The sequence below is a fragment of the Arthrobacter sp. AB6 genome (assembly GCF_031844545.1).
GTDB lineage: Bacteria > Actinomycetota > Actinomycetes > Actinomycetales > Micrococcaceae > Arthrobacter.
In genome coordinates, this window is sequence record NZ_JAUZVL010000009.1 from 55910 (window position 1) to 113252 (window position 57343).

Genomic DNA, 57343 nt, shown 5'->3' on the forward strand with positions numbered 1-57343 from the left:
AGAAAAGCGCCTCGTTGATCCGGAGCTGCGCGGCAATGTTGATGCTGATGACCGAGTGCCAGCGGGGCTGGTCCATGTTGGCCAGCAGTTTGTCCCGGGTGATGCCGGCGTTGTGGACCATGATGTCCAGGCGTCCGTGACGCTGCGCGGCGTGCTCAACAATCCTTTGTCCGGCATTCTCCCTGCTGATGTCCAGCTGGAGCGCCGTCCCCCTGACCTCGTTCGCAACTGCCGCCAGCTGGTCGCCGGCCGCGGGGACATCCACGAGGACGAGCGTTGCGCCGTCGCGGTGCAGGGTGCGGGCGATGGCAGCCCCGATGCCGCGTGCCGCTCCGGTCACCACCGCGACCTTGCCGGCTAGCGGTTTTTCCGGGTCCCCGGCGAGCTTTCCCGACGTGCTGGACACCGTCACGAACTGCCCGTCCACGAATGCCGAACGTCCGGAGAGGAAGAACTGGAGGGCTGCCAGGGCGCTGGGGCTGGTTGCCTGGACCCCGTCGCGCAGGATGATGCCGTTGCCCGTGGCACCGGCCCGAAGTTCCTTGGCCAGCGACCGGAGGAACCCGTCAACCCCCTGCCTGGCAGCGGCAGCTGCAGGCGAACCGGCCTCCGACGCCGGCCGGGAGACGGTGACAACGCGTCCCCCGGGGGCAAGGTCCCGCAGCGAAGCCGCTGCCGGGAGAATCGGCTTTTCGAGGTCGTCGGGGTGTGCCACTTCATCCAACACCAGGATGATGGCACCCAGTTTTTCGCGCGGTACGGCGTGCCGCCTGACATCAAGGTCCCAGGAAAGCAGTTCCGCGGAGAGGGCATCTGCACCCTCCGTGCTTCCCTGGACCAGGATGGGGCCGCTGATCAAGGGCTGCCCGGGCTCGTAGCGGCGAAGGACAGCGGGCTGGGGCAGGCCCAGCTTCCTGGCCACATTCCTGCCCAGGCCCTGGTTTACCAGTTGTGCGTATTTGTCGGTCACCTGATCCCCCTACAGTGATTCGAGGACAGCGACGACGCCCATGCCGCCGGCCGCGCAGACAGAGACCAGTCCGCGCGCGGGCCTGCCGGCGGTGCTGCCCGTGGCGTGCAGCTGCTTCGCCAATGAAGCCACAATCCGGCCGCCGGTGGCGGCGAAGGGATGGCCGGCGGCCAGCGACGACCCGTTCACGTTCAGGCGCGACCGGTCAATGCTGCCGAAGGCGCCCTGCAAGCCAAGGCGTGTGCGGCCGAAGTCTTCGTCCTCCCAGGCGGCCAGGGTGCTGAGGACCGTGGCTGCGAACGCCTCATGGATCTCGAAGTAGTCAATGTCTTCCAGCGTGAGGCCCTGGCGGGCCAGCAGCCGGGGCACGGCGAACACGGGGGCCATCAGCAGGCCGTCCTTGCCATGGACAAAGTCCACGGCCGCGGCTTCCGCATCCACCACAGCCGCGAGCTTGGGCAGGTCGCGGGCGTCTGCCCAGGTCTCGGAAGCCAGCAGGACCGTGGAGGCCCCGTCGGTGAGGGGGGTGGAGTTGCCGGCAGTCATGGTGGCGGCAGCACCGAGGTTCCTGCCGAAGACCGGCTTCAGGGTAGAGAGCTTTTCGAGCGAGGTATCTGCGCGCAGGTTGCCGTCCCGCACCAGGCCACGGTAGGGGGTGACAAGGTCATCGAAGAACCCGGATTCATAGGCGGCGGCGAGGTTCCTGTGACTGTTGTAGGCCAGTTCATCCTGGGACTCGCGGGCGATCTTCCACTGCGCCGTGGTCAGGGCCTGGTGCTCGCCCATCGAAAGTCCGGTCCGGGGCTCGGCAGTGCCGGGGGCCAGCGGGGCGAGATCCTTCGGCCGCAGCCGCCCGAGTACCTGCAGGCGCTGCGTAAGGGTCTTGGCCCGGTTCAGGTCCAGGATCACCTCGCGGAGGCCCTCGCTCACCACGATCGGAGCATCGGACGCCGAATCCACCCCGCCGGCGATGGCGGAATCGATCTGGCCCAGCTTGATCTTGTTGGCCAGGCCCACCACCGCCTCCAAGCCGGTGGCGCACGCCTGCTGCAGGTCATAGGCAGGGGTCTCGGCGGAGAGAGCGGAACCCAGGACGGCTTCGCGGGTGAGGTTGAAGTCCCGGGAGTGCTTGAGGACGGCGCCCGCGGCCACTTCGCCGATGCGCTCGTCCTGCAGGCCGAAGCGGGCGATGAGGCCGTCCAAGGCTGCGGTCAGCATGTCCAGGTTGGAGGATTTTGCGTAGGATCCGCCCGCGCGGGCAAACGGGATCCGGTTCCCGCCGACGATCACGGCCCGGCGCGTGGCAGGGGTGCCTGCGTTGCGGTTGCCTGGTTCTTCGAGTCCGGTGCTGGACTGTCCGTCAATGGACATGGGTGTCTCCTCGGGTCACGTTCGGTTACCGATACCCAGCGTACCTGATACGCTGGGTATCGTGAACATCACCCAAGCGGACTCCCAGGGGGCCCCTGTGCCAGGCAGCCCCGACGGGCGCTCCTCGCGCTGGCAGAGCCACCGGGAGGAGCGCCGGAGGGAGCTGATCAAATCGGCACGGCGGGCGGTGCACCTGCTGGGAAGTGACGCCTCCATGGAGGAGATTGCCGCTGCTGCAGGAACCTCAAAGTCCGTGTTCTACCGCTACTTTGGCGATAAGGCCGGGCTTCAGCAGGCGGTGGGTGAAGTGGTCTTGAGCCAGATGCAGCGCAGGATCAAGGAAGCCGCGCAGAGCGCCCATACTCCCCGCGAAGGGCTCCTGGCCATGGTCTCGGCCTATCTGCAAATGGCGGAGACCAGCCCCAACGTCTATACGTTTGTCACCCGGCATGGCAGCGGCGACCCGGAGGGTTCATCGGGAGCTGTCTCCGGGGCGCTGGGGCACTTCTTCGATGCCATCGCGGAGATGATCGCCACGCCCATGAGGTCCCACCTGGGGGACGGCAAGCACGCCGTGATCGGCTACTGGCCGAAGGCCGCGATTGGACTGGTACGGAATGCCGGCGAGCAATGGCTCAGCACGCCGGACTCCCCCGCCAAACCTGACCAGGAAGCAATGGCACGCCAGATCACGGCCTGGCTCTGCGTCGGCATAGCTCCCGAGCTCACCCCGGCCGCCCGGGAATGACCAAACTCCAATGCAAACCACCAAACACTGTCAGCACCAACGAAGGACATTGACATGACTGAAGTAGTGGACCGTCCCGCCGGCAAAGGGAAGCGCCCGGAAGCACCGCAAAAACCGGTCCCGGGCACCGCCACCCGGCCCCAGCCCGCCGTCGACGTCGAAACGCTGGGCAGGCAGCTGCTCGGCAAGTGGGCGGCCGTCCGGCTCCAGGCCCGGGACCTTGCCGCACGCCCCGAGCTTCACAAGATTGAAGGCCTGACCCACACCGAGCACCGGACCAGGGTGTTCGGCCAGCTGAGGTACCTTGTGGACAATGGGGCGGTGCACCGCGCCTTCCCGGCAGCCTTGGGCGGCGCCGACGACCACGGCGGAAACATCGCCGGCTTCGAGGAACTTGTGGTGGCCGATCCCTCGCTGCAGATCAAGGCCGGCGTGCAGTGGGGCCTGTTCGGCTCCGCCGTCATGCACCTGGGCACCGCCGAACACCATGCGAAATGGCTTCCCGGCATCATGAACCTGGATATCCCGGGCTGCTTCGCCATGACCGAGACGGGACACGGCTCCGACGTGGCCAGCATCGCGACCACGGCCACGTACGATCCGCCCACTGAAGAATTCGTGGTGCACACGCCGTTCCGCGCCGCCTGGAAGGACTACATCGGGAACGCGGCCAACGACGGACTGGGCGCCGTGGTGTTCGCCCAGCTTGTCACCCGCGGAGTCAACCACGGCGTCCACGCCTTCTACGTGGACCTGCGGGACCCGGAAACCAAGGAGTTCCTGCCGGGCATCGGCGGCGAGGATGACGGCATCAAGGGCGGACTCAACGGCATCGACAACGGGCGGCTGCACTTCAGCAACGTCCGGATCCCCCGGATGAACCTCCTGAACCGCTACGGCGACGTAGCCCCGGACGGCACATACACCTCCCCCATCGCCAGCCCGGGCCGGCGGTTCTTCACCATGCTGGGAACCCTTGTCCAGGGCCGGGTGTCGCTGGACGGCGCCGCCGTGGCTGCGTCCAGGGTGGCCCTGACGGCGGCCATCCGGTACGCAACCGAGCGCCGCCAGTTCAACGCCTCCTCCCATACGGACGAGGAAGTCCTGCTTGACTACCAGCGCCACCAGCGCCGGCTGTTCACCCGGCTCGCCACTACCTACGCAGCGGGGTTCGCCCATGAGCAGCTCCTGGCGAAGTTCGACGACGTCTTTTCCGGCGCCCACGACACCGACGCGGACCGCCAGGACCTGGAAACGCTCGCCGCCGCGCTAAAGGCCCTAAGCACGTGGCATGCCCTGGACACGCTGCAGGAGTGCCGCGAAGCGTGCGGCGGTGCCGGTTTCCTGATCGAGAACCGCTTTGCGTCGCTGCGGGCCGACCTGGACGTGTACGCCACGTTCGAGGGCGACAACACCGTGCTGCTGCAGTTGGTGGCCAAGCGCCTCCTGGCTGACTACGCCAAGGAGTTCCGGAACGTGGACTTTGGAGTGCTGGCCCGCTACGTGGTGGGCCAGGCAACCGGTGCTGCCATCCACCGGACGGGGCTGCGGCAGGTTGCCCAGTTCATGGCGGACACCGGCTCGGTGCAGAAAGCCGCCATCGCACTCCGGGACGAGGAGGGCCAGCGTGCCCTCCTCACGGACAGGGTGCAGACCATGGTTGCGGAAGCGGCAGCAGCCCTTAAAGGGAGCAACCGGCTCTCCCAGGAAAAGGGCGCGGCACTGTTCAACCGCCACCAGAACGAACTCATCGATGCCGCCCAGGCGCACGCCGAACTGCTGCAATGGGAGGCCTTCACTGACGCGCTTCGGGAAGTGGAGGACCCGGGCACCAGGACAGTGCTGACGTGGCTGCGTGACCTCTTCGGCCTGTCGCTGATCGAAAAGAACCTGTCCTGGTACCTCATGAACGGCCGCCTTTCCATGCAGCGGGCCAGGACTGTGGGTGAATACATCAACAGGCTGCTGGTGAAGATCCGCCCGCACGCGCTGGACCTCGTGGACGCCTTTGGCTACAGCGGCGACCATGTGCGCGCCGCGATCGCCACCGGCGCCGAAAAGGAGCGGCAGGACGGGGCACGGGCCTACTTCCGCAGCCAGCGGGCCAGCGGCCGGTCCCCGGTTGACGAGAAAGTGCTGCTGGCCAGGACCGCCGCGGCGAAACGGAACTGACGGCTGGCGGCATAAAGAGCGACGGCGCCGCTCCCCTGTGAGGGGAGCGGCGCCGTCGTTCTTTATAGCGAGGAATCGTTAGCCGTGGGACGGCAGCACCGAGCGGTACACCTCAAGGGTGGTCTCGGTGATGGACTCCCAGGAGAAGTGCTTCTCGGCGCGCACCCGCCCGGCCTGGCCCATGGCGCGTGCCCGCTCCGGATCGGAGACAACCTCGGTGAGGGCTGCCGCGAACTCGGTGACGAACTTTTCCGGATCGAGGGGCGTCCCGGTGCCGTCGGTGACCTGCTCAAGGTCCACGAGGAGGCCCGTCCGTCCGTGCTCCACCACCTCCGGGATGCCGCCGGTGGCGCTGGCCACCACTGCCGCGCCGCACGCCATTGCTTCCAGGTTCACGATGCCGAGGGGCTCATAGATAGAGGGGCAGGCAAAGGCGGTGGCGTGGCTGAGGACCTGGATAAGTTCGTGCCGGGGCAGCATGCGCTCGATGAGCACCACGCCGGTTCGCTGGCTCTGCAGGTCCTCGATCAGGCGGGCCGTCTCGGCGGCGAGTTCCGGGGTGTCCGCCGCCCCCAGGCACAGGACCAGCTGGACGTCGGCAGGCAGCTTCGCCGCGGCCCGCAGCAGGTACGGAACGCCTTTCTGGCGGGTGTTCCTGCCCACAAAAACCACGCTGGGCTTGGCCGGATCAATGCCCAGGGCGCGGACGGCGTCGTCATTCTCGTCGCGTTGCCACAGCTCGACGTCGATGCCGTTGTGGACCACCTTGACCTTCGCGGGATCCACGTCCGGGTAGCTGCGCAGGATGTCCTGGCGCATGCCCTCGGAAACAGCGATGATGGCTGCCGCAGCCTCATAAGCCGTCTTTTCCACCCAGGAAGAGAGCGCGTACCCGCCGCCGAGCTGCTCCGCCTTCCAGGGGCGCAGCGGCTCCAGGCTGTGGGCGCTAAGGACGTGCGGGATGCCGTGCAGCAGGGATGCGAGGTGTCCTGCCATGTTGGCGTACCAGGTGTGCGAATGGACCAGGTCCGCGCCTTCCACGTCCGGGACGATCCGGAGGTCCACGCCAAGGGTCTGCACTGCGGCGTTGGCCCCGGCAAGGTCCTCAGGCACCTGGTAGGACGTCACGGTGGAGCCACGGTAGTCGGTATCGCGGGGAGCGCCAAAAGCACGAACCTGCAGGTCAACATGCTTACTAAGCACCCTGCTCAATTCGGCTACGTGGACTCCGGCGCCACCGTAGATCTCCGGCGGGAACTCTTTAGTCACAATGTCTATTCGCACAAGACCCAAGGTAGTCCTTCAGGCCTTAACTGTTCTAGTGTGAAGGAGTCCGGGCATGCCGGACTGTCTTGGGGAGTTACGAAGGCGTACAGGAGCGACCATTATGCCGTTGAACAAAAGAGTCCTGGCCATTGTCCTAGCAGGCGGCGAGGGAAACAGACTGATGCCGCTGACGGCGGACCGGGCGAAACCCGCGGTCCCCTTTGCCGGGAGTTACCGCCTGATCGACTTCGCGCTGTCCAACCTGGTGAATTCCCGCTACCTGCAGATCGTTGTGCTCACCCAGTACAAGTCGCACAGCCTGGACCGCCACATCTCCGAGACTTGGCGCATGTCCACCCAGTTGGGTAACTACGTAGCCTCGGTTCCGGCCCAGCAGCGCGTGGGAAAGAGCTGGTTCCTGGGCAGCGCCAACGCCATCTATCAGTCCCTGAACCTCATCCACGACGCCAACCCGGACATTGTTGTGGTGGTCGGCGCCGACCACGTTTACCGCATGGACTTCGCCCAGATGGTGGCGCAGCACGTCCACAGCGGGGCCAAGGCAACAGTGGCCGCTGTCCGGCAGCCACTGCATATGGCCAACCAGTTCGGCGTGATCGAAGTGGACCGGAATGATCCCCAAAAAATTGCCGCCTTCGTGGAAAAGCCTGCCACCACCCCTGGATTGGCCGCGGACCCGTCGCAGTTCCTGGCCTCCATGGGCAACTACGTCTTCGACGCCGACGCCCTGGTTGCAGCGCTGCACGTGGACGCCGAGCGGCTGGACACCAAGCACGACATGGGCGGGGACATCATCCCCTACTTCGTGAACCAGGGCGAGGCCGGCGTGTACGACTTCACCCTCAACGACATCCCGGGCTCCACCGAACGTGACCGGACATACTGGCGCGACGTCGGCACTATCGACTCCTTCTACGACGCCCACATGGACCTGATCTCCCCGCTCCCGGTCTTCAACCTCTACAACTCGGAATGGCCCATCTACACGCGGCAGAGCATCTCGCCGCCGGCCAAGTTCGTCCGCGGCCAGAACAATACGGTGGGCACGGCCCTGGACTCGATCGTCTCCAGCGGCGTTGTGATCTCCGGCGGCATCGTGGAGGGCTCTGTCCTGTCCAACGACGTCTACGTGGCCACCGGCAGCAGGGTCATCGACTCAGTCCTGATGGACAAGGTGCAGGTGGGCGAGGGTGCAGTGATCAACCGGGCCATCATCGACAAGAACGTCAAGGTTCCGGCAGGTGCGGCAATTGGCCTGGACGCGGACCTGGACCGAGCCCGCGGCTTCAAGGTCACCGACTCGGGCATTACGGTGCTCGCCAAGGGACAGGACGTTCCCGAGCCCGGCGAGGAGGAACGGAAGCTCGCTGCCAGGAACCTCCCGCTCGTCCCGAACGCAGTGAAGGCAGCTGCAGACCTCCACCCCGAAGTGCGGGAGTCCGTGGACAGGGTTGCCCAAACCCACGCAGCTGCTGCTGCCGACGCTGTGCAGGGGGCGCGGATTTCCTGACGTCGTTCAATGGGCCGGCCCATCCCGAAGGGGGTGCGGCCGGCTGGATCCCAGGCTGTAAAATCGATATGGTGAGCTCCCCCGATCTGACCCCTGAGGAAATCCAGGCCTGCCTCAAGGTCCTGAATACCATCCATGCCTATGACGAGGAGCACCCGGACTATGTTTCGGTGCGGCGCGCCACCGGGAAAATGTTCAAAGCCGTCAAACGGCACCGCAGGGTAGCCAAGCGCGACCTGATCTCCGAGGCGGACCGGGCAGTGATCGCCCGGACGGCAACCGCCGCGCCGGACCGGATCGACGACGAGACCCGCGGGAACAAGCTCGCCACCTCAGCCACCGGCAAGGTTGCCGGGCACCTGATTCGCTCCCGCCCGTGCTACATCTGCAAGCAGCATTACACCCAGGTTGACGCCTTCTACCATCAGCTATGCCCGGAGTGCGCTGCCTTCAGCCACACCAAGCGGGATGCCCGGACCGACCTGACCGGCCGCCGCGCGCTCCTGACCGGAGGGCGGGCCAAAATCGGGATGTATATCGCGCTTCGACTGCTCCGCGACGGCGCCCACGCCACCATCACCACCCGCTTCCCCAAGGATGCCGCCCGCAGGTTCGCCGCCATGGAGGACAGCGGCGAATGGCTGCACCGGCTCCGGATCGTGGGCATCGACCTCCGCGACCCCGCCCAGGTCATGGCCCTCACGGACTCGCTCAATGAGGCAGGCCCGCTGGACATCATCATCAACAACGCGGCGCAGACGGTCCGCCGTTCCGGCAATGCCTACAAACCGTTGGTGGACGCCGAGGACGAACCGCTTCCGGCGGCGCTGGAGCAGGCCAACGGCGGTCCGGAACTGGTGACGTTCGGCCACGCCCATGACAAGCACCCCCTGGCGCTGGCCAGCAGCGTGACGGAACACCCGGTCCTCGCCGGGGACGCCATCACGTCGCTGGCGCTGTCCACGGGATCGGCCTCGCTGGAGCGCATCGCATCAGGAACTGCCATCGACGCCGGCGGGCTGGTACCGGACCTGGCCACCATCAACAGCTGGACCCAGGTGGTGGACGAGGTGGATCCGCTGGAGATGCTCGAGGTGCAGCTCTGCAACGTAACCGCGCCCTTCCTGCTGGTGAGCCGGATGCGGGGAGCCATGAAGCGATCCACCGCCCGCCGCAAATACATCGTCAACGTGTCCGCCATGGAAGGCCAGTTCTCCCGCGCCTACAAGGGTCCGGGCCACCCGCATACCAACATGGCCAAGGCGGCATTGAACATGATGACGCGCACCAGCGCCCAGGAGATGCTGGACAGCGACGGCATCCTGATGACCGCCGTGGACACCGGCTGGATTACCGACGAGCGTCCCCACTTCACCAAGGTCAGGCTCATGGAAGAAGGCTTCCACGCGCCCCTGGACCTGGTGGATGGTGCCGCCCGCGTCTACGATCCGATCGTCATGGGGGAGAACGGGGAGGACCAGTACGGCGTGTTCCTCAAGGACTACAAACCCAGCCCCTGGTGAGGGTAAGCTCGCGGCATGAGTGCCGAACCCGTATCTGACGTCAAGGATCTTGAACACCATGAGTGCTGGGCCGCGCTCCGGACAGTGTCTGTCGGCCGGCTGGCGGTGCTGGTGGCGGGACGCCCGGACATCTTCCCCGTCAACTACACGGTTGACCGGGGCACCCTGGTGTTCCGCACCAGCGAAGGCACCAAGCTTTCCGGCGCGTCGGAGGACGCACCGGTGGCGCTGGAGGCGGACGGCGTGGATCCCAATACGGGGCTGGCGTGGAGCGTGGTGGTGAAGGGCACGGCCGCCGTCGTCACCGGCACGGAGCAGGTTTTGGAAACCACCCAGCTCTTCCTCTTCCCCTGGCAGGCAGGCAAAAAGGACATCTTCGTCCGGATCACGCCGGACTCCATCACCGGCCGCCGCTTCAAGGTGACGGAGCCCGTGACCTGGTGGACCCAGCTCAGCGGCGCTGTGAGGACCGCCCAGGAGTAAAGGCCCCGGCCGGTCAGGCGAGCTGGGTGATCTCCACGCTGACGCTCAGGGCCGAACCGCCCCCGCCGGAGAGAATGCCCTTCAGCGGCGGCACATCGCGGTAGTCCCTGCCCCGGGCTACCGTCACGTGGAAGTCGCCGGCCGGCTTGTGGTTGGTGGGGTCCCAGCTGCGCCAGTCGCCGTCCCACCACTCCAGCCACGCATGCGATTGCCCGGCCACGGTCTCGCCGATGCCGGCGCTTGAGCGGGGGTGCAGGTAACCGGAGACGTACCGCGCAGGGATGCCGCAGCTGCGCAGCGCACCGATGGCCAGGTGGGCCAGGTCCTGGCACACGCCCTGCCGCTGGCCCCAGGCCTCTTCCGCATTGGTGGTGACCGCGGTGGAACCGGACATATAGGTCATTTCGCCGCGCATCCACTCGAACACTGCCATGGCGGCCTCGTGCGGGTTCTTCCCGGCCACGACTCCCGGGATGATGCCCAGGACTTCGTCTCCGGGCCCGCTCAGCCTGGACTGGGGAAGCCAGTCGCTGAAGGTGTTGAGCGTCTCGGGTGAGGCCAGGACATCCCAGCCGGCAATGTCCGACTCCGAGGGTATCTTTTCGGCCCGGTGGACCTCCACCGTGATGTTGGAAACCACTTCAAGGTGCTCGTGCGGCATCTGCATGTCGAAGGCAGTAACCCTGGTGCCCCAGTAGTCCCGGTAGGTGCTCACGGCAGCCTGCGACGGCGAAACCTTGACCACGGACTCCAGCACCACCTGCTGGGAATCCGTCAGCGGCGTCATGCGGGCCTCGTTGTAGGACAGCGTGACCCGCTTGTTGTACTTGTAGGCCGTCTTGTGGACGATGCTCAGCCGGGTCATGAAACTTCTCCCACCCAGGCCAGTTCATCCGCCTGATTGAAGTACTTACGGGAAATGGCGTCCGAGGCCTGGGACACGGCTTTCTGCACGCGCTCCATGTGCTCGGGCAGCTCGGACATGAGGTCATCCGTCCGGTGGAACTCGAGGAACGTCCGCGCCTGCCCCACAATGCGCCGCGCGTCATTGATGAACCCCACCCGCTGGGCGGACGGATCGAGTTTTGCCAGGCATTCGTCGGCGTCCCGCAGGGCATACACGATGGACCGCGGGAAGAGGCGGTCCAGCAGCAGGAACTCGGCAGCGTGCTGGTCCCCGAAAGCGGCCCGGCGGGTCCGCAGGAAGGACTCGTACGCCCCGGCGCACCGGAGCATGTTGACCCATGACATGCCGGCGGACAGCACGTCCCGGGTGGAGAGCATGCGGGCCGTCATGTCCGCCCGTTCCAGGGAGCGGCCCAGCACAAGGAAGAGCCAGCTTTCGTCGTGGCTGACGGTGGTGTCCGCCAGGCCGCTGACCATGGCAGTCCGTTCCAGGGTCCAGTTGCAGAACCGGTAGGTTCCCACAACGTCCTTGCGGTGCTGGCTCAGCCCGTAATACGTGGTGTTCAGGCTCTCCCAGAGCCCTGAGGAGACAGTCTCCCGGGCGCGCCGGGCGTTCTCCCGCGCCGCCCCGAGGGAACCGGCGATGGAGGTGGCGCTGGTTTTGTCATAGGCAAGTGCGTGGAGCAGTTCGGGCAGCCCGAAGTCCTCGCTCTGCGGCCTGGCTCCCATAACAGCCAGGAGTTCCTGTGCCACACTCTTGCGTTCCTCCATGGGGAGGTGGTTGAGGCGCTCCAGGTGGACGTCAAGGATCCGGGCGGTGCCGTCCGCCCGCTCCACGTAGCGGCCGATCCAGAAAAGGGACTCGGCAATACGGCTAAGCATTCGCGGCTACCTCCTGCGTGCCCGAAACTGGAAAAGGAACTGCCCGGGCTACGGCCCGGCTCACTGCTGCTGCTCCGACTGGCGGTCCCGCCAGTTGCTCTCCACAGGCCACACGGATACGCGCTCCCGGACGGAGATGGACGGCCGCGGCACTGTTTCCACCGGCACCTGGGGGGAATCGGCCAGGACCCAGGTGTCCTTGGACCCGCCGCCCTGGCTGGAATTCACAATCAGGGAGCCCTCCTTGAGAGCCACGCGGGTCAGGCCGCCCGGGAGCACCCAGACGTTGTCGCCGTCGTTGACGGCAAACGGCCGAAGGTCCACGTGGCGGGGGCCGAACTTGTCACCGCTCAAGGTGGGAACCGTGGAAAGCTGCAGCACCGGCTGGGCGATCCAGCCGCGGGGATCAGCGATGATCCGCTGGCGGAGCGCGTCCAGTTCGTCCTTGGAGGCATCCGGGCCGATGACCAGCCCCTTGCCGCCGGAACCGTCCACGGGCTTGACCACGAGTTCGGCCAGGTTGTCCAGGGTGTACTCCCGGGATTCCTTCTCCTCCAGGCGGTATGTGTCCACGTTGGCGATGACGGGTTCCTCGCTGAGGTAGTAGCGGATGAGGTCAGGGACGTAACTGTAGACCAGTTTGTCGTCCGCGACGCCGTTGCCCACGGCGTTGGCAATGGTGACCCCGCCGGCCCTGGCTGCGTTGACCAGGCCGGGGCAGCCGAGCATGGAGTCGGCCCGGAACTGCAGGGGGTCAAGGAAATCGTCGTCGATCCGCTTGTAGATGACATCCACTCGCTGCTCGCCCGCCGTGGTGCGCATGTATACGCGGTTGCCGCGGCAGATGAGGTCTCGCCCCTCCACCAGCTCAACGCCCATCAGGCCGGCAAGCAGGGTGTGCTCAAAGTAGGCGCTGTTGAACACGCCGGGGGTCAGGACGACGACGGTGGGATCGTCCACGCCGGACGGAGCGGTCTTCCGCAGGGCAGAGAGCAGGCGCCGCGGGTACTCCTCGACAGGCCGGATGAGCTGCTGGCCGAAAGCCTCCGGCAAGCCCTTCGCCATGGCCCGGCGGTTCTCCAGGACGTAGCTTACGCCGGAGGGAACGCGGACGTTGTCCTCCAGCACGCGGAAGGTTCCGGCGGCATCACGGACAACGTCGATGCCCGAGATGTGGACCCGGACGCCGCCGGCCGGTTCGAAGCCATGGACCTGCCGGTGGAAGTGCGCGCTGGTGGTGACCAGCTGCCGCGGGATCACCCCGTCAGCCACGACGGTCATCTTGTCGTACACGTCGTTGAGGAACGCCTCCAGGGCGCGTACGCGCTGGGCTACCCCGCGCTCCAGCACATCCCACTCCCCGGCAGGAATGACCCGAGGAACGATGTCCAGCGGGAACGGGCGCTCCTCCCCCGCGAAGTCAAATGTCACGCCGCGGTCCAGGAAGGTGCGCGCCATCGAGTCGGCGCGCGCGCTGACATCGGCCAGGGAGAGCTTGCGAAGGGCGTCCGCCACCTGCCCGTACGAGTCACGGGCCTGTTGCCCGGGGGCGAACATCTCGTCGTAGGCCCCGGACCGGCCGGCGGCCACGGAGTAATCCTGGAATAGGTCTGACATGTCCAATAGCCAACCATCTTTTTGTTTCGAATTCATTACTGCCATCCATTGTGGCGTGTTGGCGCAGGTCCCCCTATTCGTGCATTCCGCCCCTCTTCCGGCACAGTAGGTGAGTGCCCGTCCGTAGATCCTTCCGCAACCCGGGGCCGGGACTGCCCGGCCGGCCGGAGAGGCTGCTCCCCGGCCTGGCTACAGCGGCAGTCGCGCTGGCCGCCGCGTTCCTGGTCCATTGGCTGGTGCCCGTGCTGCCGGCCATGACGCTGGCAGTGGCCCTGGGCGTCCTCGCCGCGAACCTGCCGGCGGCCGGAGCCTGGACAGCCGGCAGGGCCCGGCCCGGACTGGACTTCGCCGGGAAACATCTTATGCGCGGCGGAATCGTCCTGCTGGGCCTAAAGGTCAGCATCACCGACGTGCTGGGACTGGGCTGGCTGTCCCTGGTCCTGATCGTCGGCGTCGTGGCGGCGAGCTTCGGCGGGACATATGCCATCTCCCGGCTCTTCCGGCTGCCGCCGGTGACCTCGCTCCTGGTGGCCACCGGGTTCTCGATCTGCGGTGCTTCGGCCATCGGCGCCATCGCCGCCGTCCGCCGGATCCGGCACGTGGACACCGTCCTGCCGGTGGCCCTCGTGACGCTCTGCGGAACCCTTGCCATCGGCGTCCTTCCCCTGCTGGTTCATCCCCTTCGGCTCAGCGCGCCCGTCTTCGGCGCCTGGACAGGCGCATCGGTGCACGACGTCGGCCAGGTGGTGGCCACGGCGCAAACGGCCGGGACAGCGGCACTGGGCATCGCCGTCGTGGTTAAGCTCACCCGGGTGCTCCTGCTGGCGCCGGTCTCAGCAATAGCCGGCGCGCACCACCGTTTTGCGCCCCGGCCGGCTGCTCCCGGGGACGGCGGGAACGCCAAACTGCCGCCGGTGGTGCCGCTTTTCGTCCTGGGTTTCATGGGCATGGTGGGGCTCCGTTCCACCGGCTGGCTGGCGCCGGGATGGCTGGAGGCAGCGGGCGCTCTGCAGGACATCCTGCTCGGCGCCGCGCTGTTCGGGCTGGGGTCCGCTGTCCGGATGCGGACGCTCCTGCACACCGGCGGGCGGGCACTTCTGGCGGCCCTCGCGTCGTGGTTCCTGATTGCGGTCCTGGGACTTGCGGCAGCCCTGCTGATCGCCGCCTGATTCCGGTCATTCATCCCGTGATTAGATAGCTGGGTGTCACATGAGAATCTGCAGCGCGACGAAGCGGCCGGACGTTCAGCCTTGATCAGCACTACCAGTTACGACGTTTCGCTGGACGTGCGGCAGGCTGCGGATCCGGACATCGCCGGCTATCCAACCCGCAGCATCATCACCTTCACCGCCGCCGGGTCCGGGGCATCAACGTTCCTGGACTTCATCGGCGAGGTCCACGGCGTTGTCCTGAACGGCAGGGAACTCCGCGTTGAGGACGTGGCGGACGGGGCCAGGATCCGGCTGGACAACCTGCAGCCCCGCAACCGCGTGGCAGTGACCGGGACTGCCCTGTACAGCCGCTCCGGTGAAGGCATGCACCGGTTTGTTGATCCTGCCGACGGGCAGTGCTACCTCTACACGCAGTACGAGCCCGCAGACGCACGCCGGGTCTTCGCCAACTTCGAGCAGCCCGACCTCAAAGCCACCTACACCTTCCACGTGACGGCCCCCGCCGGCTGGCACGTCGCATCCAACGGCGCCGAGGTCGACCGGACCATCCTTCCCGACGACCCCGCCTCGGCGCGCTGGGACTTCGCGGCCACGGAGCCGATGTCCACGTACGTCACCACCGTGCTGGCCGGCCCCTACTTCAAGGCGCAGGACCGCTGGCAGGGAACCCTCGATGACGGAACCTCCCTGGATGTGCCGCTCGCCCTCTACTGCCGCGCCTCCATGGCGCACTCCTTCGACACGGACGAACTCTTCCGGCTCACCAAAGACGGCCTGGACTTCTTCAACCGGCTCTTCGACTACCCCTACCCGTGGGGCAAGTACGACCAGGCCTTCGTGCCGGAGTACAACCTCGGCGCCATGGAGAACCCGGGCCTGGTCACGTTCACCGAAAGCTACGTCTTCACCTCGCGCGCCACCGATGCCCAGTACCAGGGGCGGGCCAACACGCTGATGCACGAGATGGCGCACATGTGGTTCGGCGACCTGGTGACCATGCAGTGGTGGGATGACCTGTGGCTCAAGGAATCCTTTGCCGACTACATGGGAACCCTGGGCGTGGACCAGGCCACGGACTGGGACACCGCCTGGGTGAACTTCGCCAACAAGCGCAAGGCGTGGGCCTACCTCCAGGACCAGCTGCCCACCACGCACCCGATCGTGGCGGACATCCCGGACCTCGAGGCCGCCAAGCAGAATTTCGACGGCATCACCTACGCCAAGGGCGCCTCGGTGCTGAAGCAGCTGGTGGCCTACGTCGGGTTCGAGGCGTTCATCAGCGGTTCCCGCGGGTACTTCCGCAAACACGCCTACGGCAACACAACGCTTGACGACCTGCTGGCCGCATTGAGTGCCTCCTCCGGACGGGACCTGGCCGGCTGGGCGCAGCAGTGGCTGCAGACCTCGGGCATCTCCACGCTGTCGCTGGAGATTGTCCCGGCGGCGGACGACGACGGTGTGCTGGACAGGGCGGCCATCGTCCAGGCAGCCACGGACCCGGTCACGGGACGGGAGGAGCTGCGGCCGCACCGGCTCCGCGTCGGCTCCTACAACTTCGACGCCGACGGGGCCCTGGTGCGGACCGGGATGTTCGAGACGGACGTGACCGGCGGGCGGACCGAACTTCCCCAGCTGGCCGGCAAGCCCCGGCCTGCGCTCCTGCTCGTTAATGACGAGGACCTCACGTACGCCAAAGTCCGGCTTGATCGGTCGTCCGAAGCCACGGTCCTTTCCGCCCTGGACCGGCTCGCCGACCCGATGGCCCGGGCGCTGTGCTGGACGGCGCTCTGGAATTCAGCCCGCGACGGCGAAAGCCCGGCATCACGTTACGTCGAGGCGGTCGCCGCGTTCGCACCTGCCGAAACCGGCATCGGCGTACTGCTGAATGTCCTCGAGAACGCCTGCACCGCCGTCGAACGCTACACGCCGGCACCCGTCCGGAACGCCGTACGGTCATCCTTCCTGGCGGCCGCAGTTTCCGAACTGGATGCAGCCCGGCCCGGCTCGGACCATCAGCTGGCCTGGGCGAGGACCGTGGCCACCCTCAGCCGGCACGATGACGCCATGGCGTCCCGGCTGCGCGCCCTCCTGGACGGCACCGCCGAGGTGGCCGGACTGGCAGTGGACGCCGAACTGCGCTGGCACTTCTGGCACGCCCTGGCAGCACAAGGCCGGGCAACGGTGGAAGAACTTGACGCCGAACTCGCCCGGGACACCACGGCCTCCGGACGCGCCGGGCATGCCACAGCGATCGCCGCCCGTCCTGGCAAGGACGTGAAGGCAGCGGCCTGGACGGCGGCGGTGCACGGGCATGAGCTTTCCAACCAGCTCCTGAGCGCCACCATCAGCGGGTTCATCACGTCGCCCGCGGGGCTGCTGGAGCCTTACGTCGAGCCGTATTTCGAGTGCCTGCGCGGCGTGTGGGAGAGCCGCAGCATAGAGATCGCCGGCCGGATCGTCCGGGGGCTGTATCCCCTGGCACAGGACCTGGCGGAGGGTTCGGCGCCGGCGGAGCATCCGGTCATCCTGCGCACTGACAAGTGGCTGGCGGACAACGGAGACGCTCCCCGCGCCCTGCGGCGCATCATCGTGGAGCAGCGCAGCCACCTGCTGCGGGCGCTCAACGCACAGGCCGCCGTCGTGAATTCACCATCGGCTGCTCCCCACCCGTGCCCTCGCCTCGCAAGCTCGGCCAGGGAACCCCATGGGTGTGGGCCCACGTAACTGTCGTTTCGCCGGTGAAAACGGCAGGTACGGAGCAATGGATGGGCTCACGGGACGCGGTGCAGCCAGTCTGCCGTGCCGAACTTGCTGCCTACGCGTTCCCGGGCCGTGCCAAGTTCGGCCTCGGTCAGCTCTGAAGGCGTTGCGCCGTACCGGTCCGCGAAAACGTCCGCCATGGCGGCGATGATGGCGGTACGGGCCAGGCCGGTCTGGCGCCGGAGCGGGTCCACCCGCTTCTTGGCGCTGCGGGTGCCCTTGTCCGAGAGCTTCTCCTTGCCGATCCGCAGCACGTCGACCATCTTGTCGGCGTCGATGTCGTAGCTCATGGTCACGTGGTGCAGCATGCCGCCGTTGGCGAGGCGTTTCTGCGCGGCCCCGCCGATCTTTCCCTGGTCCGTGGCGATGTCGTTCAGCGGTACATAGAAAGCGTTGATGCCGAGTTTTTCCAGTGCCGCCATGACCCACGCATCCAGGAACGGATAGGAGTCGGCAAAGCTGATGCCGTCAACCAGGGTCTGCGGCAGGTAGAGGGAGTAGGTGATGCAGTTGCCTGCCTCCATAAACATTGCTCCCCCGCCGCTGATGCGCCGGACCACTGTGATGCCGTGTTTCTCCACGCCGGCGGGGTCCACCTCGTTGCGGACCGACTGGAAGCTGCCGATGACCACTGACGGCTCCTGCCAGTCCCAGAAACGGAGCGTGGGGTTGCGGCGGCCCGCGCCGACCTCCTCCGTGAGGACCTCGTCGAGGGCAACATTGATTTGCGTGGGCAGGACGGTGGGTGCGATGACGTTCCACTGGTGGTCCGCCCACGAGGTCGCCTTGGCCAGGGCGCGGCGGACGGTGACGGCGACGGCGTCCGCGGAGAAGCCGAACAGGGCTGCCCCGGCCGGCAGCGAAGATGAGACGACGGCGGCAAGCTCGGCCACCGTCGTCGTGTCAGGCAGTCCGGTCAACCCGCGGTTGATGTCGAGGAGTGCCTCGTCCGGCTCAAGGAAGAAATCGCCGCTGACGCTCACATTGGCCAGCCTGCCGCCAATGACGTCCAGGTCAACCACCACGAGCTTGCCGCCGGGCACCTTATATTCACCATGCAGGCGGGCGGCGGAAGGATGCTCTGGAACAGGTGTGCCGGTCATGCTTCCATCCTGCCGCAGAAGCGGCGCACCAAGTAATACGGTGCCGGAACGCGGAAAGTCCGCACCGGTTGCCGGTGCGGACTTTCCCAAAGAACCTTGCGGAAGTATGTTACTTCTTGCCGCCGAAGCCCTTGAAGCGTGCGTTGAAGCGCTCGACGCGGCCTGCGGAGTCCATGATGCGCTGCTTGCCCGTGTAGAACGGGTGGGACTCGGAGGAGATTTCGACGTCGATGACCGGGTAGGTGTTGCCGTCTTCCCACTCGATGGTCTTTGAGGAAGAAACGGTGGACTTGGTCAGGAACTTCGTGCCGGAAGCCAGGTCGTTGAAAACAACAGCTTCGTACTTCGGGTGGATATCAGACTTCATAATGGGACCTTTGTTCGCACAACTGGATTTTGCCAGCTGCCAGGTATGAATGGGATAGCCGTGTCCTGTGCCGTGAAGCTCAGGGCAGCCAGCTATCAATCATAGCGGATAACCATGGTGCCCGCGAACGGCGGGCACGGCCTGGTGCCGGGGGCGCAGCTCCCAGAACGCCACCGCCGATGCGGCCGCAACATTCAGGGAATCCACGCCGTTGCGCATGGGTATCTTGACGGCGAGGTCGACGGCGGCGAGCGTCGCGGCGCTCATTCCGGCACCTTCGGTGCCAAGCACCAGGGCGAGCTTTTCCGGATTCCGGGCAGCCACCGCGTCCACGTCCTCCGCGTCCCTGGTGAGCTCCAGCGCCGCAACCGTGAAGCCGTGTTCCTTGAGCAGGTACAGGTCCTGCGGCCAGCTGGTGAGCCGGGCCCACGGAACCTGGAAGACAGTGCCCATGCTCACCCGGACGCTGCGGCGGTAGAGCGGATCACCGCAGCGCGGCGAAACCAGGACGGCGTCGATGTCCAAGGCGGCTGCCGACCGGAAGATGGCGCCCACGTTGGTGTGGTCCACAATGTCCTCAAGGACGGCCACCCTCCGCGCTCCGGCCAGCAGCTCCGGCAGCGGCACCGGCTCCGGGCGCTGCATCGCCGCCATGGCACCGCGGTGAAGGTGGAAACCGGTGATCTCCTCCAGCAGGGCGGCGCTGCCGATGAAGGCGGGGACCTGCGGATGCGCGGCCAGGACGTCCTGGAGGTCGTCCAGCCACTTCTCCGCGAGGAAAAAGGACCGCGGCTGGTGTCCGGCTGCCAGCGCCCGGCGCAGCACGCGGGAGGACTCGGCAATGTACATGCCTTCAGCCGGTTCCCTGAGCTTGCGCAGGTGCACGTCCGTGAGCTGCGTGTAGTCGGAGACACGGGGGTCCGCGGCGGATTCGAGATAGTGGATTGTCACCGGGTGATTATTTCAGCAGATTCGCGATCATGAATCCCAGTGCCACCAGGCCCAGGACCAGGATCACGGCCCGCAGCACGGCGGGCGGGAGCCGGCGGCCCACCTTGGCCCCGATAAGACCGCCGATGCTGGAGCTCAGGGCAATCAGCAGCACCACGAGCCAATTGATCCGGTCGAACGCGAAAAGCACGTAGGACACGGCGGCCACCAGGTTCACGCCAAGGACCAGGATGTTCTTCATGGCATTGGCGTTCTGGATGGTGCCCGTCAGGAAGACCCCCAGGATGCCCACCAGCAGGATCCCCTGCGCCGCGACGAAGTAGCCGCCGTATACGCCGGCGAGGTAGACCAGCAGCACCAGGAGGATGCCATGCCCTTTGTCCCGCACCGCGTGTTCCGGGTTCTCCTCCCGGGTGCGCACCCAGACTTGCAGGCGGGGCTGGAAGACCACCATCAGGAGGGCCAGGACGATGAGGACGGGCGCAACGTAGTGGAACACCTCTTCGGGGAGGTGAAGGAGCAGCCAGGCGCCGGAGATGCCGCCAAGGAGCGACGCCGGCAGGAGCCTCATCAACTGCCGGCCGCGGCCCTTCAGTTCCCTGCGGTAGCCGAAGGCTCCGGCAGCACCGCCGGCCACCAGGCCCATGGCATTGCTCATCGAGGCCACCACGGGAGTGATTCCCAGTGCAATGAGCACGGGGAACGTCACAAGGGTGCCGGAACCCACCACGGCGTTGATGGTGCCGGCCCAGAGGCCGGCGATGGACACAAAGATGCTGCTGAGGAGATCCAAGGTGCTGCAGTGCCGCCTTAGCGGCGGGCGATGGCGGTGTACCGGCCGGCGTTGACGCTCACGTCCAGGTCCAGCCCGAAGGTCTTGCTGAGGTTTTCGGCCGTCAGGACGTCGGTGATCGCACCCGCGGCTACCACGCCGCCGTCGCGCAGCAGCATGGCGTGCGTGAAGCCCGGCGGGACTTCCTCAAGGTGGTGCGTCACCAGGACCATGGCCGGCGCGGCCTCGTCCTGTGCGAGTTCCCCAAGCTTGTGGACGAGTTCCTCGCGGCCACCAAGGTCCAGGCCGGCCGCCGGTTCATCAAGTAGCAACAGCTCGGGGTCGGTCATAAGGGCACGGGCGATCTGGACACGCTTGCGCTCCCCCTCGGACAGGGTGGCGAAGGTCCTGTTGAGGAGCGGGCCCATCCCCCAGTCGTTGAGCAGCCGGAAAGCACGCCGCTCGTCATCGCGCTCGTAGCCCTCGCGCCAGCGGCCGGTGACGCCGTAAGCGGCGGTGACCACGACGTTGAGGACGTTCTCCTGTTCAGGAATCTGGGTAGCCAGCGCGGCGGAGGAAAGTCCGATCCGCGGGCGGAGCTCGAAGACGTCCGTGCGCCCGAGGATTTCGTCAAGGATGCCGGCTTTCCCGCTGCTGGGGTGGAGCCGGGCTGCAGCGATCTGCAGGAGCGTCGTCTTGCCGGCGCCGTTGGGGCCGAGGATCACCCAGCGCTCGCCTTCATTGACCTCCCAGTCGACTTTGTCCAGCAGGGTTTTTTTGCCTCGGACAACGCTGACGGAAGCCAATTCCAGAACATCACTCATAGGAGTAGACACTAGGACAAAAAAGAGGCCGACTGATAACCGGCGCAAGTAACAGCGAAACCCTGGCTGAGCAGCTTCCCCGTGCGCCCGTCAGGCCAATTGGGTGAGAACCGGAGCCATGGTTCTGCCACCAACAGGGCCGCCCGCCTGCCACCTTTCAGCAGCCGTGAAATGAATTCAAGGGACCCCTCGCCCGCTGGCTAAGATTGCAGGCATGACTTCGAACGTGACTTCGGTCAGCTACGGCCTGAATGTAACCCCAACCGGGCTGGAGCAGCTCCGTTCCATCTTCACCGCGCACGGCGCCGCCGTGCTGTCCGAGGCCAGCCTTGGCGATGAGCGGTACCAGGTCCACGTCGCGGACCTTGCGCTCCCGGATGCGACGGCCGCCGGACTTGCCGCCCTTCGCCATGCCGTGGCCGGGGCCTCCATCGGCGGGTTGGACACCGCCCTGGTCCCTGCCGGCCTGCGGTCAGCCGAACGCAAACTCCTGATCATGGACGTGGACTCCACCCTGATCCAGCAGGAGGTCATCGAACTCCTGGCCGCCTACGCCGGGAAACGCGAAGAAGTGGCCGCTGTCACCGAGGCCGCGATGCGCGGGGAGCTGGATTTCGCCCAAAGCCTCCACGCCCGGGTGGCAGTCCTCGCGGGGCTTCCGGCCGACGTCGTCCATGCCGTCCGCCAGGAAGTGAAGCTGAGCCCGGGAGCCGGGGAACTGGTGTCCGCGTTCAAGGCTGCGGGCCACGTGGTGGCAGTGGTGTCGGGCGGCTTCAACCAGATCCTGGGGCCGATCGCCGATGAGCTGGGCCTGGACTACTGGCAGGCGAACGAGCTGGAGATTGTCGACGGCGCGCTGACGGGCAAAGTCCTCGGCGCCGTGGTGGACCGGGCAGCCAAGGAAAAGTACCTGCGTGAATGGGCAGCAGCCGAGGGTATCGCGCTGGAGTACACCGTGGCCGTAGGCGACGGCGCCAACGACCTGGACATGCTCGGCGCGGCAGGCATTGGCATCGCCTTCAACGCCAAACCCGCCGTGCGCGCCGTCGCTGATGCCGCCGTCAACATGCCATACCTCGACGCCGTCCGGTACGTCGCCGGCGTCTGACCACTTCTTAAGTGCGAATGGCAGTTCGCGGCAGTGTCCGGAAGAAGGAGCACTGCCGCGAACTGCCATTTCGTGTCGGGGGTCGGGAACCTAGCTCGTGGCCTGGCCGGCGCCCTTGCCGAAGTAGTCTGCCCCGCCGGCGTATTCGGTGTGGCCGGATTCGACGTCGGCTGTGACCATGCCGGCCACCACCTCGGCAAACTCCTCCACGGAGTACAGCTTTCCGGCTTCGGCGCGGCGGGCCTCGATGGCACCAGGCGTGGAGCGGTCCAGGAGCGTTGCGGTGACCGTGCCCTCGATCATGTCGCCGGACACAACCACCAGGGTGATGCCCTTCTCGGCAAGGCTGGGAATGAGTTCACGCAGGGCGTCCTCCCCGGCGCGCTTGCTGCGGGCGACGGGCTCGTAGGCTTCCATCGTGGGCACAGTGTTGATGAAGTGGGCCTGGTGGCTGGTCACGAACACCACCCGGGAGCCTTCCTGCATCAGGGGCACGGCGGCGTTCAGCATGTTGATCTGGGCGTCGCGGTTCAGCTTGAGCGCGTAGTCCTCGCCCATGCCGGTCTCCATGCCGCCCGAAGCGTTCAGCACCAGGATGTCCAGGGACCCGAAGTTCTCCATGGCGGCGCTGGCCAGGGCCTGCACGCCCTCCTGGCTGGTGAGGTCGGCACCCACCGCCACGGCACGGCCGCCTTCGGCCTCGATGCCCTGGACCACCTTGTTGGCGCGCGGAGCCTTCTGGCGGTAGTTGACCACGACGGCGGCGCCCTCCTTGGCCAGGTTCTTCGCCACTTCCGCGCCGATGCCGCGGGAGGATCCGGTCACGATGGCAGTCTTGTTATCCAGCAGTCCCATGCGGGCTCCTTTTGTCTGAAACGTCTAAATTGCTGATGGCCTGCAGTCCATCATGCCAGCGGCCCCGGCCAATTCCCTTGTGTGACCTACACAAAGAAGCGCCGCGCTGCTAGTTTGTCTGCGCCGGTCAGTGCCCCATGCCCAGGCCGCCGTCCACGGGGATGACGGCTCCGGAGATGTATGCTGCCTCGTCGCTGGCAATCCAGCGGACCACGTTGGCTACTTCGGCGGCCTCGGCAAAGCGGCCGGCCGGGATGCTGGAAAGGTAGTCCTTCTGGGTGGCTTCGGGGAGTTCGGCAGTCATGTCCGTGTTGATGAAGCCCGGGGCCACGACGTTGGCCGTGATCCCCCGCGATCCAAGCTCACGCGTCAGGGAACGGGCGACGCCCACAAGGCCTGCCTTCGACGCCGAGTAGTTGATCTGGCCGGGAGCCCCGTACAGGCCGGACACGGAGGAGATCAGGACAACCCGGCCCTTGCGCAGCCGGATCATGCCCTTGGAGGCGCGTTTGATGACGCGGAAGGCACCGGTGAGGTTGGTGTCGATGACGGACGTAAAGTCGTCCTCGCTCATGCGCAGCAGCAGGGTGTCCTTGGTGATGCCAGCATTGGCCACCAGGACCTCCACTGGACCGTGCGCCGCTTCCACTTCCTTGAAGGCGGCGTCCACGGAGGCTTCGTCGGTGACGTCGGCCTTGACCCCAAGGATCCCCTCCGGGAGTTTCGATACGCTGCGGTAGGTGACGGCAACCTTGTCACCGTTGGCCAGGAACGCCTCGGCGATGGCAAGTCCGATGCCGCGGTTGCCCCCGGTTATCAGGACGCTGCGGGGGGCGGTGGCTGCTTCAGTCATGGAGGGGCTCCGGTATTCTGCGGCGCGCAGGGGCCGCGGTAGGTAGGGGCAATTTGGCTGACTTCGATCTTAGCGTCCGGCCCGGCCCGGGTTTGGGTGCCACTGCCGATGGTGAGAGAATTGAGCTAAGCCTTTGGAGCGTGATCAATCACCGTGACCCTTGAAAACCATGCGGGACAATCCGCGACTGGAGAACCCGGCCGGTTCTCCGGCGATGCGGAAGTCCATAGCATCACGGATGCTGCGGCGGCCCATTCCGAGGATATGCGCCAGCGCATGATCAAGTACGCGCTGGCCATGGGTATCCGCATGGTGTGCCTGATCCTGATCTTCGTGGTGGACGGCTGGTTCAAGATTATCGCGGTGGCCGGAGCCGTGTTCCTGCCGTGGATTGCGGTGGTCATAGCGAACGGCAGCGACAAGGCGGAGGGGCACAGTGACCTGCTGCTGGACTCCGCCCCGCTGGCGGAACTCGAGAGTCCCCCGGCACCATCCGCCGATGACGAACACGGCACCGAGGTCCTGCAGGGCGAACTCATCAATGATGACGACGAAACAACAACAACCGGGCAGGAGCGGAGGGCATCATGAGTATTTTCGACTTCGCGGCGGGAACCGATCCCGCGCTCACCGAATCCGCTGCCATCTGCTCCCGCAAGGCCTGCCGCTCCGAGGCCTCCTGGCAGCTCCTGTGGAACAACCCTAAAATCCACACCCCCGAGCGCCGCAAGACCTGGCTCGCCTGTGGGGACCACCGGGAATGGCTGGAAGACTACCTCCAGACGAGGGGGCTGTGGAAGGAAACCCTGCCGCTTGAGGGTTACTTTGGTGCGCCGGAGCAGGACAGCTGAATGTACCGCTTCCTCTTTTCCAGCAAATGGCTGGGTTATCTCCTGCTGGCCGCAATCTTCGCCACCGCCTGTGTGTTCCTGGGCCGTTGGCAGATGGACCGCCGCGCCGAGACCCTCGCTGAGATCAACCGGGTGGTGGCCAATTACTCTGCGGCGCCCATTCCGTTCAAGGACGCCAAGGAACAATTCAGCCGGCTGGATCCTGCCATGGAGTGGACGCAGGTGGAGCTGCGGGGCACCTATCTTGTTGACGGCCAGCGCGTGGTCCGGAACCGTCCGCTCAATGGCCAGCCTGGCTACGAAGTGGTGGTCCCGTTCCGGCTGACCACGGGTGAAACCGTCGTGATCGACCGTGGGTGGCTGCCCATCGGCAACAGGAATCCCGGCAGCCCCGACTCGGTGCCGGCGCCCCCTCCAGGTGAGGTGACCGCCGTCGTCCGCTTGAAGCATCCCGAGCCTGAACTCAAGCGCGGCGCCCCCGACGGCCAGCTGGCGTCCATCGACCTTCCCGCCTACTCCGCCCAGCTTGGGTACCCGCTGCTGACCGGAGCCTACGGGCAGCTCGCCTCCGAGACTCCCCCGGCCGCCGAGATGCCCATGGCGTTCCCCAAGCCTTCCACAGAGGAAGGCACACACCTTTCCTACTCGCTGCAGTGGTTCGCGTTCGGCGTCCTGATGTTTGTCGGTTTCGGTTACGCGGCCCGCCAGCAGGCGCGCAACGCTGCCATTGACGCCGAGGACGACGACGCGTTTGCGGACGGCGCGCCCCGCGCGGCGGCCGGGGCACCACGCCGTCGTCCGTCACCTCCCAGGAAGCGGAAGAAGGCGACATCCGAGGAAGAGGAAGACGCACTCCTCGACGCCCAGGGGTACTGACGGATGACGGAGCACGACGGCGGCCCGGTGGTCCTGGTGCGCGCGGCCCTGGTGGCTGCCGGAGTTGGGGACACCGTGCGGACTTTTCCGGCGGGCGTTCCGACGGCGTCCGCGGCAGCTGAGGCGCTCGGCTGCGACCTCGCGGCGATCACGAACAGCCTGATCTTCGAGCTCAATGAGGAGCCCCTGCTGATCCTTGCCAGCGGGGCCGCACGGGTGGACACAAGGCTGGTGGCCGGGCAGCTGGGTGAAGGCAGAATCCGCCGCGCCTCCCCCGAGTTCGTTCTGCAGCATACCGGCCAGGCGGTAGGCGGAGTGGCCCCGGTGGGCCACCCGGAAAAGATCAGGGCCCTCCTGGACAGCTCCCTCAAGAAACAGGAACTCCTCTGGGCCGGAGCAGGAGACCACAACTCAATGTTCAGCATCACCTACGGGCAGTTGCAGAGAATTACCGGAGCCTTGGAGCTTAACGTCCGCTGACCCAAGGTGACAGGCCCACAAGCGCAGCGGCGTCGGTGATTTATGTAGCGTGCGTCAAAGGCGACGAAGGAGCCAGCACGCGGGAAATCACCGGCGTCGCGCAGCGAACGCAAACAAAACCGACAGCCTAAGCCAGCGTAATCAGGTCCAAATAGTCCTCGTTCCAGTGATCCTCGATACCGTCCGGCAGCAGGACGACGCGCTCTGGGTTGAGGGCCTCGACAGCCCCCTCGTCGTGGCTGACCAGGACCACGGCTCCGCTGTAGTTCTTGAGGGCGCCGAGGATTTCGGCGCGGCTGGCGGGGTCCAGGTTGTTGGTCGGCTCGTCGAGGAGTAGCACGTTGGCGCTGGAGGCCACGATGGTGGCCAGGGCGAGGCGCGTCTTTTCGCCGCCGGAGAGGACGCCGGCGGGCTTGTCGACATCGTCGCCGGAGAACAGGAACGAGCCCAGGATGCCGCGCACCTCTGCGTCCTTCATGTCGGGTGCAGCGGAACGCATGTTTTCCAGGACGGTGCGCTCGACGTCGAGGGTTTCATGCTCCTGCGCGTAGTAGCCCACCTTCAGTCCGTGCCCGGCAATCACGTCACCGGTATCGGGCTTGTCCACACCGGCGAGCATCCGCAGCAGCGTGGTTTTACCGGCGCCGTTGAGGCCCAGGATGACCACCTTGGAGCCGCGGTCGATGGCCAGGTCCACGTCAGTGAAGATCTCCAGCGAACCGTAGGACTTGCTGAGTCCCTCCGCGGTAAGCGGGGTCCGGCCGCACGGGGAGGGATCCGGGAAGCGCAGGGCTGCCACCCGGTCCTGCTCGCGGACAGCCTCCAGGCCGCTCAACAGGCGTTCGGCGCGCTTGGCCATGTTCTGGGCCGCGACAGCCTTGGTGGCCTTTGCCCTCATCTTGTTGGCCTGGTCGAACAGGACCTGGGCCTTCTTCTCAGCATTGGCCCGCTCGCGCTTGCGGGCACGTTCGTCGGTTTCGCGCTGGGTCAGGTAGCGCTTCCAGTCCATGTTGTAGAAGTCGATCTGCGCACGGTTGGCATCCAGCAGGAACACCTTATTAACGGTGGCTTCAAGGAGTTCGGTGTCGTGGCTGATCACTATGAGCCCACCCTGGTGGTTTTTCAGGAAGTCACGGAGCCATGCGATGGAGTCCGCATCGAGGTGGTTCGTGGGCTCGTCGAGGAGCATGGTCTCAGCGTCCGAGTACAGGATGCGCGCCAGTTCCACGCGGCGCCGCTGTCCACCGGAAAGCGTCTTAAGAGGCTGGTTCAGCAGCCGGTCCGGCAGGGCGAGGTTGGAGCAGATCGCTGCAGCCTCGGCTTCGGCGGCGTAACCGCCGGCGGCCAGGAACTCGGACTCGAGCCGGTCGTAGCGGTTCATTGCCTTGCGCTGCACGGCAGCGTCCTCGCTGGCCATCTCTTCGTGGGCTACGCGGAGCTTGCCGACGGCGATGTCCAGGCCCCGGACGGACAGGATCCGGTCCCGGGCGAGCTGCTCCATATCCGGCGTGCGCGGATCCTGGGGAAGGTAGCCGATTTCGCCGGTGCGGGTAACTTTGCCCGCTGCGGGAAGGCCTTCTCCCGCGAGCACCCGGGTGAGCGTCGTCTTCCCGGCGCCGTTTCGGCCCACCAGCCCGATTTTGTCTCCCTTGTCGATGCGGAAGCTCACCTGATCCATGAGGAGCCGGGCGCCGGCACGCAGTTCGAGGTCCTGGACAGTAATCACAGCAGGTAGAGCCTTTCACAGCAGGGATAAGCCGCAGCCCCGGGTATCTGTGATGGGCGTGGGCGGCAAGGGCCGGAGAACGGCCCACCCAAGTCTACCGTTCAACACGCTGAGGACGGTTACTTCGAGACGGGTCTCACGCGACTGGAATACCCGGACCTTGGTTGCCACTTTCGAAGGCACGTCGGGGACCGGTATGTCCAGCCGGGAATTGTTCGGCGTTGCTTACGCTTGGATGTTCACCCTGCCGCGTACACGCGGACCCAATCCACCCGCATCTCGCCGGCTCCGTTGGCACTGCTGTCAGGGAACCAATCCAGTTGTAGTGTCTGGTGCATCGGTCCGGGAGGCTGATGTGCGGGGTCGGTGTCTTCGAACCACTTTAAGCCATCGATATAGCCGACGATCCCGCGCGGCGACCAGTCGACCGCGTAGTTGTGAAACTGCGTTACGTCCAGTGGCTTGGACGCCGTGGTCTGTGAGTTCGAGCATCCGTAGTGGTGGAAGAACTGGATGACGTTCCAGTCGCCGGTGGTCTCCGCATAGTCAATCTCGCCGTCACACGGCCAATTTTCACTGTCGGGCCACAGGATGGACACCAAATGGTATTCGTTATCACCGGACCCGGCCGCCCGGACTTCCCACCGGCCGTACTTTTGGTTTGCAAACTTGGCGCCCATACCGGCAGTCGTGCCATCCGGAGTTCCAGTCATGACCATTGCGGACCCGTTCACGGTCACCTGCTGAGGGCTCCGGATACCGTTGCCCGCGTGGCCGGCACTGTTGTAGACATTCCACTTCGCGGCATCGGGCGCGCCGGAATAATTGAACTCGTCCCCGGCCACACTCGCGCCCCACCCATGTACTACGGCCGCCTCGGTGGAAGTCACCGTGTCAGGCGCGGTTGTCACCACAAGTCTTGGCCGCAGGGCAGAGTTCGACGATTCCCTTGACTTGAATCCAATCCACTTCCGTGCGTTGCTTTCCAGCTTGAAGTTTTGCTCGCCGCCTTTCGGATTGACGCCCTTCGTCACGTCCCATTCAACCCAGGAGCCGCTCGCGAATCCGCCGGTTTTCCCGAGCCATGTCCCTCGGGCCGGTGCGTTATTCCACGTGACGCCTCTCTCGGTCCAGCCGCCAGACGTAGTAAAGACATCCACGAATTCAGTGGAAGTTGTGGATGTCTCGGAATACGCCCGAAGTTTTGCTGAAACAACGTGCTCGCCAGCGGGAACCTGCACTGAGAAACGTAGGAGCGAGTTCCGCCAGATATACGCACGGCCGTCTGTGGATAAACGGGTGCTGGTCCCAAAATTCGAAGTCGCTCTGTCCGCCCGCACGTAAGAGTCCATGACCAACGTGGTTGTCGCTGCGGCGCCTGCGGTTGTCGGAGTGATAATTGCGAACATAATCAGAATGGACGATGCAACCGCTGCGCATTTACGCCGGAACTCAATGCCACGTCGGTTCCGCTGAGTTTGCACCGCTTGAACGCTCGTAGCCTTCATGGTCATCGCTGTTTCTACTAGGGATTTTGATGTACCGGCTGCCCGCGCCGGTGTCGGCCCAGAAACAACGACGGCTAAATGCGAGCTAGCTCAAAGCGTAAGCCTGGAGCAATAAGCGGGCAATCGATCCCCTATACCCAAGTTTTGGCGGCCGGCGAATAACCTATACCTAATGAGTGAATGGATGATCGGCGGCAAAAATTAGGTAGTTCCAGCCGACGTTCGGGTACCTGACTTTATTCTGGGCTGGTTTGGCCGCGGTTAGGATTCCTCTACGACGCTGAATGTTGCTGGGGCCTGGGGCGTCCGTGTCGGAGATCCGGTCGGTGCATTTGTGCAGCGCACCGGCCAACGGATAGGAATTCCATGGCTCACTCGGTTGCTGCTCGACGCACGCTGGCCGCTGGCGGATCCTTGCGCCACGCTCCCACGCTGCTCCGGATCCTGCTTGCCGCGGTTTTAGCTGCCGCCCTCGCAGGCCTCAACATACTCAACGCCCCGCAAGCGCAAGCGGCGGACGTCCTCGTGACTCCGTCGGCAGAGACAACACCCGTTCCAAGCTCCAGTGACGCGGCAGACGACACCGCGATCTGGATACACCCCACGGATCCGTCGCAGAGCGTGGTGATCGGTACAGACAAATTAAGTACCGGAGGAGTGGGGGTCTACGACCTGTCCGGGCGCCAGCTGCATTTCTACCTGCACGGCAGTATGAACAACGTTGATCTCCGGTACAACTTTCCGCTGGGCAGCGAGCGCATCGCCCTCGTCGGTGTGACGGAGAGGAATGTGGAGTCGACCGGCGTTCGCTTCTACAGGGTGAACGTCGCTGATCGGTCCCTGGCAGAGGTGGGGCGCATCAGCACCCCAGGCAGGCCCCGCGGCTTCGGAATGTATCACTCCCCGGTGTCGGGGAAGTATTACGCCTTTGTGCATGATTTCAATACGAATGTGATTACCCAGTTCGAGTTGGACGGTTCCAACGGCTCGGTTCGCGGGACAGCCGTGCGTTCTTTCGACAACGGCGACAGCTCCGAGGGCATTTCGGCGGATGATGAGCTGCAACGTCTATATGTGTCCGAGGAGAAAGTCGGCCTGTGGCGGTACGGAGCTGAGCCAGGAGACGGTTCAACCCGGTCACTCGTGGACCGCACCGTGGCAACCGGTGGACGAATAGTGGAGAACGTCAAGAACTCCGCCATTTACTATGGGCGCCAGGGGACCGGTTACCTGATTGTGTCGAGCCAGGGTGGATCCAACTTCGTCATCTACAACCGGGGAGACAACGCCTTCGTTGGCTCCTTCAAGATCACCGATGGCGGCGGCGTCGACGGTGTGAATGGTCAAGACGGGATTGATGTCAACAATTTCCCCCTCGGACCTTCCTATCCCGCCGGCCTTTTCACCAGCCAAGACCACAACAACACCAATGCAGGCAACGGCAACAGCGGTAACCAGAATCACAAGCTTGTTTCCTGGCAGCGCATTGCCGATGCTTTCAGCCCCCGGCTGCTAGTGGACACCACTTTTGACCCGCGTCAAATAGGAGCAGAGGGCGGAGGGGGAGACCCCGGACCCGACACCACGCCGCCAGATACCTCGATTACAGATGGTCCATCAGGGACCAGCGCCAGCACCTCGGCCGAGTTCACCTTCACTGCCACGGAGCCCGGGACTTTCGAGTGTGCCTTGGATGGGGGTGCCTTCGAAGGATGTGCCTCGCCGAAGAGGTACGCTGATCTCGCAGCTGGCTCGCACGTCTTCACGGTGCGGGCCACCGACGCGGCCGGCAACGCGGACCCGACTCCCGCGGAGCGTACTTGGCTGATCGACACCTCGGCGCCGCAAACGCAGATCTTGACCACCACAGCGGACGCTTATGTTTCCAGCGGGGGGTCGACGACGACTTACGGCACGGCGGCGAAGCTCGCGGTGGACAACAGCCCGGTGGAGAATGCCTACCTGAAGTTCGATTTGTCGGCACTCGCAGGAAAGACGATCGTGAGCGCGAAGCTCCAGCTGCGGGCGACGACCAGCGGCTCAGTGGGTACGCAGAACGTCAGGCTGGTTACGGACGACACCTGGACTGAGAGCGGCCTCACGTACAGCACACGGCCGGCCCTGGGCACCAGCGTCCTGGGCAGCCTCGGACCCGTCTCGTCGAACACCAGTTATGAAGTGCCACTGACTCCGTCAGCTCTGCAGGGCGAACTTGGCGGCATCCTCTCGCTTGGCATCAACACCACCAGCAACGACGGGGCCGACTTCGGCTCAAGGGAGACAACCACCCCGCCAAAGCTGGTCCTCCAGCTGGGATCGGGCACGGGGACGCCGCCCGAAGATACCACCGCACCCACGGTGACCTCGGTGACTCCTGCAGAAAATGCAGCAGACGCAGCGGTCACCGGAAATGTCACGGCTACGTTTTCGGAGGCCATGGACTCGACGACCGTAAACAACACGACGTTCACGCTGGCCGAGGGAACTTCAAGCACTCCCGTGGATGCGGTGGTCAACCTCAGCAACAACACCGCCACGTTGGATCCCAGCGCCAATCTCAAACCTGGTGCGCAGTACACCGCGAGGGTCACCGGAGCGAAAGATTCCGCCGGCAACAGCGTGGTGGCTAAGACGTGGACCTTCACAACGGCCGCGGCCAGTACTCCCCCGGAGACGGTCACGTTAACAGCAACAGCGGACGCTTATGTTTCCAGCGGGGCGGCGACGACGACTTACGGCACGGCCGCGAAGCTCGCGGTGGACAACAGCCCGGTGGAGAATGCGTACCTGAAGTTCGATTTGTCGGCACTCGCAGGAAAGACGATCGTGAGCGCGAAGCTCCAGCTGCGGGCGACGACCAGCGGCTCAGTGGGTACGCAGAACGTCAGGCTGGTTGCGGACGACACCTGGACTGAGAGCGGCCTCACGTACAGCACACGGCCGGCCCTGGGCACCAGCGTCCTGGGCAGCCTCGGACCCGTCTCGTCGAACACCAGTTATGAAGTGCCACTGACTGCGTCTGCTCTGCAGGGCGAGCTCGGCGGCATCCTCTCGCTTGGCATGAATGCCACCAGCAGCGACGGGGCCGATTTCGGCTCAAGGGAGACAACCACCCCGCCAAAGCTGGTGCTTCAGCTGCAATAACCATAGGAGCTCACAGCTCGCAGAAGCCATCGCGGCCGCCAGGAGCCAGGACCGTTACTGGCATGAAGCGTCGGCCAGTTGTGCCCAGCCCTCATCCGCCGGGCCCTGCTTTAGTAGGGCCCCTACAAAATACCCCCTGCCCTGCCCCGGTAACGTCGGGACTACACCAGATCCCGCTTGTACTACCCCGACAGGACCACCATGAGCAACACCGACACTGCCGTCAGCAATACCGTCAAGACCAAGCGCCACCGCTGGAACGCCACCGACCTGGGCCTGATCGCCGTCTTCGCCGCCCTCGTCGCCGTCGCGGCCCTGGTCCCCGGGCTGGCCGTGAACGGCTTCGGCGTCCCCATCACCTTCCAGACCCTTGCCGTGATGCTCACCGGCCTGATACTCGGCCCCGGCAGGGGCTTCGCCGCCGTCGGCCTGTACGCCCTGCTGGGCCTTGCCGGCCTTCCGATCTTCAGCCAGGGCCGCAGCGGACTGGGGATCCTCGCCGGTCCTTCCGCCGGCTACATCATCGCCTTCCCCATCGCAGCCCTGGTGGTGGGCTGGCTCGCCACCTTGGTGATCCGCCGTACCGCCAAGGTCCGTGCCCTCTGGCTCTTCCTGGCCGCCATGGCCACCAGCGTGGTGGTGGTGCACTCGCTCGGCGTCGCAGGCATCGCCCTCAACACCAAAGCAACCCTGGCGCAGGCATTCGTGAGCGACCTGGTCTTCTATCCCGGAGACATCATCAAGAACATCCTCGCCGCCATCATCGCCGTCGCCCTCCACCGCGCATTCCCGGACATCCTGGTCCGCCGCGTCCGCCGCGGCACCGTCCAGACCACCAAAGCCTAGGAACAACCGCCATGCCTTCCGTGACCTTTGACAAGGCAACAGTCGCCGTCGAAACGGACCACTCCCCCGAGCCCAAGGTCCTCCTTGACGACGTCACCATCGAACTCACGGAGGGGCGCGTGGGCGTCATCGGTGCCAACGGCTCCGGGAAGTCCACGCTGCTGAGGCTGGTCAACGGCCTCATCCAGCCAACAGCGGGCAGCGTTGCGGTCGACGGCGACGACACAGTACGTGCCGTCCGGAAAGTCCGGCGGAACGTCGGCTTTGTCTTCACCGATCCCCTCTCCCAGCTGGTGATGCCCACCGGCCGGGAGGACGTGGAGCTTTCGCTGCGCCGCTCGGTGAAGAACGGCACCGAGCGGCGCAGCCAGGCCGAAGCGGCCCTCGAGCGGATGGGACTGCTGCACCTGGCGGACCAGAGCATCTATGAACTCTCCGGCGGCGAGCGGCAGCTGATGGCCCTTGCTGCCGTCCTGGCGGTGAACCCCCAAGTCCTTGTGCTCGACGAACCCTCCACCCTCCTGGACCTTCGCAACCGGGAGCTTCTCCGCAGGACCCTGGCGGGGCTGGACCAGCAGGTCATCATGTCCACCCACGACCTTGACCTTGCACTGGAGATGGACCGCGTGCTGGTCATCGAACAGGGAAAGGTTGAGTTTGACGGTGCCCCGGGGGAAGCGGTGGCAGCGTACCGCGCCCTGTGCATGGAAGGCCTCCGTGCCACGGAGCCGGGCGTCCGATGAGGGGGCACGGCTTCCTCCTGGCCAACTACGTGCCTGGAAATTCACTGCTCCACCGGTCACCGCTTGCGCTGAAGTTCCTCCTGGTGTTCGGCTGCGGCCTGGCCTCGTTCATCATCCAGGACTGGCTCATCTCGGCGGCGGTACTGGGCGGACTCTGCGGCCTCTTCCTGCTCACCGGCGCGGGCCTGAAACGGCTCTGGGGAGCCATCCGCCCGCTCGCCGCCGTCCTGCTGGTCATCGGGCTGTTCCAGTGGTGGCAGCTGGGAGCCCCGGCCGCGGCCCGGATCGTCCTGAACATCGTCATTTGCGTCGTAGCGGCCTCGCTGCTCACGGCCACCACCCCGGTGCAGCAGCTCCTGGATGGAGTAGTCAGGGCAGCCACGCCCTTCAGGAGGTTTGGTGCCGATCCGGAGCGGTTCGCCCTCACCATCGGCATCATGCTGCGCAGCATCCCCTACATCGCCGGCACCTTTGCCGACGTCCGGGATTCCGCCCGCGCCCGGGGCCTGGAACGAAATCCGAGGGCCCTGATCCTGCCCGTCTTCATCACCTCGGTGGCTTTTGCCCGCCAGACGGGCGAGGCGCTTGCCGCCCGCGGCCTGGGCGAAGCGGAGGACTGAAGCCCGGGAACTTCCTAGAGGCGCTCGTACTGCAGCAACGCTGCCGTACCCATGCCTCCGGCGCTGCTGATCATGGCCAGTGCCAGGCTTCCCGGCGCCGCGTTCCTGCGCGCCTGGGCGAGAAGCCGCGTCACCAGGACAGCCCCGGACGCGCCGTACGCGTGGCCCAAGGCCAGCGCCCCGCCGTCGAGGTTTACCCGCTCACTGTCAATCCCCAGCAGGTCCAGGCAGGCAAGCGTCTGTGAGGCGAAGGCTTCGTTGAACTCCACCAGGTCCAGCTCCCAGGCGCCCACCTGCGCGGCACCGAGCACGTTCTTCGCCGCGGCGGCAGCACCGACGCCCAGCACCTCGGGGTCCACTCCTGCCGTCCCCGCGCCCAGCACCAGCAGCGCGTCCGCCGCGCCCAGTTCCCGCGCCCGCTGAAGGGATGTCATGACGACGGCGGAGGCCGCGTCCGCATCGAAGCAGGAGTTCCCCGCAGTGACAGTTCCGCCGTCCACGAACGCAGCCGGGAACCGGGACATCACCGCGGCGTTCAGCCCCCGGCGTGGACCATCGTCAGCAGCAACAGCCCCGGCCTCGGTGTCCAGCGGAACCAGCTCGCCGTCGAAATATCCGGCGTCAGAAGCGCCAAGCGCCAGCCGGTGGCTCCGCAGGGCGAAGGCATCCTGCCGCTCCCGGCTGATGCCAAACTTCCGCGCCACGGTCTCCGCGGCTACGCCCATGTCCGGGTCCCCGAAGGCCGCCGGCACAAACTGGGCCCGCCGGTAAAACTCCGGGCCGCCGTCGTCGTTCCTGTACGCGCGCAATGGCGCCGTGCTGGTGCTTTCCACTCCTCCGGCAAGGAACAACGGGCCACCGCCTGCGGCCACCAGCCGTGACGCGAGGACGATCGCGTCCAGCCCCGAACCGCATTGGCGGTCCACCGTGATGCCGGGAACACTGACCGGCAGTCCGGCCTCAAGCAGGGAAAGGCGCGCCACATTTCCGCCGCCGCCCACGGCGTTGCCGATCACTACGTCGGCGACGGCACCGGGCTCAACCCCGGCGCCGGCCAGAAGGCTGCGCAGGACAGGCGCCAGCAGCTCGTGGGCGCGCATTTTCCGGAGGGCACCGCTGGTGCGGCAAACCGGCGTCCGCCGTGCCGCGATGATGACGGGCTGCCGGTCCGGAGGGAGCTGGTCAGCCGCCAAGGCCGCGTACCCTCGGGTCCCGGGACTTTATCCAGTCCAGCAGCAGGCTCCTGCTGACCTTGCCGCGGTCCGTGACCGGCAATTCGGCCAGCAGGTAGTACTGGAGCGGCCGCTTGTCCCGTGCCAGCAGCTCTTCAAGTCCCGCCCGGAGCTGCGTTGCCGTGACTGCGCCATGGGAGGGGACGACGCCGGCCACCACCCTTTGGCCGCGCAGGTCGTCCGGCATCCCGGCAGCCACGGCGGCGGAGACCCCGGGCACCGCTGACAGTGCCAGTTCAACCTCGTGCGGGTAGACATTCCTGCCGGCCGTGAGGATCATGTCCGCGCGGCGGCCCAGGATGTGCAGTTCCCCGTCGGCGAGATACCCCTGGTCCCCCACCGTGTACCAGCCGTCAATGGACTTCAGGGCCTGGCCGTCGTCGCCCCAGAGGTAGCCGTTGCTGACCATAGGGCTCCGGACACAGATGTTCCCGGCGGCACCGTCCGGGAGGGGCAGGCCTGCGTCGTCGAGGATCCGGACGTCCACTCCCGGGAAGGGCCGGCCGATGCCGGTGCCGCCGTGCACGGCAAGCTGGCGGGCGGGAAGCCCGGCCCCGGACACAAAGCTCAGCTCCGAGGCGCCGTAGTACTCGAAGATGGTGGCGTTCGGGGCCCAGCGGCGTGCGGCCTCCAGCGTCCGCGCGTCCAGCTTCGAGCCGGCACAGATGATGGTGCGGACCCCGGAAGCGTCCACGCATCCGGTCAGGCCGCGCTCGCTGAGCATCCTCAGCATGGTGGGCACCAGCACCAGCCTGGTGACGCGGTCGTGCGTGATGGCGGCATGGACGTCCCCGACGTCGAAGGATTCGAGGGTCTGGAATTCGGACCCGGCGTAAAGGCACTCTGCCAGGGCGTAGAGGTTGAGGCTTGCGGCGAGCGGCCCCGGCGCCAGCGTGACGTCGTCCTGGCGAAGCCCAAAGAACCCGATCGAGGCGTCGAAGGATGACTGCCAGGATCGCCGGGACCGCGTGAAGGCTTTGGGAACCGACGTGGTGCCGGACGTCAGCCCGATAAGGAAGGTGCCCTCCGGCACACCGTCCGCCAGCTCATCGTCCGGGGACACCGCCGCCGGCAGCGCCGACGCTTCGACGCGCCGCCTGATGTCCTCCTGCAGCTGGGCGGGCCACGCCGGGTCGAGGACGGCGCACTGGCGCCCGCCCGCCACCGCCGCGGCGAATTTGGTGGCGAAGTCAACCGAATTGGCCTCACAGAGGGCCGTGACGGATTTGGCGTGGGCTACCAGCGCGGCGGCGGAATCCCGGAACTCCAACCAGGAAAGGCGCCGTCCCGCAATCACGACTGCGGTGTCGTGCGGCCGTTCATCGGCCCAGCGCTGGATTCGGTTGAGGAAAGGCATCGCATCAACTTTACCGGCCGGCACGGATTGAGCCGCGGGCCCGCGGGTATTGTGACTTTATGAGTTTCAATGACAATGTGCAGCTGGACCCCTCGCAGGTCCAGGACCGGCGCGGCATGGGCCGCGGAGTCAAAGTGGGCGGCGGCATCGGCGGCGGGCTCATCCTGCTCATTGCCGCGCTGCTGGGCGTCAATCCCCAGCTGTTGGAGGGCCTGGCGGGTGCGGGCCAGGCGCCGCAGAGCCAGGGCACGGCTCCTGCCTGCCAGACCGGGGCGGATGCGGACGCCCGCGTGGACTGCCGCATCACCGGCACGGTCAACAGCCTGAACGCTTTCTGGCCTGCCTACCTGCGGCAGTACAACGTGCAGTACCCGCAGCCGGAGACCGTGATCTTCGACCAGGCGGTCAGCACCGGCTGCGGCACGGCCTCCAGCGCGGTGGGACCGTTCTATTGCCCCACCGATACCACCGCCTACTTTGATCCCGGCTTCTTCCAGGAACTCGTGGACCGCTTCGGTTCTTCCGGCGGCCCGCTGGCGCAGGAGTATGTGGTGGCCCATGAGTTCGGGCACCACATCCAGAACGTCCTGGGCAACCTCGACCAGGCCCAGCAGGATCCGCAGGGGCCGGAGTCCGGTGCGGTCCGGGTTGAACTGCAGGCTGACTGCTACGCAGGCCTCTGGGCCAAACACGCATCCACCCAGCCGGGCCCGGACGGCCAGCCCTTCCTGGAGGCACTCACCCAGCAGGACCTGAATGACGCACTGTCCGCCGCATCTGCGGTTGGCGACGACCGGATCCAGGAGGCGGCCACCGGCCGCGTCACTCCCGAGGCCTGGACCCACGGATCCAGCGAGCAGCGCCAGCGCTGGTTCTACCGCGGCTACGAGACCGGGGACATCAACCAGTGCGACACCTTCAGCGCCGCCACCCTATAACCCCATCGATTGCTCCGCACCTGTCGTTTTGAGGTCTGAAAACGACAAGTATGGAGCAATGGATGTGGGAGGTGGAGGAACGACGGCGGGTCACCTTTCCCGGGAAAGATGACCCGCCGTCGTCGTACTTGTGAGGCGCTCAGATGTTGAAGCCGAGGGCCCGCATCTGGTCCTTGCCGTCGTCAGTGATCCGCTCGGGACCCCATGGCGGCATCCAAACCCAGTTCAAGCGCCACTCATCGACAACGCCGTCCAGGGCCTTGCCCACCTGCTCCTCCAGGACATCGGTGAGCGGGCAGGCCGCCGTGGTCAGGGTCATGTCGATCAGCAGTGCGCCGTCGTCATCGGAGTACTTCAAGCCGTACAGCAGGCCCAGGTCAACGATGTTGACGCCGAGTTCGGGGTCGATGACGTCCTTGAGGGCCTCCTCGACGTCCTCAAGGCTCGTGCGTGCCGTGTTGATTTCGGTCATGGCAGGTGTCCTTTACTAGGCCTGTGCTGCGGCGGAGGCCGCGATGGTGGCTGCGCCGGCGCCCTTGGCGTAGCGGTCGTAGCCTTCTTCTTCCAGGCGGTCGGCCAGCTCCGGGCCGCCTTCCTCGACAACCTGGCCGTCCACGAACACGTGCACGAAGTCAGGCTTGATGTAGCGCAGGATGCGCGTGTAGTGCGTGATGAGCAGCGTGCCCATCTTGCCCTCGGCGTGGGCGCGGTTGACGCCCTCGGAAACGACCTTCAGCGCGTCGACGTCCAGGCCGGAGTCGGTCTCGTCCAGGACGGCGAACTTCGGCTTGAAGAGTTCCAGCTGCAGGATTTCCACGCGCTTCTTCTCACCGCCGGAGAAGCCCTCGTTCACGTTGCGCTGGGCGAAGTCGGCGTCGATCCGCAGCTTCTCCATGGCAGCCTTGACGTCCTTGGTCCAGGTGCGGAGCTTGGGCGCTTCGCCGTCGATGGCGGTCTTTGCGGTGCGCAGGAAGTTGGTCATGCTGACACCGGGGACCTCCACCGGGTACTGCATGGCAAGGAAGACGCCTGCACGGGCGCGCTCGTCGACACTCATCGCCAGGACGTCTTCGCCGTCAAGGGTGATGGAGCCGCTGGTGACGTTGTAGCGCGGGTGGCCCGCGATGGTGGACGCCAGCGTGGACTTGCCGGAGCCGTTGGGGCCCATGATGGCGTGGGTCTCGCCGGTCCGGATGGTCAGGCTGACGCCCTTCAGGATTTCCTTGGTTCCCTGCTCCGTCTCAATGCTGACGTGCAGGTCCTTGATCTCAAGAGTAGACATGTGTCTTGTTCTCCTCTGCACCGTGCCTGCCGGCCGCGGTGCGTTCTCTGTCTGGAAGTTGGTTCGTAATTCTGTGGTGCTAGCTGAAGTTCGGAGCTTCGGCGCCGTTGAGGACATTGCTGACGTCCACGTAGACCTCGTCCCCGCGGATGTCGACGGCGAACACCGGGACGGGATCGTAGGCCGGCAGCTGCAGCGGCTGGCCGCTGCGCAGATCGAACTGGGACCCGTGGCCCCAGCACTCGATGGCGCAGCCCTCCACCTCGCCCTCGGACAGCGAAATGTCCGCGTGCGAGCAGGTGTCGCCGATGGCGTGGATCTCCCCCATGGAGTCCTTGACGATGGCCACAGGGTAGTCGTCGATCAGGATCCGCAGCGCCTGCTTCAGCTGGATTTCATCCACCTTGCAGACAAGCTCGCCCTTTGGCTGGTCAGTCATCTGTAAACCGTGCTCCGTGCTTCCTAGTTGTCCGTGAGGGCGAGCTCGTGCTCAACAGCCTCGGTCAGCCGCTCCTCGATGGAGGGGACCTTGATCTGCTGGATGATCTCGTTCAGGAAGCCGCGGACCACCAGGCGGCGGGCAACGTCCTCGGGGATGCCGCGTGCCATCAGGTAGAACAGGTGCTCGTCATCCATGCGGCCGGTGGCGCTGGCGTGGCCGGCACCCTCGATCAGGCCGGTCTCGATTTCGAGGTTGGGCACGGAGTCGGCGCGGGCACCGTCCGTCAGCAGCAGGTTGCGGTTGGCCTCGTAGGTATCGGTGCCTTCTGCTTCCTTGCGGATCAGGACGTCGCCAACCCAGACTGCGTGGGCGTTCCGGCCCTGCAGCGCGCCCTTGTACAGCACGTTGGACTTGCAGTTGGCCACGGCGTGGTCAACGAAGAGGCGTTGCTCCAGGTGCTGGCCGGCGTCTGCGAAGTACAGGCCGAACATCTCGGCTTCGCCGCCGGGGGCGGTGAAGCGGGCCGACGGCGTAACACGCACGAGGTCGCCGCCGAGGCTCACCATGACGTGCTTGAGCTTGGCGTCGCGGCCGATCTTCGCCTGCTGGGAGGAGGCGTGGACGGCGTCGTCGTTCCATTCCTGAAGCGTGATAACGGTCAGGTCGGCGCCGTCTTCAACGATGATCTCGACGTTTTCCGAAACAACGGCGGAGCCCTTGTGGTTCAGGACCACCACTGCTTTGGAGAACTTCTCCGCGACGATCACGAGGTGCTGGGCGGCGGCTTCGAGGGACGTGCCCTCGATGTCTACGTTGATCTCCGACGTGGCTTCGAACTCGGACGGGATGGTTACCACGGTGGCGCCGGCGAAGTTCTCCCAGGCGTTGGCGGACACGCGGTCCTCGGGGATGCCGGCCGTACCGATGCGCTGGTCGTCGCGGCCGACGCTCTCAACGGTGACCTGCTCAGGACCGTTGACAACCACGGCGGGCGCCGCGCCGGAAAGGACCTCGGAGTGGAGCCCGCGGAGGCGCTTGAGCGGGGTGAAGCGCCAGTCTTCCTCCATGCCGGTCAGCGGCTTGAAGTCGGCAAGCCTGTAGGACGTCAGGCGGCCGGCGCGTGAGCTGTCCGGGACACCGACGCCGCCGCCGTGGGAGTGGCGCTTGGCCGGAGCACCGGCAAGCGGCGCCTTGTTGCCCGCATTGATGGGAGAAAGGCTCTCGCCTTCCTCCGTGAAGCCGTCAATGAACGGCTGGGCTGAGGGCGCGCCGATGCGCGCCTTTTCAGTAGTGATTTCAGTCATCGTTATCCGACGGACCCTTCCATCTGCAGTTCAATCAGGCGGTTCAGCTCAAGTGCGTACTCCATGGGGAGCTCGCGGGCAATCGGCTCGATGAAGCCGCGGACGATCATCGCCATGGCTTCGTCCTCGCGCATGCCGCGGGACATGAGGTAGAAGAGCTGCTCTTCGCTGACCCGGGAAACAGTTGCCTCGTGGCCCATCACAACATCGTCTTCGCGGATGTCGATGTAGGGGTAGGTGTCCGAACGGCTGATGGTGTCCACCAGCAGCGCGTCGCAGCGGACGGTGTTTGCGGAGTGCTTGGCGCCTTCGCGGACCTGGACCAGGCCGCGGTAGGCTGCACGTCCGCCGCCGCGGGCCACGGACTTGGAGATGATGGAGCTCTTGGTGTTCGGCGCAATGTGGACCATCTTGGAGCCGGTGTCCTGGTGCTGGCCTTCGCCGGCGAACGCGATGGACAGGGTCTCGCCCTTGGCATGCTCGCCCACGAGGTAAACGGCCGGGTACTTCATGGTGACCTTGGAGCCGATGTTGCCGTCGACCCATTCCATGGTGGCGCCCTCTTCGCAGATGGCACGCTTGGTCACCAGGTTGTACACGTTGTTGGACCAGTTCTGGATGGTGGTGTACCGGACGCGGGCGCCCTTCTTCACGATGATCTCCACGACGGCCGAGTGCAGCGAGTCCGAGGTGTAGATGGGCGCTGTGCAGCCTTCGATGTAGTGGACGTAGGAGTCCTCGTCGGCAATGATCAGGGTGCGCTCGAACTGGCCCATGTTTTCCGTGTTGATGCGGAAGTATGCCTGCAGCGGGATGTCCACGTGGACGCCCTTGGGCACATACACGAAGGAACCGCCTGACCACACTGAGGTGTTCAGCGACGCGAACTTGTTGTCGCCCACGGGGATGACCGTGCCGAAGTACTCCTGGAAGATCTCCGGGTGTTCCTTGAGGGCGGTGTCGGTGTCCAGGAAGATGACGCCCTGGGCTTCGAGGTCCTCCCGGATCTGGTGGTAGACAACCTCCGACTCGTACTGTGCGGCCACGCCGGAGACGAGGCGGCTGCGCTCGGCTTCCGGGATGCCCAGCTTCTCGTACGTGTTGCGGATGTCCTCGGGCAGGTCTTCCCAGGTGGCAGCCTGCTTCTCCGTGGAGCGGACGAAGTACTTGATGTTGTCAAAGTCGATGCCGGAGAGGTCCGCACCCCACGTGGGCATGGGCTTCCGGTCGAAGTACTTCAGGCCCTTGAGGCGAAGGTCGAGCATCCATTCCGGCTCGCTCTTCTTGGCCGAAATGTCCCGGACTACCTCTTCATCCAGCCCACGGCGGGCGTTGGCGCCGACGTCGTTCTTGTCAGCCCAGCCGTACTCGTAGTTGCCGATGCCGTGAAGCTCGGGATTCTTCTCAAGAATCTCCGAGATCACAGTGTTTTCGGCGACTGCTTTCTCTGATAGTTGGTCCGTCATCACGGCCTTTCTTGCTGATGGTTGGTTACTTCATTCAGGCGGGCGGGGGCTGCCGGGAGCGGTTTAGGGCCTCCGGCAGACAGCCTTCCTGTGGGAATGTGGGTGGTGCAGACGTGGCCGCCGCGGGCAAGTGTGGAGAGCCGGCGCACGTCTACGCCCACCAGCCTTGCGAACACTTCGGTCTCCACATCGCAAAACACGGGGAAACGGGCGGCGAGCTGCTGGATGGGGCAATGCCCCTGGCACAGCTGGACACTGGAAAGGGCGGCCGGCAACGGAGCCTTGGCCTCGATGGAGGCTGCCGAGGCCACGAAGTTGTCCCGGCTCAGGGCGTCCGCAAGCGCTTTGGCGCGGTCGGTGATGTCCGGGCCGGCCTTCTCGATCTCGGGCGCGTACCGGCGCTCCATGTCGGCAAAACGCTCGACGGCGAAGGCGCGCACCGCGTCAGGCCCTGCCATTTCCTGGAGCTGCTGGAGGGCGAGGGCGGCAATATCAAGGTAGTCGTTGCCAAGGCTCGATTGACCCTGGGAGCTAAGGACATAACGCCGGGCGGGGCGGCCTGCCCCCGCACCCGACTTAGCCACCCGCTTGACTTCGATGACGCCTGCACGGGACAAATGGTCCAGGTGCCGGCGGACTGCCGCAGGTGTGAATCCCAGCAGGTCGCCCAGCTCGGCGGCACTGACTGGTCCGTGTTCCAGGACGGCAGCAAGGACGCGGTCGCGGGTACGCTCATCGGCGTCAGCCACCGGTCCTGCAGGCATGACGCCGCCTTCCGCGGAAACAGCGGAAGCTCCGTGCCGGACAACAGGCACAGCAGTAGCGTTGGTCATGGAATACACAACACAATAGTGTCGTAATTTAGTCCCGGGTTCCAGTAAGGCGAGGCTGACCTCACCCGCTGAAGCGGACTGCCGGCAATACTACTTCCCGTAGAATACTGTGGTGCGATCGCCCCAATCCCCTGTCCTGTCCATTAATGGGCTCATTAAGGATGTAGGTCCGCTTTCCAGCCTGGACGGGAAAATGCTCCGGGTGGTGGGCGGCATCTCACTCGTCGCCGAGCGCGGGCAGGTCACGGCACTGCTGGGCGCCAACGGTGCAGGCAAAACCACCACCCTCGAATGCGCCCAGGGCCTGCAGAAGCGCAGCGGCGGCAGCATCACCCTGCTGGGCCAGGACCCGGCGTCGGCAGGGGCTGACCTGCGTTCCCGCGTAGGTGTCATGCTCCAGGACGGCGGCCTCCCGCCGTCGGCCAGGCCCCTGCCGCTGCTGCGGCACATTGCCGGACTTTACGCGCACCCCTGGCCCGTGGAGGACCTGGTTGAGCGGCTGGGGATCGACGCGTTCGGCCGGACCACTGTCCGGCGGCTCTCAGGCGGCCAGAAACAGCGCCTTGCCCTTGCGGCAGCATTGATCGGCCGGCCGGAAGTCCTGTTCCTCGACGAGCCGAGCGCCGGGCTGGATCCCCAGTCCCGCCAGCTGGTGTTCGAGCTGATCGGCGAACTGCGGGATTCAGGCATGGGGATCATCCTCACGACGCACCTGATGGACGACGCCCAGCGGCTGGCCGACTATGTCTACATCATCGACGGCGGCCGGAACGTCGCCGAAGGGACAGTCCAGGAACTCCTCCAGCGCGGACCCGCCGTGGAGGCGGGCGGGGACCACGTGCGGACCCTCACCTTCGAGGCAAGGCCGGGACTGGACCTGTCCGGGGTGCTGCCCGCCGACGTCGTCATCTCCGAGGAACGGGCCGGCAGCTACACCGCCACCGGCACGCTGACGCCCCGCCACCTTGCGGCCCTGGCGGAGTGGTGGGCCGTCCACGACATCATGCCCGCTTTCATGACCCTGCAGGCGCGTAGCCTTGAAGACGTCTTTCTGGACATTTCGGGAAAGGACCTCCGATGAACGGGACTCCCGCGGGCGCCGCAGGCACCGCTCCCGGCACCGGCGCCGGAGCCCCCGCACGCCAGTCGCCCGCACCCCTGCTGCGCCGCATACTGCTGCAGGGCAGGTACGAAGCGCTGGCAATGCTGCGCAATGGCGAGCAGCTGATCCTTGCCGTGGTGCTGCCGCTGCTGGCGCTGGTTGGCCTGACGGTGACACCCTTCCTGGACGGGCTCGGACCCACCCGCATCGATGCGGCGGTTCCCGGCATCCTTGCCCTCTGTGCCATGTCCACGGCCTTTACCGGGCAGGGCATCGCCACCGGATTCGACCGGCGTTACGGCGTGCTCCGCTTCCTCTCCACCACCCCGCTGGGCCGGGGCGGGCTCATCGCGGGCAAGGTTCTTTCCGTCCTGGTGGTGCTGTGCCTGCAGGTTGCCGTGGTGGCGGGTGCCGGGCTGTCGCTGGGATGGCAGCCGACGGCGGCCGGCTGGATCCCCGGGCTCCTGCTCCTTGCGCTGGGGGCGGCGGCTTTTACTGCCCTGGGCCTCCTGGTGGCCGGAACCGTCCGTCCGGAAGCCACCCTGGCCATCACCAACCTGCTGTGGATCCTCCTGGGGGCCCTCGGCGGAATCGTGATTCCGGCGGAAAGGCTCCCCGCCGGGGCCCAGCAGATCGTTGGGTACCTGCCCTCGGGTGCACTCGGCGAGGCCTTGCGGGACGCCTTCCTGCACGGTGCGGTGAATGGCGCCGCCGCCCTCATACTGGTGCTCTGGACAGTCATTGCCGGCGCAGCAGCAATCCGTTGGTTCAAGTGGAATTGAGATATTCGTGAGTACCGCCTTCCGCCTCCCCGAGTTTGCCGGCCGCCTGGCGTCGCGGCTGCCCCGCACGGTGGACACCAGCGTCCGCCGCCTGGCTGTAGCTTCCCTGATCGGGCAGACCCTGCTGGTGGTCACCGGTGGCGCCGTACGGCTGACTTCGTCCGGCCTGGGCTGTCCCACCTGGCCCCGCTGCACGGACAATTCCCTGGTGAACACCCCCGAGATGGGCATCCACGGCTTCATCGAATTCGGCAACCGCCTCCTCACTTTCGCCCTGGCCGCCGTCGCCGCTTTGATGCTGGTGTATCTGTGGAACCTCCGCAAGGAGCGGCGCGACCTCTTCCTGCTTGCACTGGGCCTCCTGGCCAGCATCCCCGCCCAAGCCGTAATCGGCGGCATCACCGTCCTCACCAACCTAAACCCCTGGGTAGTCGGACTTCACTTCCTGGTATCCATGGCACTGGTGGTGTTCGCCACGCTGCTCGTGAACCGCGCCTACGGGCGCACCGGGCGGTTTCTGGCCGTACGCCACCCCGCCCTGCCGGGAGCCCTGCGCCCCGTGACGGCCGCCGTCGCGCTTTTTTCTGCCCTCGCCGTCATGCTGGGCGTCGTGGTAACCGGAGCCGGTCCGCACGCAGGTGATGCCGACGCTCCCCGCAACGGCCTCGACTGGGATCTGTTCTCCCACATCCATGCCATCCCTGCGTACATGATCACCGCCGGGACCCTAGTGGCCCTGGCCGTGGTGCTGATGCGCCGGATCCGGGGACCGTTCCGGACTGCCGTGCTGGCGCTCCTGGGCGTCACGGTGCTGCAGGCGGTCATCGGTTTCACCCAGTACTACAACGGCATCCCGGTACTGCTGGTGGCCGCCCACATGCTGGGGGCCGCGCTGCTCATGGGGGCTGCCACCAATGCCTGGGACGTGGCCAGGTCGAGCCCGGTGGAGTAGGTCCACACTGCCAGACGCGGAGCGCCCCGGTTCGTTACGATCCGGGGCGCTCGTGCGTTCACGACGCTCTCTCACTTCCCGCAGGAAAGTGGCACATGCTCTCTCACATGCGGCAGTCTTTTTGCCCAAGCCCTCCTGCAGTCGATGGGGAGGAAAAACAAGCCCTTTCTCACCTCACGAGCTGGTCATGAGGTCAGGAAGGGCTTGGCAGGTGAGAGATGGCGATCCGGAATACCCGGGAACTGATAGGGCGTGGGAGCAGAACCAGCAGTAAGTGATAGAGCGTCGTGGGTCAGCCGGCCACGATGGCGGGCCCGATGAACGGGTCGACTGCCAGGGCGATGAAGAGCAGGGTGAGGTAGCTGATGGAGCCGTGGAAGACCTTCATGGCCCGCTTGTCGGAGATGTCCTCACGCTGTGCCCTGCTGTAAAGGGCGTGTGACTCGTAAAGGAACCAGGCGCCGGCCAGGACGGCGGTGACGGTGTAGACCCAGCCGGCACCGCCCGCGGGAACCATCAGGAGCGAGCACGCCACCATGGCCCAGGCGTAGAGGACCACCTGCACGGAGACCACTTTGGCGCCGGCGATGGCGCCCAGCATGGGGACTTTGGCGTTGCGGTAGTCCTCGCCGTAGCGCATGGACAGCGGCCAGTAGTGCGGCGGCGTCCAGAGGAAGATCACCATGAAGAGGATGACGGCGGGCCAGTCCACCGAGTTGGTGACCGCGGCCCAGGCAATCAGCACCGGGAAGCAGCCCGCCGCTCCGCCCCACACGATGTTCTGCGCGGTGCGGCGCTTGAGGATCATCGTGTAGACCACCACGTAGAAGAAGATCGCCCCAAGGCCAAGCCACGCGGACAGCGGGTTGGCGCCGAACCAGAGGATGGCGATGGCCGCGGCGCCGAGGAGCCAGGAGAAGACCAGTGCCTCGCGCGGCGTGACCTCGCCGGTGACCAGCGGCCGGTTCTCCGTCCGGTGCATGAGCTTGTCGATGTCGCGGTCGATGTAGCAGTTGAAGGCTCCGGCGCTGCCGGCAGCAAAGGCCCCGCCGACCAGCGTGGCAAGGATGAGCCCGATGGCCGGAAAGCCGCGTTCCGCATAAATCATGGTGGGCAACGTGCTGACCAGGAGCAGTTCAATGACGCGGGGCTTGGTGAGGGCGAGATACGCCTTTGCCTTACGGGCGATCCCGGCCCGTGAGGCCCGGGATGCGTTCAGCGGCGTATCTGTTGTGCTCACGGTGGCGGTCACCCGTTCTGTTGGCAGTTCTGTCTGGCTGTCCAGCTAGTCATGCGGCCCGGTCCAACCGGGCGCCCGCGGAACAGTGATCCACGCAACAGCCGGGAGTGCGGGCGGCTGGAATTATTCCCCGACCCGGCGCTGGCCTCCGAATATCATACCGCGCCGGCCCGCTCCCAACGGCCCTCCATTTGGTGCTGGTGATTGCTCGCGCACCGATTCGAGCAGATTAACTCAACCTCACTTCAGACGCATTCATATAAGCGGAAATTGCGTCCACAACGTGAGATTTACGCCGCCCAAAGGGTGGAATAGAGCTAAGCTGTCACAAGATCAGCACGCAGCAAGGAAGCAGTGGAAAACGCATTCCCCGACTGGCCAGTGGCTGAGTGAAAAGATCAACGTTTCGATGGTGAACGGCTGGTACACACCGAGCGGGCGCCACACAGCGTGCCTTTGTACGGATCCCGTGTGCCGCCTGCCATCAGCACAGAGAGGGGCCCGGTTTTCGTGCCACATTTGGAAGAGCAAGAACTGTCTTGGACCAGCCTGGACCAGCGCGCGGTGGACACCATCCGCGTGCTGGCCGCCGACGCGGTGGAGAAGGTGGGCAACGGCCACCCCGGAACGGCCATGAGCCTCGCGCCGGCCGCATACCTTCTTTTCCAGAAGCTGATGCGCCATGATCCCCGCAACCCTGACTGGCTGGGCCGTGACCGCTTCATCCTCTCCCCCGGCCACACCTCGCTCACCCTCTACATCCAGTTGTTCCTTTCCGGCTACGGCCTGGAACTGAAGGACCTGCAGGCACTGCGCACCTGGGGCTCACTGACCCCCGGCCACCCTGAGTACAAGCACACCGCAGGCGTCGAGATCACCACCGGCCCGCTGGGCCAGGGCCTGGCGTCCTCCGTCGGGTTCGCCTACTCCCAGCGCCGCCAGCGCGGACTGTTCGACGCCGACGCTCCCGCCGGCGAGAGCCCGTTCGACCACACCATCTGGGTCATCGCCTCCGACGGCGACCTGCAGGAAGGCGTCACGGCCGAGGCTTCCTCGCTGGCCGGCCACCAGGAGCTCGGCAACCTCGTTGTTGTCTACGATGAGAACCACATCTCCATTGAGGACGATACCGACATCGCCTTCACCGAGGATGTCCTGAAGCGCTACGAGGCCTACGGCTGGCATGTCCAGCGCGTGGACTGGACCAAGACCGGCGAATACAAGGAGGACGTGCAGGAGCTGTACTCCGCACTCCTCGCTGCCAAGGCCGAGACGTCCAAGCCCTCGATCGTCTCCCTGCGCACCATCATCGGCTACCCCGCACCCAAGAAGCAGAACACCGGAAAGATCCACGGTTCCGCCCTGGGGTCCGAAGAAGTCGCGGCCCTGAAGGAAGTCCTGGGCTTTGACCCGGCCAAGTCCTTCGACGTCGACCAGGACGTCCTTGCCCACGCCCGCGCCGTCGTCGACCGCGGCGCCGCTGCCCGCAAGGAGTGGGAGGAGTCCTTCAACGCCTGGCAGGCCGCCAACCCCGAAGGCGCCGCCCTGCTGCAGCGCATCGAAGCCAAGGAACTTCCCGAAGGCCTTGACTCAGCGCTTCCGGTGTTCCCTGCCGGCAAGGACGTCTCCACCCGCGCCGCCTCGGGCAAGGTCCTGAATGCCCTGGGCCCGGTCCTGCCGGAACTGTGGGGCGGCTCGGCCGACCTCGCGGAGTCGAACAACACCACCATTGAGGGCTCGCCGTCGTTCGTTCCCGCCTCCAAGCAGACTGACGCGTGGTCCGGCAACCCGTACGGCCGGGTCCTGCACTTCGGCATCCGCGAGCACGCCGCCGCATCGATCGTGAACGGCATCAGCCTGCACGGCCGCACGCGTGCGTTCTCCGGAACGTTCCTGATCTTCAGCGACTACCAGCGTCCGGCCATCCGCCTCGGCGCACTGATGGGTGTCCCGTCCCTGTACGTCTGGACGCACGACTCCATCGGACTGGGCGAAGACGGACCCACGCACCAGCCGGTGGAGCAGCTGGCCTCGCTGCGCGCCATCGTTGGGCTGGACGTTGTCCGTCCCGGTGACGCCAATGAAGTCGCCGTTGCGTGGAAGACCATGCTGGAGAACCACAGCAACCCTGCCGGCATCGTGCTGACCCGCCAAAACATCCCCACCTGGGAGCGCGGCGAAGGCGAGGCCGACGGCGACACGTTCGGTTCCGTTGCGGGCGTCGCGAAGGGCGGATACGTCCTGGCCGAGGCCGCCAAGGACGGCGCCACCGTTCCGGCCGACGTCATCCTCATCGCCACCGGCTCCGAGGTCCAGCTGGCCGTACAGGCCCGCGAAGCCCTGCAGGCCGAGGGCATCGCCGCGCGCGTCGTCTCCATGCCCTGCGTTGAATGGTTCAACAAACAGGACGCCGCCTACCGCGAATCCGTCCTGCCCGCCGCCGTGAAGGCACGCGTGTCCGTTGAAGCAGGACTGGCCCTGGGCTGGAAAGAATTCGTCGGCGACGCCGGCCGTTCCATCAGCCTCGAGCACTACGGCGCTTCCGCAGACTACAAGCGCCTCTTCCAGGAGTTCGGCATCACCGCGGCAGCAGTTGCCGCGGCCGCCAAGGACTCCCTCGCCAGCCTCCAGGCATAACCCCAATTTTCGAGGAGATAAACACCATGACCACTCCCACCCAGCAGCTCTCCGACGCCGGAGTCTCCATCTGGCTTGACGACCTTTCCCGCGGGCGCCTGGAAACCGGCACCCTGGCCAAGCTCATCGAAGAGAAGAACGTGGTTGGCGTAACCACCAACCCGTCAATCTTCCACGCAGCCATCACCGCCGGCACGGACTACGACGCCACCATCGCGAAGCAGGCAGCAGCCGGCGCCAGCGTCGAGGACACCATTTTCGAGATCACCACCACCGACGTCGCCGACGCCTGCGACCTGTTCGCACCGGTCGCGGCAGCCACCAAGGGAGTCGACGGACGGGTGTCCATCGAGGTTGACCCGCGGCTGGCCTGGGACACGGCAGGCACCATCGCGGAAGCCAAGCACCTGTACAAGCGCGTTAACAAGGACAACGTCCTCATCAAGATCCCGGCCACCCTCGAGGGCCTGGAAGCGATCACCGCCACCCTGGCCGAGGGCATCAGCGTCAACGTGACCCTGATCTTCTCGCTCGAGCGCTACCGCGCAGTCATCAACGCCTTCCAGTCCGGCCTGGAGCAGGCAAAGGAAAACGGCCACGACCTCTCCAAGATCCACTCCGTCGCTTCGTTCTTCGTTTCCCGCGTGGACTCCGAGATCGACAAGCGCCTCGACGCCCTGGGCACCGACGAAGCCAAAGCGCTCAAGGGCAAGGCCGGCCTGGCCAACGCCCGCCTGGCCTACCAGGTCTACGAGGAACTCTTCGCCACCGAACGCTGGGCCCTGCTGGCCGAAGCCGGCGCACTCCCCCAGCGCCCCCTGTGGGCCTCCACCGGCGTCAAGGATCCGGCCTACCCGGACACCCTGTACGTCACCGAACTCGTGGCCCCGGGCGTCGTGAACACCATGCCCGAGAAGACGCTGGACGCCACTTTCGACCACGGTGTGGTCACCGGGGACACCGTGACCGGCACCTACGGCGAGGCTAACGCCACCCTCGATGCCCTCGAAAAGCTCGGCATCTCCTACAACGACGTCGTCGCAATCCTTGAATCCGAAGGCCTGGACAAGTTCGTGGCCAGCTGGAAGGAACTGCTCGGCGACGTCGAGGGCGCCCTCGCCTCTGCACGGAAGGCTTCCTAACCCACCATGAGCACACTCAGCTACGAAGCCAGCGGTGCCGCGCAGCAGGCACTCGAACAGCACCTTCCCGCCCTGGTGGAGGACCGGATCGCCACCCGGATCTTCGCGAAGGACCACACACTGTGGGGTCCCGACGCCGAGGCAGAGTCCGCCATCCGCCTCGGCTGGGTGGAGGCGGCCACCGTCTCGCAGCCGCTGGTCAAGGAGATCCTCGAACTCCGGGACGCCCTCCGGTCCGAGGGCGTGACCCGCATCGTGCTTTGCGGCATGGGCGGATCCTCGCTGGCTCCGGAGGTCATCGCCGGTACCGCCGGCGTCGGGCTGACTGTGCTGGACAGCACGGACCCGGACCAGGTCCGTGCTGCCCTGGCGGACCGGCTGGCGGAAACCGCCATTGTGGTTTCCTCCAAGTCCGGCTCGACCGTTGAAACCGACTCCCAGCGGAGGGTCTTCGAAAAGGCGTTTAACGACGCCGGCATCGATGCCGCCAGCCGGATCATCATCGTCACGGACCCGGACTCGCCGCTGGACAAGGCATCCCGCGAAGCCGGGTACCGCGCCGTCTTCAACGCCGACCCCAATGTCGGCGGCCGCTTCTCCGCCCTGACCGCCTTCGGACTGGTGCCTTCGGGCCTGGCCGGAGTGGACATCCAGGCGTTCCTGGACGAGGCCGAGGAAGCAGCGGAAATCCTGAACGAGGATGCTCCTGAGAACATCGGGCTGGCTCTCGGAACCGCGCTGGGCGGAACCAGCCCGCTGCGCAACAAGGTTGTCATCGCCGAGGACGGCTCCGGGATTGTTGGCTTCGCGGACTGGGCCGAGCAGCTCATCGCCGAGTCCACAGGCAAGCTCGGCACAGGCGTCCTGCCCGTAGTGGCCCGCCCTGACTCGCCCGAGGTGACCTCCGGCGCCGACGACGTTCTGGTGGTACGGCTGGTGGCCGCCGATGCCGATGTCGAACTCGGGGAGAATGAAGTGGCCATCGCCGGCGGACTTCCCACCCAGATGATGGTGTGGGAGTTCGCCACTGCCGTGGCCGGCCGCCTGCTGGGCATCAACCCGTTCGACCAGCCTGACGTCGAGGCCGCCAAGGTGGCAGCGCGCGGCCTGCTGGACGCACAGCCCGAGCCCACGCCGGCGGCTTTCGTTGACGGCGCCATCGAGGTCCGCGGCGGAGACTGGCTCGGCAGCGCGGCAACGGCCGAAGAGGCAGTGCGCGCACTGCTGGATACCCTCCGGCCGGACAGCTACCTCAGCGTCCAGGCCTACTTCGACCGCCTTGCGTTCTCGCAGCTCGAAGGTGTCCGCGACGAGCTTGCAGCCGTCACCGGCCGGCCCGTGACATTCGGCTGGGGACCGCGCTTCCTGCACTCCACCGGGCAGTTCCACAAGGGCGGACCGGCCATCGGGGTGTTCCTCCAGGTCACAGCTGCTTCGGCGGAAGACGTCGCCATCCCGGAGCGCCCCTTCACCTTCGGGGAACTCATCGCCGCCCAGGCCGCGGGCGACGCGCAGGTCCTCGAAGGGCACGGCCGGCCCGTGCTGCGCCTGCACCTGACCGACCGTGCCGCCGGTGTGGCACAGTTGCAGGACATCATTGCTGCGCTGTCCGCCAGGTCAGCCTCCGTTACCGAAAGCTAAGGCACAGAAGCAACATGCCAGAAACTGAATACGGCAGGACGCCGGGGACGCGTTCCGGGAGAACGCTGCGGAACCCGCTCCGCGACCCGCGTGACCGCCGCCTGAACCGGATCGCCGGTCCGTCATCACTGGTGCTCTTCGGAGTGACCGGTGACCTCGCCCGCAAAAAGCTCATGCCGGCCGTGTACGACCTCGCCAACCGCGGGCTGTTGCCGCCCAGCTTCGCGTTGGTGGGTTTCGGACGCCGGGAATGGACTGATGAGGATTTCGCCGGTCAGGTCAAGGCTTCCGTGCAGTCCTATGCGCGCACCCCCTTCGACGAGGCCGTCTGGAACCAGCTTTCCGAGGGCATCCGCTTTGTCCAGGGAGAGTTCGACGACGACGACGCCTTCGAGCGGCTGGGTGAAGTCATCGATGAGCTTGATGAGCTGCGCGGTACCCGCGGCAACCACGCTTTCTACCTCTCGATCCCGCCCAAGGCCTTCGAGCAGGTATGCCGGCAGCTGTCCAAGCACGGCCTGGCGCAGGCTGACGGTGACAAGTGGCGCCGTGTGGTGATTGAGAAGCCGTTCGGGCACGACCTCGAGTCGGCCCGGCAGCTGAACGACATCGTGGAATCGGTGTTCCCGCCGGACGCGGTGTTCCGGATCGACCACTACCTGGGCAAGGAGACGGTCCAGAACATCCTGGCGCTTCGCTTCGCGAACCAGCTGTTCGAGCCGTTGTGGAACGCGAACTATGTGGACCACGTCCAGATCACCATGGCCGAGGACATCGGCACCGGGGGCCGGGCGGGATATTACGACGGCGTGGGCGCGGCCCGCGATGTGATCCAGAACCACCTGCTGCAGCTGCTGGCGCTGACCGCGATGGAGGAGCCCATCTCCTTCAACGCCGATGACCTGCGCGCCGAGAAGGAAAAGGTCCTTGCCGCCGTCAAGCTCCCGGAGGATCTGTCCACGCATTCAGCGCGCGGCCAGTTCACCGGCGGGTGGCAGGGCGGCGAACAAGTCCAGGGCTACCTGGAGGAAGAGGGCATCCCCGCGGACTCCACCACGGAGACCTTCGCCGCGATCCGGGTGGACATCCACACCCGCCGGTGGTCCGGCGTCCCGTTCTACCTCCGCGCCGGAAAGCGCCTTGGCCGCCGCGTCACCGAAATCGCCGTTGTGTTCAAGCGTGCGCCCAACCTGCTGTTCCGCGACCACGCCGAGGACGACTTCGGCCAGAACGCCGTGGTGATCCGCGTCCAGCCCGACGAAGGCGTGACCATCCGGTTCGGCTCCAAGGTCCCCGGCACCCAGATGGAAGTCCGGGACGTGACCATGGACTTCGGCTACGGCCACTCCTTCACCGAATCCAGCCCGGAGGCCTACGAGCGGCTGATCCTGGACGTGCTCCTGGGCGAGCCGCCGCTCTTCCCGCGGCATGAGGAAGTGGAGCTGTCCTGGAAGATCCTCGACCCGTTCGAGGAATACTGGGCCACCCTGGACGAACAGCCCCAACCCTACGCCCCGGGCAGCTGGGGCCCCGCCTCGGCTGACGAGCTGCTGGCCCGTGACGGACGAACCTGGAGAAGGCCATGATCGTAGACCTGCCGGACACCACAACCTCCGCTGTGTCCAAGAAGATCATGTCCCTGCGCGAGCAGGGCGGCGTGATTGCCCTTGGCCGGGTGCTCACCCTCGTGGTGGTCACCAAGTCCGGGCTTGAGGAAGAAGCAATCGAGGCCGCCAACGAGGCCAGCCGCGAGCACCCTTGCCGGATCATCGTCCTGGCCGACGCCGGTGCTTCGGCACCGGACCGCCTGGACGCCCAGATCCGGGTCGGCGGTGACGCCGGCGCATCCGAGGTGATCGTGCTGCGCGGCTACGGCGAGCTCGCGCACGAAAGCGAATCCCTGGTAGCCGCGCTGCTGCTCCCGGACGCACCGATCGTGGCCTGGTGGCCGCACGGCGCGCCGAAAAACGCGTGCGAAACCTCCATCGGGAGAATCGCCCACCGCCGGATCACCGACTCCGCGAATGAGCCGGATCCACAGCGCGCGCTGGAGAACATCCGGTCCACCTACAAGGCAGGAGATACGGACCTCGCCTGGACGCGCCTGACCAACTGGCGGATCCAGCTCGCGGCCGTCCTGGACCAGGTGGACTCCTCCCCCGTCACGGCCGTCGCGGTCGAAGGGGCCTCGGACTCCCCGAGCACCATCCTGCTGGCAGCCTGGCTGACCCTTACCCTGGACGCGCCCGTGACCATCGTCGCTGACCCGGCAGGTACGGGCATCCGCCGGGTCCGGCTCTCCCGGCCCGGTGGTGACATCCAGCTCTTCCGGCCTGGCCTGTCCGTCGCCGAACTGACGCAGCCCGGCCAGCCCGCCCAGCGCATTTCGCTGCCCCGGCGCAGCCTGCGGGACTGCCTTGCCGAGGAACTGCGGCGTTTGGACCCGGACGAGGTGTTTGGGGAAGTGATTACTATGGGACTGCCACGTACCAATCTAAGGAGCGTCCGACCCAGTGAGCGTTGACCCAAGAGTAAGCATCCATCCTGATTCGTCCGTCCTGATGGCCGCCATCGCGGCCCGCCTGATCACCAAGCTTGTTGATGTGCAGGACAAGTTCGGCGAGGCCACCGTGGTGCTGACCGGGGGAACCGTGGGTATCGGCACGCTAAAGGCAGTTGCGGACTCCCCGGCCGCGCCGGCGGTCGATTGGTCAAAGGTGAATTTCTGGTGGGGCGACGAGCGGTTCCTCCCCGCCGGGGACCCGGACCGGAATACGAAGCAGGCATCCGAGGCCCTGCTGTCGCATATCCCCGTGGACCCTGAACGGATCCACGAACCGGGTTCCGCGGATGACTTCGGCACTCCGGAAGAAGCCGCCGAGGATTATGCCCGGCGGTTACGGGAAGCAGCAGCCGCCGAGCACGCTGCCGACATGTCCGACGACCGGCCGGAGGAGCCGTCCGCGCTGCCGCGCCTGGACGTCGTCCTGCTGGGAGTCGGTCCGGATGCGCACGTCGCGTCGCTGTTCCCGGAGCAGGCCGGCATCCGTGAGAAGGAACGCACTGTGGTGGGGGTCAGGAACTCGCCAAAACCGCCGCCCCTGCGGGTATCCCTGACGCTGCCGGCCATCAATACCGCCTCCGAGGTGTGGATGGTGGTGGCAGGCGAGGACAAGGCCGGCGCCGTGGGTCTGGCACTGGCAGGCGCCAATCCCGTCCAGGTCCCGGCCGCAGGACCACGGGGCACGTCCCGGACCCTGTGGCTTATCGACGAAAACGCGGCCTCACGTGTCCCCCAGCAGCTGGTCCGGAAGGACGCCGCGGGCGCGTAGTCTTTCCAGCGCTCCGGCCAGGACATCTTCGGCGTCCTGGTCGGAGCGCCGCTCTTTAACGTACTCAAGGTGGCTTTTATAGCCGTCGTCCAAGGCGTCGGCGGCTGCTGCCTGGCCATCCCGCGATGCCGGGCCGCCGCACGTCCGGCAATCCCAGGCCAGCGGGATCTGGTCCTCGGGGAGTTTAAGGAATACCGGGGTAGTTTCGTGGCCCTTCGCGCACCAGTATGAGACCCGGACGCGCGGCAGCGGCTTCCCATGGTCCTCTGACTCGAAGCTGAAACCCGTTCCTTCCGTGACGCCCGCGCGGGTGCCTCGGAAGCCTGACGACGGATGAATCATCGGGACTCCTGCCTGTTAAACAGAACTGTGGCTGTCGGGAACCGACAGCCACAGTTTAGTTGGCAGACCTGTGCGGCGGCAGTCTCCGCCACGGCACTTTCCGCGAATCAGGTAATCAGGAGTCTCCGCCGCCGCTGAACCGCATGATCAGTCCCAGCGCGATGATGACGATGCCCCACGTCACCCCAAGCACCACCGTGAACCTGTTCAGGTTGCGTTCGGCGACACCCGACGAGCTGAGGCCTGAGCTCATGCCGCCTCCGAACATGTCCGACATCCCGCCGCCCCTGC

Annotated in this window: 53 protein-coding genes (2 of these 53 cut by a window edge); 27 read left to right on the forward strand and 26 right to left on the reverse strand. The window is 66.0% G+C overall.

Annotated elements, in window-relative coordinates:
* Positions 1-970: the 5' portion of a 3-oxoacyl-ACP reductase gene (locus Q9R30_RS09530; RefSeq protein WP_311217435.1), read on the reverse strand. It extends 371 nt beyond the left edge of the window; 970 of the gene's 1341 nt are visible here — the first part of the coding sequence; its start codon is at positions 968-970; its stop codon lies beyond the left edge, outside the window.
* A 9-nt stretch (positions 971-979) separates the two neighbouring features.
* Entirely contained in the window at positions 980-2341 is a 1362-nt protein-coding gene (locus tag Q9R30_RS09535) for an acetyl-CoA C-acetyltransferase (protein WP_311217436.1), read from the reverse strand.
* Between the two features lie 61 nt (positions 2342-2402).
* Between Q9R30_RS09535 and Q9R30_RS09540 the strand changes: the two genes are divergently transcribed.
* A complete protein-coding gene (locus tag Q9R30_RS09540) occupies positions 2403-3089 on the forward strand; it encodes a TetR/AcrR family transcriptional regulator (protein WP_396136714.1) in 687 nt (228 codons plus the stop codon).
* Between the two features lie 54 nt (positions 3090-3143).
* Positions 3144-5261: an acyl-CoA dehydrogenase gene (locus Q9R30_RS09545; protein WP_311217437.1), complete on the forward strand. Its 2118-nt coding sequence runs from the start codon at positions 3144-3146 to the stop codon at positions 5259-5261.
* Between the two features lie 78 nt (positions 5262-5339).
* Here Q9R30_RS09545 and glgA read toward each other — a convergent pair whose 3' ends face one another.
* Positions 5340-6545, reverse strand: coding sequence for a glycogen synthase (glgA, locus tag Q9R30_RS09550; RefSeq protein ID WP_311217438.1), 1206 nt, complete (start codon positions 6543-6545; stop codon positions 5340-5342).
* A 103-nt stretch (positions 6546-6648) separates the two neighbouring features.
* Here glgA and glgC point away from each other — a divergent pair, with 103 nt between their 5' ends.
* The 3 genes from glgC (at position 6649) to Q9R30_RS09565 (ending at position 10064) form a co-directional block, all read left to right on the forward strand.
* Positions 6649-8058 (forward strand): glucose-1-phosphate adenylyltransferase, encoded by a 1410-nt coding sequence (gene glgC, locus Q9R30_RS09555; RefSeq protein WP_104997946.1) that lies wholly within the window; start codon positions 6649-6651, stop codon positions 8056-8058.
* Between the two features lie 71 nt (positions 8059-8129).
* Positions 8130-9581 (forward strand): SDR family NAD(P)-dependent oxidoreductase, encoded by a 1452-nt coding sequence (locus tag Q9R30_RS09560; RefSeq protein ID WP_311217439.1) that lies wholly within the window; start codon positions 8130-8132, stop codon positions 9579-9581.
* A 15-nt stretch (positions 9582-9596) separates the two neighbouring features.
* Positions 9597-10064, forward strand: a complete 468-nt coding sequence (locus tag Q9R30_RS09565; protein ID WP_311217440.1) for a pyridoxamine 5'-phosphate oxidase family protein — start codon at positions 9597-9599, stop codon at positions 10062-10064.
* Positions 10065-10077: 13 nt separating this feature from the next.
* Here the strand turns inward: Q9R30_RS09565 and Q9R30_RS09570 are convergent, their stop codons facing one another.
* Genes Q9R30_RS09570 through Q9R30_RS09580 form a run of 3 tightly spaced genes read right to left on the reverse strand, consistent with a single transcriptional unit; the run spans position 10078 to position 13469 of the window.
* A complete protein-coding gene (locus Q9R30_RS09570) occupies positions 10078-10929 on the reverse strand; it encodes a transglutaminase family protein (RefSeq protein WP_104997944.1) in 852 nt (283 codons plus the stop codon).
* A complete protein-coding gene (locus tag Q9R30_RS09575) occupies positions 10926-11852 on the reverse strand; it encodes an alpha-E domain-containing protein (protein WP_013600945.1) in 927 nt (308 codons plus the stop codon). Before Q9R30_RS09575 ends, Q9R30_RS09570 begins: the two co-directional genes overlap by 4 nt.
* 60 nt (positions 11853-11912) lie before the next feature.
* Positions 11913-13469 (reverse strand): circularly permuted type 2 ATP-grasp protein, encoded by a 1557-nt coding sequence (locus Q9R30_RS09580; RefSeq protein ID WP_311217441.1) that lies wholly within the window; start codon positions 13467-13469, stop codon positions 11913-11915.
* A 113-nt stretch (positions 13470-13582) separates the two neighbouring features.
* Between Q9R30_RS09580 and Q9R30_RS09585 the strand changes: the two genes are divergently transcribed.
* Together Q9R30_RS09585 and pepN are read left to right on the forward strand one after the other, a co-directional pair.
* The gene (locus tag Q9R30_RS09585) at positions 13583-14638 is read left to right on the forward strand and encodes a YeiH family protein (RefSeq protein ID WP_396136715.1); all 1056 of its coding nucleotides are present in this window, start codon (positions 13583-13585) and stop codon (positions 14636-14638) included.
* A gap of 33 nt (positions 14639-14671) precedes the next feature.
* Positions 14672-17365: an aminopeptidase N gene (gene pepN, locus Q9R30_RS09590; protein ID WP_311217442.1), complete on the forward strand. Its 2694-nt coding sequence runs from the start codon at positions 14672-14674 to the stop codon at positions 17363-17365.
* A 47-nt stretch (positions 17366-17412) separates the two neighbouring features.
* On the opposite strand, the gene Q9R30_RS09595 is transcribed toward pepN, so the two are convergent.
* From Q9R30_RS09595 to Q9R30_RS09615, 5 genes are all read right to left on the reverse strand, one after another.
* Positions 17413-18504, reverse strand: a complete 1092-nt coding sequence (locus tag Q9R30_RS09595; RefSeq protein ID WP_311217443.1) for a biotin/lipoate A/B protein ligase family protein — start codon at positions 18502-18504, stop codon at positions 17413-17415.
* Positions 18505-18613: 109 nt separating this feature from the next.
* Positions 18614-18871 carry a type B 50S ribosomal protein L31 gene (locus tag Q9R30_RS09600; protein WP_066275740.1) on the reverse strand — a complete coding sequence of 86 codons (258 nt, stop codon included), beginning with the start codon at positions 18869-18871 and terminating at the stop codon, positions 18614-18616.
* Positions 18872-18970: 99 nt separating this feature from the next.
* Positions 18971-19822, reverse strand: a complete 852-nt coding sequence (locus Q9R30_RS09605; RefSeq protein WP_311217444.1) for an RNA methyltransferase — start codon at positions 19820-19822, stop codon at positions 18971-18973.
* Positions 19823-19829: 7 nt separating this feature from the next.
* Positions 19830-20615, reverse strand: coding sequence for a sulfite exporter TauE/SafE family protein (locus Q9R30_RS09610; protein WP_311217445.1), 786 nt, complete (start codon positions 20613-20615; stop codon positions 19830-19832).
* A 17-nt stretch (positions 20616-20632) separates the two neighbouring features.
* Positions 20633-21418 carry an ABC transporter ATP-binding protein gene (locus Q9R30_RS09615; RefSeq protein WP_104997937.1) on the reverse strand — a complete coding sequence of 262 codons (786 nt, stop codon included), beginning with the start codon at positions 21416-21418 and terminating at the stop codon, positions 20633-20635.
* A 214-nt stretch (positions 21419-21632) separates the two neighbouring features.
* Here Q9R30_RS09615 and serB point away from each other — a divergent pair, with 214 nt between their 5' ends.
* Positions 21633-22526 carry a phosphoserine phosphatase SerB gene (gene serB, locus Q9R30_RS09620; RefSeq protein ID WP_311217446.1) on the forward strand — a complete coding sequence of 298 codons (894 nt, stop codon included), beginning with the start codon at positions 21633-21635 and terminating at the stop codon, positions 22524-22526.
* A gap of 90 nt (positions 22527-22616) precedes the next feature.
* On the opposite strand, the gene Q9R30_RS09625 is transcribed toward serB, so the two are convergent.
* On the reverse strand, positions 22617-23381 hold the full coding sequence (locus Q9R30_RS09625; RefSeq protein ID WP_311217447.1) for an SDR family oxidoreductase: 765 nt from the start codon (positions 23379-23381) through the stop codon (positions 22617-22619).
* 127 nt (positions 23382-23508) lie between these two features.
* Positions 23509-24234, reverse strand: coding sequence for a beta-ketoacyl-ACP reductase (locus Q9R30_RS09630; RefSeq protein WP_311217448.1), 726 nt, complete (start codon positions 24232-24234; stop codon positions 23509-23511).
* Between the two features lie 153 nt (positions 24235-24387).
* On the opposite strand from Q9R30_RS09630, the gene Q9R30_RS09635 reads away from it, so the two are divergent.
* Genes Q9R30_RS09635 through Q9R30_RS19345 form a run of 5 tightly spaced genes read left to right on the forward strand, consistent with a single transcriptional unit; the run spans position 24388 to position 26572 of the window.
* Positions 24388-24825, forward strand: coding sequence for a DUF3099 domain-containing protein (locus tag Q9R30_RS09635; RefSeq protein ID WP_104997933.1), 438 nt, complete (start codon positions 24388-24390; stop codon positions 24823-24825).
* Positions 24822-25085, forward strand: a complete 264-nt coding sequence (locus Q9R30_RS09640; protein ID WP_104997932.1) for a hypothetical protein — start codon at positions 24822-24824, stop codon at positions 25083-25085. The genes Q9R30_RS09635 and Q9R30_RS09640 overlap by 4 nt, the downstream gene beginning before the upstream one ends.
* On the forward strand, positions 25086-25961 hold the full coding sequence (locus Q9R30_RS09645) for an SURF1 family protein (RefSeq protein ID WP_311217449.1): 876 nt from the start codon (positions 25086-25088) through the stop codon (positions 25959-25961). It abuts the gene before it with no gap.
* 3 nt (positions 25962-25964) lie between these two features.
* A complete protein-coding gene (locus tag Q9R30_RS09650) occupies positions 25965-26441 on the forward strand; it encodes a YbaK/EbsC family protein (protein ID WP_104997930.1) in 477 nt (158 codons plus the stop codon).
* Positions 26442-26476: 35 nt separating this feature from the next.
* Positions 26477-26572 carry a hypothetical protein gene (locus tag Q9R30_RS19345; RefSeq protein ID WP_396136716.1) on the forward strand — a complete coding sequence of 32 codons (96 nt, stop codon included), beginning with the start codon at positions 26477-26479 and terminating at the stop codon, positions 26570-26572.
* On the opposite strand, the gene Q9R30_RS09655 is transcribed toward Q9R30_RS19345, so the two are convergent.
* Together Q9R30_RS09655 and Q9R30_RS09660 are read right to left on the reverse strand one after the other, a co-directional pair.
* Positions 26569-28167 (reverse strand): ABC-F family ATP-binding cassette domain-containing protein, encoded by a 1599-nt coding sequence (locus Q9R30_RS09655; protein ID WP_104997928.1) that lies wholly within the window; start codon positions 28165-28167, stop codon positions 26569-26571. The two genes, Q9R30_RS19345 and Q9R30_RS09655, sit on opposite strands and share 4 nt — an antisense overlap.
* Positions 28168-28406: 239 nt before the next feature.
* Complete coding sequence (locus Q9R30_RS09660; protein WP_311217450.1) at positions 28407-29681, reverse strand: DNRLRE domain-containing protein; 1275 nt, start codon at positions 29679-29681, stop codon at positions 28407-28409.
* Positions 29682-30041: 360 nt separating this feature from the next.
* Between Q9R30_RS09660 and Q9R30_RS09665 the strand changes: the two genes are divergently transcribed.
* The 4 genes from Q9R30_RS09665 to Q9R30_RS09680 all read left to right on the forward strand — a co-directional run bounded on the left by Q9R30_RS09665 (position 30042) and on the right by Q9R30_RS09680 (position 35028).
* Positions 30042-32819, forward strand: coding sequence for a phytase (locus Q9R30_RS09665; protein ID WP_311217451.1), 2778 nt, complete (start codon positions 30042-30044; stop codon positions 32817-32819).
* Between the two features lie 201 nt (positions 32820-33020).
* Positions 33021-33665, forward strand: a complete 645-nt coding sequence (locus Q9R30_RS09670) for a biotin transporter BioY (RefSeq protein ID WP_104997926.1) — start codon at positions 33021-33023, stop codon at positions 33663-33665.
* A gap of 11 nt (positions 33666-33676) precedes the next feature.
* Positions 33677-34408: an ABC transporter ATP-binding protein gene (locus Q9R30_RS09675; protein ID WP_311217452.1), complete on the forward strand. Its 732-nt coding sequence runs from the start codon at positions 33677-33679 to the stop codon at positions 34406-34408.
* Complete coding sequence (locus tag Q9R30_RS09680) at positions 34405-35028, forward strand: energy-coupling factor transporter transmembrane protein EcfT (RefSeq protein ID WP_104997924.1); 624 nt, start codon at positions 34405-34407, stop codon at positions 35026-35028. Before Q9R30_RS09675 ends, Q9R30_RS09680 begins: the two co-directional genes overlap by 4 nt.
* 14 nt (positions 35029-35042) lie before the next feature.
* On the opposite strand, the gene Q9R30_RS09685 is transcribed toward Q9R30_RS09680, so the two are convergent.
* A complete protein-coding gene (locus Q9R30_RS09685; RefSeq protein WP_311217453.1) occupies positions 35043-36221 on the reverse strand; it encodes a thiolase family protein in 1179 nt (392 codons plus the stop codon).
* Positions 36211-37617 carry a class I adenylate-forming enzyme family protein gene (locus Q9R30_RS09690; protein ID WP_311217454.1) on the reverse strand — a complete coding sequence of 469 codons (1407 nt, stop codon included), beginning with the start codon at positions 37615-37617 and terminating at the stop codon, positions 36211-36213. The genes Q9R30_RS09685 and Q9R30_RS09690 overlap by 11 nt, the downstream gene beginning before the upstream one ends.
* A gap of 59 nt (positions 37618-37676) precedes the next feature.
* Between Q9R30_RS09690 and Q9R30_RS09695 the strand changes: the two genes are divergently transcribed.
* Complete coding sequence (locus Q9R30_RS09695; protein WP_104997921.1) at positions 37677-38555, forward strand: neutral zinc metallopeptidase; 879 nt, start codon at positions 37677-37679, stop codon at positions 38553-38555.
* 139 nt (positions 38556-38694) lie between these two features.
* Here the strand turns inward: Q9R30_RS09695 and Q9R30_RS09700 are convergent, their stop codons facing one another.
* The 6 genes from Q9R30_RS09700 to Q9R30_RS09725 all read right to left on the reverse strand — a co-directional run bounded on the left by Q9R30_RS09700 (position 38695) and on the right by Q9R30_RS09725 (position 43891).
* Positions 38695-39027: a metal-sulfur cluster assembly factor gene (locus tag Q9R30_RS09700; RefSeq protein WP_104997920.1), complete on the reverse strand. Its 333-nt coding sequence runs from the start codon at positions 39025-39027 to the stop codon at positions 38695-38697.
* Between the two features lie 15 nt (positions 39028-39042).
* Positions 39043-39837, reverse strand: a complete 795-nt coding sequence (gene sufC, locus Q9R30_RS09705) for a Fe-S cluster assembly ATPase SufC (protein WP_104997919.1) — start codon at positions 39835-39837, stop codon at positions 39043-39045.
* A 79-nt stretch (positions 39838-39916) separates the two neighbouring features.
* Entirely contained in the window at positions 39917-40276 is a 360-nt protein-coding gene (locus Q9R30_RS09710) for a non-heme iron oxygenase ferredoxin subunit (RefSeq protein WP_311217455.1), read from the reverse strand.
* Positions 40277-40299: 23 nt separating this feature from the next.
* Positions 40300-41583 (reverse strand): Fe-S cluster assembly protein SufD, encoded by a 1284-nt coding sequence (gene sufD / locus Q9R30_RS09715; protein ID WP_311217456.1) that lies wholly within the window; start codon positions 41581-41583, stop codon positions 40300-40302.
* A 2-nt stretch (positions 41584-41585) separates the two neighbouring features.
* A complete protein-coding gene (gene sufB / locus Q9R30_RS09720) occupies positions 41586-43049 on the reverse strand; it encodes a Fe-S cluster assembly protein SufB (protein ID WP_104997916.1) in 1464 nt (487 codons plus the stop codon).
* On the reverse strand, positions 43049-43891 hold the full coding sequence (locus Q9R30_RS09725) for a helix-turn-helix transcriptional regulator (RefSeq protein ID WP_396136717.1): 843 nt from the start codon (positions 43889-43891) through the stop codon (positions 43049-43051). Before Q9R30_RS09725 ends, sufB begins: the two co-directional genes overlap by 1 nt.
* A gap of 103 nt (positions 43892-43994) precedes the next feature.
* Between Q9R30_RS09725 and Q9R30_RS09730 the strand changes: the two genes are divergently transcribed.
* From Q9R30_RS09730 to Q9R30_RS09740, 3 genes are read left to right on the forward strand one after another with little or no spacing between them, the layout of a single operon-like run.
* Complete coding sequence (locus Q9R30_RS09730) at positions 43995-44963, forward strand: ABC transporter ATP-binding protein (protein WP_104997915.1); 969 nt, start codon at positions 43995-43997, stop codon at positions 44961-44963.
* A complete protein-coding gene (locus tag Q9R30_RS09735) occupies positions 44960-45766 on the forward strand; it encodes an ABC transporter permease (RefSeq protein WP_311217457.1) in 807 nt (268 codons plus the stop codon). Before Q9R30_RS09730 ends, Q9R30_RS09735 begins: the two co-directional genes overlap by 4 nt.
* Before the next feature lie 7 nt (positions 45767-45773).
* On the forward strand, positions 45774-46718 hold the full coding sequence (locus tag Q9R30_RS09740; RefSeq protein ID WP_104997914.1) for a heme A synthase: 945 nt from the start codon (positions 45774-45776) through the stop codon (positions 46716-46718).
* 292 nt (positions 46719-47010) lie between these two features.
* On the opposite strand, the gene Q9R30_RS09745 is transcribed toward Q9R30_RS09740, so the two are convergent.
* A complete protein-coding gene (locus Q9R30_RS09745) occupies positions 47011-47970 on the reverse strand; it encodes a heme o synthase (protein WP_104997913.1) in 960 nt (319 codons plus the stop codon).
* A gap of 507 nt (positions 47971-48477) precedes the next feature.
* Here Q9R30_RS09745 and tkt point away from each other — a divergent pair.
* Genes tkt through pgl form a run of 6 tightly spaced genes read left to right on the forward strand, consistent with a single transcriptional unit; the run spans position 48478 to position 56710 of the window.
* The gene (gene tkt / locus Q9R30_RS09750) at positions 48478-50595 is read left to right on the forward strand and encodes a transketolase (protein WP_311217471.1); all 2118 of its coding nucleotides are present in this window, start codon (positions 48478-48480) and stop codon (positions 50593-50595) included.
* A 26-nt stretch (positions 50596-50621) separates the two neighbouring features.
* Positions 50622-51737: a transaldolase gene (gene tal, locus Q9R30_RS09755; RefSeq protein ID WP_104997912.1), complete on the forward strand. Its 1116-nt coding sequence runs from the start codon at positions 50622-50624 to the stop codon at positions 51735-51737.
* A 6-nt stretch (positions 51738-51743) separates the two neighbouring features.
* Entirely contained in the window at positions 51744-53378 is a 1635-nt protein-coding gene (locus Q9R30_RS09760) for a glucose-6-phosphate isomerase (protein WP_311217458.1), read from the forward strand.
* Between the two features lie 14 nt (positions 53379-53392).
* Positions 53393-54964 (forward strand): glucose-6-phosphate dehydrogenase, encoded by a 1572-nt coding sequence (zwf, locus tag Q9R30_RS09765; protein WP_104997910.1) that lies wholly within the window; start codon positions 53393-53395, stop codon positions 54962-54964.
* Positions 54961-55902: a glucose-6-phosphate dehydrogenase assembly protein OpcA gene (locus Q9R30_RS09770; RefSeq protein ID WP_104997909.1), complete on the forward strand. Its 942-nt coding sequence runs from the start codon at positions 54961-54963 to the stop codon at positions 55900-55902. The genes zwf and Q9R30_RS09770 overlap by 4 nt, the downstream gene beginning before the upstream one ends.
* On the forward strand, positions 55892-56710 hold the full coding sequence (pgl, locus tag Q9R30_RS09775; protein ID WP_104997908.1) for a 6-phosphogluconolactonase: 819 nt from the start codon (positions 55892-55894) through the stop codon (positions 56708-56710). Before Q9R30_RS09770 ends, pgl begins: the two co-directional genes overlap by 11 nt.
* On the opposite strand, the gene Q9R30_RS09780 is transcribed toward pgl, so the two are convergent.
* Together Q9R30_RS09780 and secG are read right to left on the reverse strand one after the other, a co-directional pair.
* The gene (locus tag Q9R30_RS09780; protein ID WP_104997907.1) at positions 56663-57052 is read right to left on the reverse strand and encodes an RNA polymerase-binding protein RbpA; all 390 of its coding nucleotides are present in this window, start codon (positions 57050-57052) and stop codon (positions 56663-56665) included. The two genes, pgl and Q9R30_RS09780, sit on opposite strands and share 48 nt — an antisense overlap.
* A 115-nt stretch (positions 57053-57167) precedes the next feature.
* On the reverse strand, positions 57168-57343 hold the 3' portion of the coding sequence (gene secG / locus Q9R30_RS09785; RefSeq protein ID WP_104997906.1) for a preprotein translocase subunit SecG. Its footprint extends 82 nt past the window's final position; the window shows 176 of its 258 coding nt (coding positions 83-258); its start codon lies off the right edge, out of view; it ends in the stop codon at positions 57168-57170.

Coding starts and splice junctions, on each gene's coding strand:
- Q9R30_RS09535 (WP_311217436.1), bottom strand. CDS start 2,341: ATGTCCATTGACGGACAGTCCAGCACCGGACTCGAAGAACCAGGCAAC.
- Q9R30_RS09545 (WP_311217437.1), top strand. CDS start 3,144: ATGACTGAAGTAGTGGACCGTCCCGCCGGCAAAGGGAAGCGCCCGGAA.
- glgC (WP_104997946.1), top strand. CDS start 6,649: ATGCCGTTGAACAAAAGAGTCCTGGCCATTGTCCTAGCAGGCGGCGAG.
- Q9R30_RS09565 (WP_311217440.1), top strand. CDS start 9,597: ATGAGTGCCGAACCCGTATCTGACGTCAAGGATCTTGAACACCATGAG.
- Q9R30_RS09570 (WP_104997944.1), bottom strand. CDS start 10,929: ATGACCCGGCTGAGCATCGTCCACAAGACGGCCTACAAGTACAACAAG.
- Q9R30_RS09575 (WP_013600945.1), bottom strand. CDS start 11,852: ATGCTTAGCCGTATTGCCGAGTCCCTTTTCTGGATCGGCCGCTACGTG.
- Q9R30_RS09580 (WP_311217441.1), bottom strand. CDS start 13,469: ATGTCAGACCTATTCCAGGATTACTCCGTGGCCGCCGGCCGGTCCGGG.
- Q9R30_RS09595 (WP_311217443.1), bottom strand. CDS start 18,504: ATGACCGGCACACCTGTTCCAGAGCATCCTTCCGCCGCCCGCCTGCAT.
- Q9R30_RS09600 (WP_066275740.1), bottom strand. CDS start 18,871: ATGAAGTCTGATATCCACCCGAAGTACGAAGCTGTTGTTTTCAACGAC.
- Q9R30_RS09615 (WP_104997937.1), bottom strand. CDS start 21,418: ATGAGTGATGTTCTGGAATTGGCTTCCGTCAGCGTTGTCCGAGGCAAA.
- serB (WP_311217446.1), top strand. CDS start 21,633: ATGACTTCGAACGTGACTTCGGTCAGCTACGGCCTGAATGTAACCCCA.
- Q9R30_RS09625 (WP_311217447.1), bottom strand. CDS start 23,381: ATGGGACTGCTGGATAACAAGACTGCCATCGTGACCGGATCCTCCCGC.
- Q9R30_RS09630 (WP_311217448.1), bottom strand. CDS start 24,234: ATGACTGAAGCAGCCACCGCCCCCCGCAGCGTCCTGATAACCGGGGGC.
- Q9R30_RS09640 (WP_104997932.1), top strand. CDS start 24,822: ATGAGTATTTTCGACTTCGCGGCGGGAACCGATCCCGCGCTCACCGAA.
- Q9R30_RS09645 (WP_311217449.1), top strand. CDS start 25,086: ATGTACCGCTTCCTCTTTTCCAGCAAATGGCTGGGTTATCTCCTGCTG.
- Q9R30_RS09650 (WP_104997930.1), top strand. CDS start 25,965: ATGACGGAGCACGACGGCGGCCCGGTGGTCCTGGTGCGCGCGGCCCTG.
- Q9R30_RS09660 (WP_311217450.1), bottom strand. CDS start 29,681: ATGACCATGAAGGCTACGAGCGTTCAAGCGGTGCAAACTCAGCGGAAC.
- Q9R30_RS09665 (WP_311217451.1), top strand. CDS start 30,042: ATGGCTCACTCGGTTGCTGCTCGACGCACGCTGGCCGCTGGCGGATCC.
- Q9R30_RS09670 (WP_104997926.1), top strand. CDS start 33,021: ATGAGCAACACCGACACTGCCGTCAGCAATACCGTCAAGACCAAGCGC.
- Q9R30_RS09675 (WP_311217452.1), top strand. CDS start 33,677: ATGCCTTCCGTGACCTTTGACAAGGCAACAGTCGCCGTCGAAACGGAC.
- Q9R30_RS09680 (WP_104997924.1), top strand. CDS start 34,405: ATGAGGGGGCACGGCTTCCTCCTGGCCAACTACGTGCCTGGAAATTCA.
- Q9R30_RS09690 (WP_311217454.1), bottom strand. CDS start 37,617: ATGCCTTTCCTCAACCGAATCCAGCGCTGGGCCGATGAACGGCCGCAC.
- Q9R30_RS09695 (WP_104997921.1), top strand. CDS start 37,677: ATGAGTTTCAATGACAATGTGCAGCTGGACCCCTCGCAGGTCCAGGAC.
- Q9R30_RS09700 (WP_104997920.1), bottom strand. CDS start 39,027: ATGACCGAAATCAACACGGCACGCACGAGCCTTGAGGACGTCGAGGAG.
- sufC (WP_104997919.1), bottom strand. CDS start 39,837: ATGTCTACTCTTGAGATCAAGGACCTGCACGTCAGCATTGAGACGGAG.
- Q9R30_RS09710 (WP_311217455.1), bottom strand. CDS start 40,276: ATGACTGACCAGCCAAAGGGCGAGCTTGTCTGCAAGGTGGATGAAATC.
- sufD (WP_311217456.1), bottom strand. CDS start 41,583: ATGACTGAAATCACTACTGAAAAGGCGCGCATCGGCGCGCCCTCAGCC.
- sufB (WP_104997916.1), bottom strand. CDS start 43,049: ATGACGGACCAACTATCAGAGAAAGCAGTCGCCGAAAACACTGTGATC.
- Q9R30_RS09735 (WP_311217457.1), top strand. CDS start 44,960: ATGAACGGGACTCCCGCGGGCGCCGCAGGCACCGCTCCCGGCACCGGC.
- tal (WP_104997912.1), top strand. CDS start 50,622: ATGACCACTCCCACCCAGCAGCTCTCCGACGCCGGAGTCTCCATCTGG.
- Q9R30_RS09760 (WP_311217458.1), top strand. CDS start 51,744: ATGAGCACACTCAGCTACGAAGCCAGCGGTGCCGCGCAGCAGGCACTC.
- zwf (WP_104997910.1), top strand. CDS start 53,393: ATGCCAGAAACTGAATACGGCAGGACGCCGGGGACGCGTTCCGGGAGA.
- Q9R30_RS09770 (WP_104997909.1), top strand. CDS start 54,961: ATGATCGTAGACCTGCCGGACACCACAACCTCCGCTGTGTCCAAGAAG.
- Q9R30_RS09780 (WP_104997907.1), bottom strand. CDS start 57,052: ATGATTCATCCGTCGTCAGGCTTCCGAGGCACCCGCGCGGGCGTCACG.